Here is a 54,723-nt window from a genome sequence, read left to right as displayed (position 1 = left end):
AGCCTGGTGGTGGATGCCGGCGCGGCCCGCGCCCTGGCGCGCGGCTCCTCGCTGCTGCCGGCCGGCGTCCGGGCGGTGGAGGGCAGCTTCCACCGCGGCGACCCTGTCAGCGTGCGCGACGAGGCAGGGGCGCGAGCTGGCGCGCGGCCTCGCCGCCTATGACATGGAGGATGCAAGGCGGATCGCCGGCCATCGCAGCGAGCAGCTGGAGGCGATCCTCGGCTGGCGCGGCCGCGACGAGATCGTCCACCGCGACGATTTGGTGCTGATGCCGTAGCGGCTCAGCCGCGCGCCCGGTCCAGTGCCGCGCGCCCGGCGGCGACGCCGGTGCTGAAGCAGGCCTGCAGCAGGTAGCCGCCGGTCGGCGCCTCCCAGTCCAGCATCTCGCCGCAGGCGAAGACGCCGGGGCGGCGGCGGAGCATCAGTCGCTCGTCCAGCTCCGCCCAGCCGAGCCCGCCGGCCGAGGAGATGGCGCGGTCGAGCCCCATCGGGGCGGTGACGGTCAGCGGCAGCGCCTTGACCAGGCGGGAGAGCGGTGCGGTTGCGCCGGCATGCAGCGCCTCCTGCACCAGGCCGATCGCGACCGGCGGCAGGCCGGCGCGGCGCATGTGGTTGGCCAGCGACATCGCGCCGCGCGGCCCGTCCAGCCGGGCGGCCAGCACCGAGGTCCCCATGTCCGGCCGCAGGTCGAGCGACAGGGTCGCCGGGCCGCCCGCGGCGATCGCCTCCCGCAAGGCGCCGGACAACGCATAGACCGCGCCGCCCTCGATCCCCGCTCCGGTCAGCACCGCCTCGCCCCGCACCGTGGTGCCGTCGAAGGACAGCGCGATGCGCTTCAGCGGCGTGCCGGCGAAGCGCGCGCGGAGATGGTCGGACCAGGCGATGCGGAAGCCGCAATTGGCTGGGCGCAGCGGCGCCACGCCCTCCAGCAGCCCGGCCCAGGCGCCGTCCGAGCCGAGCCGCGGCCAGGAGGCGCCGCCAAGCGCAAGTACCGTCGCCGCCGGGCGCAGATGCACCCGCCCCTCGGGCGCCTCGAAGGCGAGCGCCCCGTCCGCCCAGCCCAGCCAGCGATGCCGCGGCCGCAAGCTGACGCCGAGGCCGGCGAGGCGGGCGAGCCAGGCACGCAGCAGGGGCGAGGCCTTCATCGCGCGGGGAAAGATCCGGCCGAAGCTGCCGGTGAAGGTCGGCTGGCCCAGCGCCTCGGCCCAGGCGGTCAGGGCGGCGGGGGAAAGGCCTCAATGAATGGGGCGAGGCGGGCCTGCGACGTGCCGTAGCGCGCCAGGAACTCGGGCAGCGGCTCGGAATGTGTTAGGTTTCAGCCCGCCGCGCCCGGCGATCAGCAGCTTGCGGGCGGGGGAGGGCATCCGGTCCAGCACGATGACCTGCAGCCCGCCCTGGGCCGCGGTTTCCGCCGCCATCAGGCCGGCGGGGCCGGCGCCGAGGACGGCGACCAGGGGTTGCTTCTGCGGTTCCGACATGCGGCTTTCTAGAGCGGATCGCGGCCGGGCGTGAATCCGCGGCAGCCTCAGCGTTTGGCGTAACCATACCGGTGAACCTTGGGGGCCCTGACCCGTTAGCGACGCCGAACCGAATGGGACGGAGGATCCGATGACCGACGAGTTATTTTTCCAGCCTGCGCTCCAGCGCGCGTGACGCCCGCGACGACGCTGAGGATTACGGGCGCCGGGCCGCGGGCCGGCTGCGCGACACCGGGGAGCGGCTGCGCGACAAGGGCGAGGATGCGCGCGGCAGATTGTCGCGGCTCTGGGCCGATCCTCGAGGATCTGGTCGAGAAGCGGCTCGGCCCGGCGGCTTCCGAGGCCGGGCGTTCCGCCAGCCGCTACGCCTATCAGGGCCGCGACATGGCGATGGACTATGCCGACCAACTGCGCGACGTGACCCGGTCCCGCCCGCTGGTGGCGATCGGCGTGGCGGTGGCGGCGACCTGGCTCGTCACCAGCATGCTGCGCAGCGGCCGCCGCTGAGCCCGACGGCGCGGGGCTTCGGCCCCCGCGCCTCAGTCGACTGACGATGCGGGCCGCCCGCACCACCTCGGTCCAGCGGGCGATCTCGGATCGCAGATAGGCGCCGAAGGCCGCCGCATCCAGCGGCAGGGTCTGGGCGCCGATGCCGTCCAGCTTCGCCCTGGACCTCGGGCAGAGCCAGCACCTTCTGGGTCGCCGCATCCAGCCGGGCCAGGATCGCCGGCGGCGTGCCGGCCGGCGCGAAGAGTCCGACCCAGATCCCCATCTCAGAATCCTGGCAGCGTCTCGGCGAGCGCCGGGACCTCCGGCAGATTGGGCAGCCGGCGCGGCGCGCTGGTCGCCAGCGGCCGCACCACCGGGCGCCCTGGGCCAGTGCCATCGCTGCGATCACCGGGTCGAACAGCACCTGCACCTGGCCGGCGACCAGGGCGGTCTCCGCCGGGGTGGTGCTGCGGAAGGGGACGTGCAGCAGGTCGATCCCTGCCTGCGACTTGAACATCTCGGCAGCCAAGTGGCTGGAGGTGCCGTTGCCGCCGGACCCGTAGGTCAATGCCCGGGCTTCTCCCTGGCCAGGGCGATCAGCCCGGCCAGGTCCCGCACCGGCAAGGCAGGGTGGACCAGCAGCAGGTTCGGCCCGGTCGCCACGCCGGAAACCGGCATGAAGTCCCGCACCGGGTCGTAGGGCAGTCGGCTGCCATAAAGCGGGACGTTCATCGCATGGGTGCTGATCGTGCCCATCAGCAGGGTGTAGCCATCCGGGGCAGTGCGGGCAGCGGCTTCCGTGGCGATGATCCCGCCGGCGCCGGCCCGGTTGTCAATCACCAGGGGTTGGCCCAGCCGGGCGCCCCAGCGGCTCGGCGATGATCCGGCTGGCGATGTCGGTGGCGCCGCCCGGGGCGAAGCCGACCAACAGCCGGATCGGGCGCTGCGGCCAGTCATCCTCCCTGGCCGCCTGCGCCATGGCCGCCCCGGGCAGGGCCAGGCCCGCCGCCAACATGCTCCGCCGCCGGAACGCCCATGCGCCTGTCTCTCCCGTCTTTTTCTCCGCCATGGCAGCATGGCGGCCGCGCTTCCGCCAGCGCTCGACGCGGAGCCCTGGCGACCCAAGATAGGGGGTACGATGAACCACCTCGCCCCGGTCACCTTCTTCCCCGCCAAGCGCCCCGCCCCGCCGCCGGAGCGGGTGCTCAAGGTCGTATCTCCCTTCGAGCCGAATGGCGACCAGCCAACGGCGATCCGCGAAGCTGGTGGCCGGGCTGCAGGCGAATGAGCGCGACCAAGTGCTGCTGGGCGTCACCGGGTCAGGCAAGACCTTCACCATGGCCAAGGTGATCGAGGCGGTGCAGCGCCCGACCCTGATCCTCGCGCCGAACAAGACGCTGGCGGCGCAATTGTACGGGGAGATGAAAAGCTTCTTCCCCGACAACGCAGTGGAATACTTCGTCAGCTACTACGACTACTACCAGCCCGAGGCGTATGTCCCGCGCACAGACACCTATATCGAGAAGGACGCGCAGATCAACGAGCAGATCGACCGCATGCGCCACAGCGCGACGCAGTCCCTGCTCGAGCGCAACGACGTGGTCATCGTCGCCTCGGTCTCCTGCATCTACGGCATCGGCTCGGTCGAGACCTACAGCCGCATGGTCGTGAAGCTCGAGATCGGCGGGCGCATCGACCGCGACGTGCTGGTCAAGGGCCTGGTCGAGCAGCAGTACCGCCGCAACGACAGCTTCTTCGCGCGGGGGACCTTCCGGATAAGGGGGAGACGGTGGATATCTGGCCCTCGCACCTCGAGGACCGCGCCTGGCGGATCAGCCTGTTCGGCGACGAGGTGGACGGCATCCGCGGATTCGATCCGCTGACCGGGGAGGTCACGGCCGAGCTCGAGCGCGTCTCGATCTGCGCCAACAGCCACTACGTCACGCCGCGGCCGACCATGCAGCAGGCCATCATCTCCATCAAGCAGGAGCTGCAGGAGAGGCTGGCGGAGCTGGAGGCGGCGGGCCGGCTGCTGGAGGCGCAACGGCTGGCGCAGCGCACGCAATTCGACATCGAGATGCTGGAGACGACGGGGAGCTGCAAGGGGATCGAGAACTACTCCCGCTACCTGACCGGACGCGCCCCGGGCGAGCCGCCGCCGACACTGTTCGAATACCTGCCGGAAAACGCGTTGCTCGTGGTCGATGAGAGCCACGTCACCATCGGCCAGCTCGGCGGCATGTATCGCGGCGACTTCGCGCGGAAGAGCGTGCTCGACGAATTCGGCTTCCGGCTGCCCTCCTGCAAGGACAACCGTCCCCTCAAGTTCGAGGAATGGGAGGCCTACCGGCCCAATACCGTCTTCGTCAGCGCGACGCCCGGACCCTGGGAGATGGAGCGCACCGGCGGCACCTTCGCCGAACAGGTCATCCGCCCGACCGGGCTGATCGACCCGGTGACCGAGATCCGCCCGGTGGAGGGCCAGGTGGACGACCTGCTGGCCGAATGCCGCGAGCAGATCCAGAAGGGCGGTCGCGTCCTGGTCACCACCCTGACCAAGCGCATGGCCGAGGACCTGACGGAGTACATGACGGAAGCGGGCATCAAGGTCCGCTACCTGCACTCGGACGTCGACACGCTGGAGCGGATCGAGATCATCCGCGACCTCAGGCGCGGCGCCTTCGACGTGCTGGTCGGCATCAACCTGCTGCGCGAGGGCCTCGACATCCCGGAATGCACGCTGGTCGCCATCCTCGACGCCGACAAGGAAGGCTTCCTGCGAAGCGCCACCTCGCTCATCCAGACCATCGGCCGCGCCGCCCGCAACGCCGAGGGCCGCGTGGTGCTCTATGCCGACCGGATGACCGACAGCCTGCGGAAGGCGCTGGAGGAGACCGAGCGGCGCCGCGCCAAGCAGATGGCCTGGAATGCCGAGCACGGCATCACGCCGACCACCATCAAGCGGCAGATCGCCGACGTCATGCAGTCCGTCTACGAGCAGGACTACGTGACGGTCGAGGCCGTGGAGGGCGACCGGACCGCGCAATTCGTCGGCAAGGACCTGCGCGCCTCGATCGCCGAGCTGGAGAAGCGGATGCGCACCGCCGCCGCCGACCTGGGATTCGAGGAAGCCGCCCGGCTGCGCGACGAGATCAAGCGGCTGGAGGCGCTGGACCTCGGGCTCGAGCCGAACCTGGCCGGGCGGTCGCTGCAGGAGGCGGCGCCGCGCAGCGCCGGCGGCAAGCCCGGCGCCAAGCCCGGCCGGCCGAAGCAGGATTGGAAGCCGAAGCCGCTGGGCCCGGGCGGCGGCGGCTACGACCCGGAGAAGCGCGGCGGCCGTGGGCGGCGGGCAGGGGCCCGCTAGCCCCCGAACCTCGCCGGGAACGTCTTGCCTCCCCGCCGCGTTCGCGGTGCAGAACCGAGGGGAGACGACCAATGGGCGAGTATACCGGCCGCATCGAGATCGCCCGCCCCCCGGCCGAGGTCTTCGCCTTCCTCGCCGACCTCCGGAACATGCCGCGCTACCTGCCGACGGTGACCCGCGTCGGCCCGCAGGGGCACCATGACCAGCACGACGACGTCGCGGTGGAGGGCGAGGCCGATGGCCATGCCTACCGCAACGACGGCTGGCTGAAGGCCGAGCCGGAGGCGCGGCGGATGCGCTGGGGCTCCCACACCATGCAGGATTACGGCGGCTCGCTCTCGGTGACGGAGGCCAGCGGCGGGTCCGCGGTCGAGCTCAAGCTGAGCCTGACGCCGAAGCCCGAGGTCGCCGAGCGGATGCAGCAGGAGCACGGCAGCATCGACCACGGCATGCGGATTTCGGTCGAGCGGACGCTGGGCGCCATCAAGGCCGCCTGCGAGCAGGGCGGCGAGGTGGTGCGGGACAGCGCCAATGACGAGGATCCGGCGGACAGCCGGCCGTTCGGCAGCAGCGCCACGCTGAACCCGGACATCTGACCCGGCGGCGCCATGCTGCGCCGCGATAACTCCTTGCGCTGCCACGCTTCTCCGATAGGCTCGGCGCGACGCCTTCGGAGACCCTGTCGCCCATGTTCCGCCGCAGCCTCATCGCCGGCACTGCCGGCGCGCTTGCCCTGCCCAGCCTTGCGCGCGCCCAGGCCCTGCCGAAGATCACCATCGGCATGTCCGGCTGGACCGGCTTCGCCCCGCTGACGCTGGCCGAGCAGGCCGGGCTGTTCAAGGCGAACGGAGTGGAGGTCGAGACCAAGTTCGTCCCGCAGCGGGAGCGCAACCTGGCGCTCGCCTCCGGTGCGCTGAACTGCGTGGTGACCACGGTCGACACCATGATCCTCTGGGCCAGCACCATCCCGCTGGTGCAGGTGCTGGTGCTGGACCGCAGCCATGGCGGCGACGGCATCGCCGCCCGGCCGAATATCCGCAGCTTCGCCGACCTGAAGGGCAAGACCATCGCGGTGGATGGCCCGGGCACCTCGCCCTACTTCCTGATGGCCTACATGTTCCGCGAGAACGGCCTGTCGGTGAAGGACGTGCAGACCGCGACCCTGGCGCCGCAGCCCGCGGCGCAGGCCTTCGTCGCCGGCCAGTTCGACGCCTGCGCCAGCTACGAGCCCTACCTCTCGCAGGTGCGTGCCATGGGCGCCGACAAGGGGAGGATCCTGGCGACCACGCTCGACCACCCCTGCATCGTCGACACCCTGGCCTTCCAGCCCGCATTCATCGCCGCCAACCCGGAGGCGGTGAAGCGCGTGGTGAAGTCCTGGTTCGACGCGGTCGAGATGATCAAGGCCGAGCCCGACAAGTCCTTCGAGATCATGGGCAAGCGGGTCAACCAGTCGGCCGAGGCCTTCAAGGCCAGCGCCGGCTTCATCGAATGGCTGGATGCGGCGAAGAACCGAGACTACGTCGCCAATGGCCTGCCGGAGTTCCAGCGGAAGGCGCATCTGGTGCAGCGGGAGACTGGGGTGGTGCGGCAGGATGTCGACCTGTCGAAGCTGCTGGACAGCCGCTTCGTCGCCTGATTGCAGATGCAGCCGCTGAAGCCGGTCTCGCCCGGCGCCCGTCTCGTGCTTGGCGCCGGGTTCTTCGCCGTCTTCCTCGGCGCCTGGGCCTTCGTCACCTATGGCGGCCATGTGCCGGCGCTGTTCCTGGCCTCGCCGGGCCGGACGCTGGCCTCCGGCTGGTCGCTGCTGACGGAATACGGCTTCCTCGGCGACATCGCCGTCACGGTGTTCCGCGTCGTCGGCGGCTTCCTGATCGCCGCCGTCATGGCCGTGCCGCTCGGCCTGCTGATGGGCGCCTTCAAGCCGGTCGAGGCCTTCTTCGAGCCCTTCTTCTCCTTCTGCCGCTACCTGCCGGCCTCGGCCTTCATCCCGCTGCTCATCCTCTGGGCCGGGGTGGGGGAGGCGCAGAAGCTCTCCGTCATCGTCATCGGCAGCGTCTTCCAGCTGGTCATCATGGTGGCGGTGGTGGCCGGCGCGACGCGGCCCGACCTGGTGGAGGCGGCGGCGACGCTCGGCTCCCGCCCCGTCTCCATCCTGCGCCGGGTCGTGATCCCGGCTGCGGCGCCGCAGATCGCCGAGACGCTGCGGCTCGTGCTCGGCTGGGCCTGGACCTATGTGATCGTGGCGGAGCTGATCGGCGCCTCTTCCGGCATCGGCCACATGATCATGGACAGCCAGCGGCTGCTGGATACCGGGCAGATGATCTTCGGCATCGTGGTCATCGGGGTGATCGGGCTGGTGACCGATTTCGCGGTGAAGTCGCTGAACCGCTGGCTGTTTCCCTGGGCGGTGCTGTGAGCAACAAGACCCTGCGGATCGCGGGCGTCACCCGCACCTTCCCGGCGCGCGGCCGCACCGCGCCGACGCTCGCCCTGCAGCCGACCTCGCTTGCCGTGGCGCCCGGCGAGTTCGTCGCCATCCTCGGCCCTTCCGGCTGCGGCAAGTCCACCCTGCTGCGCATCGTCGCCGGGCTGGACCGGCCGACCGCCGGCACCGTGTCGCTCGACGGCGCCCCGGTCACCGGGCCCGGCCCCGACCGCGGCATGGTCTTCCAGTCCTACACCCTGTTCCCCTGGCTCACGGTCGAGCGGAACATCCGCTACGGGCTCGAGGAGCGCGGCCTGCCCGAGGCCGAGCAGCGCGCCATCGCCGCCCGCTTCATCGACCGCACGGGGCTGCGCGGCTTCGAGAACCACTGGCCGAAACAGCTTTCCGGCGGCATGCAGCAGCGCTGCGCCCTGGCCCGGGCGCTGGCGAACGACCCGGAGATCCTGCTGCTGGACGAGCCCTTCGGCGCGCTCGACCACCAGACGCGGGAGCTGATGCAGGAACTGCTGCTGGAGATCTGGGAAGCTGACAGGAAGACTGTGCTCTTCGTCACCCACGACATCGACGAGGCGGTCTTCCTGGCCAACCGGGTCCTGGTCATGTCCGCCCGCCCCGGCCGCATCAAGGCGGAGGTCGCGGTGCCGCTGGCCTACCCGCGGGAATGGACCATCAAGACCGGCCCGAGATTCGCCGCGCTCAAGGCCCGGCTGATGGCGGAGATCCGGGAGGAGGTGCGGAAGGCGGCGATCGCCTGAGGCGTCCTACCGGCTGAAGCCGATCCCGCATTCGCTCAGCAGGCTGCCGGCGCTGCCGCCCGCACGCTGCGCCACCTGCGCCAGCTGCAGCTGATCCTGCGGCGACATGGACTTCATCAGGCAGCTGGTGAGCCCGACGGCATCCAGGGTCAGGCCGCCCGCGCCGGCGCATTTGGCCGCGACACCGGCGGCCCGGCTGCAGAAGGCACGCTTCTCCTCAGGGGTCTGCGGCTTGCTCAGGCCGGGGATGGCATTGCCGAGGCCGGGGATGTTCGGCAGGCCCTGCGCCACTGCCGGCTCCGCCACGAGCATCGCCACCATCGCCGATACGATGCGCATCCCGTCCCCCGTCGCCCCACAGCCGCGCACCCTCATTCGGCGCGGCGGCCCGGTCAATCCTCCCGGCCCCGGTTCCCCGCGCCGGCCTTTTCCGCTACCACCCGGGCGTGCCGTCCCCCTCCCAATACCTCAGAGCATCCCGCGCGCCGCGCTGGTCACCGGCGGCGCCAAGCGGCTCGGCCGCGCCATCGCGCTGTCCCTGGCGGAGGCCGGCTTCGACCTCGCCATCCACTATGCCGGCAGCCAGGCCGAGGCCGCGGAGACCGCCGCCGCGATCCGGGCGCTCGGCCGCCGTGCCGTGACCCTGCAGGCCGACCTGGCACGGGAGGCGGAGGTCGCCGCCCTGCTGCCCGCCGCTGCCGCCGCCCTCGGCCCGATCGGCGTACTGGTCAACAATGCCAGCACCTTCGAGCGCGACGAATGGCACGATGCCACGCGGGAGAGCTGGGACGCGCATCTCGAGCCCAACCTGCGCGCCCCTTCGTGCTGACCCAGGCCTTCGCCCGGGCGCTGCCCGAGGCGGCGGAGGGCCTGGTGCTCAACATGCTGGACCAGCGGGTCTGGTCGCTGACGCCGCATTTCGTCTCCTACTCGGTGTCCAAGGCGGCGCTCTGGGCGCTGACCCAGTCGATGGCGCTGGCGCTGGCGCCGCGGATCCGGGTCAACGGCATCGGCCCCGGCCCGGCCCTGCCCAGCCCGCGGCAAAGCCAGACGCAGTTCGACCGCCAGGCGCACAGCGTCCCGCTGCGCCACGGCACCAGCCCGGAGGAGATCGGCCGCGCCGTGCTCGCCATCCTCGCCATGCCGGCCATGACCGGGCAGATGATCGCGCTCGATGGTGGGCAGCACCTGCAATGGTCGCCCGCCCCGCCGGCCGCGGAGCCGGAGGAATGAGCTTCGCCCCGGATGCCGCGCGCGGACTGCGGCTGGTCTTCGTCCGCGGCCTGTCGCTGCAGGCGCGGCTCGGCGTCTACCCGCACGAGAAGGCGGCGCCGCAACGCGTCATTGTCGGGGTGGAACTGGCGGTGGAGGACGATGCCGCCCCCGCCGGCATCGGCGCGGACGACCTGCGCCGGGTCGTGGACTACGAGACGGTGGTGAAGGCGGCCCGGGCGGCCGCGGCTTCGGGCCATACACTCCTGGTGGAAACCTTGGCCGAGCGCATCGCCGAGGCGGCGCTTTCGGATCCGCGCGTCCTGCGCGCCCGGGTGACGGTTGAAAAGCCGGATGCCTTCCCCGACGCGGCCTCGGTGGGCGTGGTGATCGAGCGCACACGCATCTGAGAGATGCTTCGGCGTGTAAACCATCCACTGTGCTCGCGATAACGACAAAAGCGGCAGCGACTGAAAGCGAATGTTACAGTTGACTTATCCCAAGATGGGACGGCCTGACGAAACCGTTCTAAATCAGCATCTTAGTAAAGTGCAAAAAATTTGGGCATTGTCATGTGACTGGCGGATGACAGCGGGATTTGCGGCCATCACGGGTTCGCGTCCACAGACTTATCCACAGCTTCCGTGGAGAACTGCTGCTTGCCGCGGAAAGCCCTGGCGCCCTAATCGCAGCCCATGAGTCAAGCCGAAAACGCCGGCGCCGAAACTTCTCGCGAAACCACAGGCGAGGCTCTTGCCGAAGCACCGGTGATGCAGGGCGTCCGGGTTATCGAGACCGCGCTCGCCACCCTGCCGCATTCGCCCGGCGTCTACCGCATGCTTGATGGCAAGGGCGACGCTCTCTATGTCGGCAAGGCCCGGGCGCTGAAGAAGCGCGTCGTTGCCTACACGCAGGTCGCCCGCCTTCCCGAACGCCTGCGCCGCATGGTGCACGAGACCCGCAGCCTCGAGGTCATCACCACGGCGTCCGAGGCCGAGGCGCTGCTGCTCGAAGCCAACCTGATCAAGAAGCTCCGGCCGCGCTACAACATCGTCCTGCGCGACGACAAGTCGTATCCCTGGCTGGTGCTGACCGAGGACCATCCCTACCCGCAGATCACCAAGCATCGCGGGGAAAGGCGCAAGGGCGCCAGCTACTGGGGCCCCTTCGCCAGCGCCTGGGCAGTCAACCAGACGCTGACCGCCCTGCAGCGGGTCTTCCTGTTGCGCTCCTGCCGCGACACCGTCTTCGACAGCCGCGACCGGCCCTGCCTGCTGCACCAGATCAAGCGCTGCTCCGCCCCTTGCGTCGAGCGCATCAGCCGGGAGGACTATGCCGGACTGGTCGCCGAGGCGAAGCAGTTCCTCTCGGGCGAGACGCCCTCCATCCAGAAGGCCCTGGCGAAGGAGATGGAGGAGGCTGCTGACAAGCTTGAATCCGAGCGCGCGGCGGCGATCCGCGACCGCATCCGCGGCCTGACCCATGTCCAGGGCCGCGATCGCATCAACATGGAGGGCCTGGGCGACGCCGATGTGGTGGCGCTGCACCAGATGGCCGGGCAGTCCTGCGTCCAGGTCTTCTTCTTCCGCGGCGGCCGCAACAACGGCAACCGCCCCTTCTTCCTGAGCAAGGGCGACCAGGGGCCGGAGGAGGTGATGGGCGCCTTCCTCGGCCAGCTCTACGACGACCTGCCGCCGCCGCCGCTGGTGCTGCTGAGCCATGCGCCACCGGAGCAGGAGCTGATCGCCGAGGCGCTGAGCATCAAGGCCGGCCGGAAGGTCGAGCTGCACCGGCCGCAGCGCGGCGACAAGCGGGCCGCGGTCGAGCATGCCGAGACCAATGCCCGCGAGGCCCTCGAGCGCAAGCTGGCCGAGGGCACGGCGCAGGAGGCGCTGCTGCAGGGCGTCGCCCGGCTCTTCGACCTGCCGGCCACGCCGGAGCGGATCGAGGTCTACGACAACAGCCATATCCAGGGCAGCAACGCCTACGGCGTCATGGTCGCCGGCGGCCCCTCCGGCTTCCTGAAGCAGGCCTACCGCAAATTCTCGATCCGCGGCCCGGTCAAGCCGGGCGACGACTTCGGCATGATGCGGGAGGTCTTCGAGCGCCGCTTCGGCCGCGCCCTAAAGGAGGACCCGGAGCGGGCAGGGGGCACCTGGCCCGACCTGGTGCTGATCGATGGCGGGCTCGGCCAGCTCAACGCGGTGCGCGACATCTTCGCGGAGATGGGGGTGCACGACGTGCCGCTGGTGGCCATCGCCAAGGGCGTCGACCGCGACGCCGGCCGCGAATGGTTCCACCAGCCGGGCAAGCCGCCCTTCCAGCTGCCGCCGCGCGATCCGGTTCTGTACTACCTACAGCGGCTGCGGGACGAGGCGCACCGCTTCGCCATCACCACCCACCGCGCCGGCCGGTCGAAATCGCTGGTGAAGTCGGAGCTGGACGAGATCCCCGGCGTCGGCAGCGCGATCAAGCGCAAGCTGCTCAACCATTTCGGCAGCGCCCGCGGCGTGCGGAACGCGGCGCTGGAGGATCTGGCGAATGCGCCGGGGGTGGGGCCGGCGGTGGCACGCAAGATCCACGACCACTTCCATCCCGGGGCAGGCTAGGGCGGGCCCAGACCGGCCCGTGCCGGCGAAAGGGGCGAATTTCCCTGCCTGGCCGCTGCCTTGGCCATTCCTCCGGCTTCCCGGGCTTGCCCCGGGGCGGTCGCTCCGCCATGACTGCCCGCCGCATGCCGACCGACCTCCCCAACCTGCTGACGCTCTCGCGCATCGCCGCCATCCCGCTGCTGGTGGCGCTGGTCGCCCTGCGCACGCCGTGGGGCGATGTCGGGGCCTGCGCGGTCTTCTCCGCCGCCGCCATCACCGACTATTTCGACGGCAAGATCGCCCGCCAGCGGCAGACCGTCTCCGGCTTCGGCCGCATGCTGGACCCGATCGCCGACAAGCTGCTGGTCGGCGCGGCACTGATGGTGCTGGCCGGGCACGACCGGCTGACCGGCTGGACGCTCTATCCCGCCATCATCATCCTGCTGCGGGAGATCCTGGTCTCCGGGCTCAGGGAATACCTCGCCGGCCTGCGCATCGGCCTGCCGGTCTCGCGCCTCGCCAAGTGGAAGACCGGCTTCCAGATGGGCGCGCTCGGCACCCTGCTCGGCGGCGATACCGCGGCCTCGGTGCTGCACCTGTCCTTCCTGCCGGTCTCGCTGATCGGGGAGGCGATGCTCTGGATCGCCGCCGCGCTGACGCTGGTCACCGGGCGGACCTATCTCGAAGCCGGGCTCCGCCATGCGGAAGCGGATCCCGGCGCCACCCCGCCCATGCCCCCGAGACCCGGCCGTGAGGCCTGGCCTTGAGACCGGGCCGGCCGCGGCGCATCTTGGCAGTGCATCCTCAGGACAGGACCCCCGTTCGGGGCAGCAGGAGTTGGTCATGCGACGGATCGGCGTAACCTCGGGCCGGGTGGCCGTGCTGGGCCTTGGGATGCTGCTCGGCGCCTGCAGCGCCTATGACCGCTCGACCACCTGGCTGAACAGCAGCGGCGCCAACGCGACCGACGGCATCGCCAATGCCGGCGCCAGCATCGGCATGCCCTGGGGCCGCCCGCGCCCGACCATGCCGGAGGAAAGCGTCACCATCGCCCGGGTCAGCGGCGCGCCGGTGCAGCTCGCGCCGCTGCAGGCTGAGGAGGGCAATGTCTGGCCGGCGCCTGAGGCGCCGCGCTCTACCCTCGCCAATCCGGATGCGGCCATGCGCGGCATCCCGACCTATCGCCCCGGCGATTTCGACCGCCCATCGGCCCCGGCCGGCCGGTCGCAATGGCAGCCGACCGATCCGCCAAACCCGGCGCCGCTGCCGCCCGGCCTGCGCAGCGGGGCTTCCGGCCCCGCCCCGCGCCTCGACCCGCAGCCGGAGATCCCCGGCCCGCAGGCGGTCGCCCCGCGGCTGCCGAACGGCAACGCGCCGCCGCCGCGCCGGGCCGATGGCCGGGTGATCCTGACCCCGCAGGGCAGCGCCGTGACCTCCGGCGGGACCGACCGCATCCAGGGCTACACCACCCCGGGCGGCGGCAGCGGCACGGCGGTGATCGACGGCAACACCACCACGCTGTTCGACGCGACCGGCCGGATCCAGACCGTCCCGACCCCGCGCTGAGGCCGGGCATGCGGGTCCTGTATTTCGCCTGGGTGCGGCAGAAGGTGGGCGTGGCGGAGGAGGAGGTCTCACCGCCGCCGGAAGTCAGGGACGTCGCCGGGCTGATCGCCTGGCTTGCCGCCCGCAGCGCCGGCCATGCCAGCGCCTTCGCGCAGGCGAAGCAGGTCCGCGCCGCGGTGAACCAAGAATTCGCCGCGCCCGACGCCCCGGTCGGTCCCGGCGACGAGGTTGCCTTCTTCCCGCCGGTGACCGGCGGATGAGCGGGACCGTGGTCCCCACCGTGCGGGTGCAGGCGGCGCCCTTCGACCTGGCCGCCGAGAGCGCCGCGCTGACGGCCGGACGGGTCGATGTTGGCGGCCTCGCCAGCTTCGTCGGCCTTTGCCGCGCCGATGACGGGCTCGCGGCCCTGGTGCTGGAACACTACCCAGGCATGACCGAGCGGGCGATCACGGCGATCGCCGAACAGGCCTGCGCCCGCTGGCCGCTGACCGGCTGCACCGTCATCCACCGCCATGGAAGGCTCGAGCCGGGGGCGCCGATCGTCCTCGTGCTCACCGCCTCCTCCCATCGCGCCGCGGCGCTGGAAAGCTGCGCCTTCCTGATCGACTGGCTGAAGACCAGGGCGCCCTTCTGGAAGCGCGAGGAATTCGCCGGCGGCACGGAGCGCTGGGTCGAGGCCAAGGCGGAGGACGACGCGGCGGCGGCGCGCTGGGGTGGGCTGCCATGACCCCCGGCGCCTCTGGCCCCGGGCCGCTCGCCCGGGTGGAGCTGGCCTGCCGCGACCCCCATCGCCAGCGCGAGTTCTTCGGCCGCATCCTCGGCCTAGCGCCGACCGAGCAGGGCAATGCCCTGCGCTTCGCGCTCGGCGCGGTGGAGCTGGTGCTGCGGGCGCGCGGCGACGCGCTCTTCGCCTCCGCCCGCGGTGGCGAGGCCGGCACGCTGCTCGCCTTCCCGGTCGCCGATGCCGAGCTCGAGCGCTGGCACCGCCGGATGCTGCTGGCCCGCGTGGCGGTGCTGGACGCGCCCGGACCCTCCGGCGCGCCGCCGCGGCTGCTGCGGGTGGCCGACCCCGAGGGCAACGTCATCGAGCTCTTCGTCGCGGCGTGACACGCGCGGCCGGGATCCTGGCGGGGGCGGCCCTGCTGGTCTGGCCGGCGGCGCTGAACCACTACCCGCTGGTCTTCAGCGATACCGGCGCCCTGCTGGCGCAGACCGTCCAGGGCTGGGCCATCTGGGACAAGCCGCTGGTCTACGGGCCGCTGCTGCATGCCCTGCATTGGCGCGTGACGCTCTGGCTGCCGTTGGCGGGGCAGGGGCTGGTGCTGTCCTGGCTGGTCTGGCTGGTGCAGCGCAGCCTGGGTGGGGCGACCGCGGGGCGGCATGTGCTGCTCTGCGCCGGGCTGGCGGCGGCGACCGCGGCGCCCTGGTTCACCGCGCTGCTGCTGCCGGACTGGCTGGCGCCGGCGCTGGTGCTGGCGACCTACCTGCTGGGCTTCGCCTGGGACGGGCTGGGCCGGGCGGAGCGCGCCGGGGTCGCGTTGCTGGCGCTGCTGGCGGCCGCCGCGCACCTGTCGCACCTGCCGATCGCCGCCGCGCTGGTCCTGCTGGTGCTGGCGGTGCGGCGGACCGCGAGGCCGGCATTGCGCTGCGCCCTGCCGCTGGCCGGCGCCATGGCGCTGCTGCTGGCGACCAATGCCTGGGCGCATGGTCGCTTCGCGCTGTCGCCCTATGGCGCGGTCTTCGCCCTGGCGCGGCTGGTCGGCGACGGCCCCGCCGCCCGCACCGTCGAGGCACGCTGCCCGGCGGCTGGCTGGCATCTCTGCCGCTGGGCCGGCCGGCTGCCGCGCGACAGCGACGACTTCCTCTGGTCGGGCGAGGGCCCGGTCTGGGCAGCGCGGGCGGACGGCGCGGCGCCGGGCGGGCCGATCTCGCTGGCGCCGGAGGCCGCGGCGATCCTGGCCGAGACGCTGTGGCGGGAGCCGCTCGGCGTGCTTCGCGCCGCGGCGGGCAATGCCTGGCGGCAGCTCGGCATGGTGCGGGTCGGCGACACGCTTGGGCCGGAGAACCTGCAGGCCTCGGTCGCCCGGCAGCTGGCCCTGGGCTTCCCGCCGGCCGAGCAGGCCCGCTTCGCCGCATCCCTGCAGGCGCGCGGGGTGCTGCCCGCAGCGGCCGCGCCCTTCCTCCTGCTGCATCCGGCGGCGCTGCTGCTGGGCGCGGCGGGGGTGTTGCTGGCCTCGTGGCGGGCGCGGGGCCGGATGCTCGGGCTGATGCTCTGCGTGCTGGTCGGCCTCGGCGCCAATGCGCTGGCGACCGGGGCGCTGTCCGGGCCGCATGACCGCTACCAGGCGCGCATCGCCTGGCTGCTGCCGCTGGCGGCGCTGTTGGCCGCCCCGCGGGCGCTGCGGGAGGACAACGTGAAGGGCGCTCCGGCGTGACCTCGCGCCACGGGCTCGAGATCTGCGCTGCTACCGCGGCCGAGGCGCCCGGCTTGGCGGTGCTGCTGGACGCGTCCGGCCAGCCCATCGATGCGCGCGAGCTGGTGGCGCGGCTGGAGGCGATCCGCCAGGGGCCGGGCACCGCCCTGGTGGCGCTGGAATGGGGCCCGCCCAGCGGCCTGGTGGCGCTGCACTGGTACCGGCGGCTGGAGGAGGCGCGCCCGGTGGCGCAGGTCACAACCCTGCTGGTCGGCACGGAGGACCGTCGCCGCGGCATCGGCCGGCTGCTGGTCAAGGCGGCGGCGCAGGCCGCCCGGAACGCCGGCTGCGGCCTGCTGGAACTGGCGGCGGGCGAGGACCCGTCGCTGGCAGCTTTCTGCCTCGCCACCGGCTTCACCGCAGCGGGGCCGCGCTTCCTGCGTCCGCTGCGCAAGTCGGGCTGAGCCAGGCCACCGGCCGGCGGGACCGGCCGGAGCCGCCGCGAACAGCGAACCTGGGCGACCTGCCGGGCCGAAGCGCCGGCACGCCGCCCCGGGGCGCTACTGCTGCAGCAGCGCCCAGACCCGCGGCGGGGTCAGCGGCATCTGCAGCGTGTCGGCCGCCTTCGCCCGGCCGTTGCGGGCCAGCGCATCCGCCACCGCATTCACCAGCGCCGGCGTCGCGCCGATGGTGCCGAGCTCGCCGACGCCCTTCACCCCGAGCGGGTTCGTCACGCAGGGGATCGACTGGTCGAGCGCCGTGACGTAGCCGGCGATCATGTCGGCCCGCGGCAGGGCGTAGTCCATGAAGCTGGCGCTCAGCGGCTGGCCGCTCTCGGGGTCGTAGACCACTGCTTCGTACAGCGCCTGGCCGAGGCCCTGCGCCGCGCCGCCGGCGAGCTGCCCTTCGACGATCAGCGGGTTCACCACCCGGCCGGCATCGTTGACCGAAGCATAGGAGGCGATCTCGACCGCGCCGGTCTCGGGGTCGATCTCGACCTCGCAGATATGGGTGCCGTTCGGCCAGGTCGGGCCGCCGACGCTGCTGGTGCTGTCGATGAAGATGCGCTGCTCCGGCTGCTTCGCCGCGAGGTCGAACAGCCCGATCGCGCGGTCCGTGCCGGCAACGCGGAAGGCGCCGGCGACGTATTCGAGATCCACGGCCGCGGCCTCCAGCGCCTCCGCCGCCAAGTCCTTGGCGGTGGCGACCGTCTTGTCCGAGGCGACCTTCACCGCCGAGCCCGCGGTGAAGAGCGAGCGCGAGCCGGCGCTGCCGAAGCCGGTGCCGCGGTCGGTATCGCCGAGCACGATGCGGATCTTCTCGAGCGGCACGCCGAAGACGTCGACCGCGAGCTGCGCGTAGCTGGTGGCGATGCCCTGGCCCATCTGCTGGGTGGTGGCGTAGATCTCGATCTCGCCGCTGCCCTTGACGGCCACCGTCACCCGCTCCTCGAAGACATTGGCGCCGGTCCATTCTAGGAAGCTGGCGATCCCCCGCCCGCGCAGCTTGCCGGCGGCCTTCGAGGCCGCCTCGCGCGCCGCGAAGCCGTCCCAGTCGGCCAGCTTCAGGCCCTGGTCCAGCACCTGGGCGAAGCGCCCGCTGTCATAGGTCTGGCCCATGGCATTGGTGTAGGGCATCAGCGCCGGGTCGATCATGTTGCGCTGGCGCAGCTCGGCCGCATCCATCCCCAGCTTGCGGGCGGCGGTGTCCATCAGCCGCTCGATGATGTGGATCGCCTCCGGCCGCCCGGCGCCGCGATAGGGGCTGGTCGGCGCGGTATTGGTCAGGATCGCGGTGAATCCGAAGTCGATGGTGCGGATGTCGTAGATGCTGGTCGAGACCCAGGGCCCGATCAGCAGCTGGATGGCGACGCCGGCCGGGCGGGTATAGGCGCCCATATTGGCCAGGGTCTTCACCCGCAGTCCGGTGACCTTGCCCTTCGCATCCAGCGCCATGGCGACCTGGCTGTCGGTGTCGCGGCCATGCGTGGCGGACAAGAAATCCTCCATCCGCGTCGCCGCCCATTTCACCGGACGGCCGAGCAGCTTCGACGCATAGGCGACGACCGCGTCCTCCGGATAGGCGCCGGTCTTCATGCCGAACCCGCCGCCGACATCGCCGACCAGGACGCGCATCTTCTCGGCCGGCAGGTTCAGCACCTCGGTGCAGATCTGGTCGCGCGTGGAGGAGGGCGTCTGCGTGCTCATCGTCACCGCGATGCGGTCGGTCGCGGCGTCGTAGGAGGCGACCATCACCCGCGGCTCCATCGAGACCGGCGCCAGGCGCTGGTTGACGATGTCGAGCGTGACGACATGCGCGGCCGAGGCGAAGGCGGCCTCGGCCGCCGCGCGGTCGCCGTATTGCGTCTGCGCCACGACATTGCCGGTGGCGGCCGGCCAGATCTGCGGCGCGCCGGCTGCGGCCGCGGCGGCGGCCGAGGTGACCGCGGGCAGTTCCTCGTAGTCGACGACTACCGCCTCGGCGCCGTCGCGCGCCGCGCCCATGGTCTCGCCGACCACGGCGACCACCGCCTCGCCGGCGAAATTCGCCTCCCCCACGGCCAGCACCGGGCGCGGCGGGGCGGCCAGCGGCGAGCCGTCCGGCCGCTTGAAGGGCAGTTCGATGCCGAGCCGCCCGAGGCCGGCGGCCTCGAGCTCGGCGCCGGTGATCACCGCCAGCACGCCGGGAACTGCCCTGGCCTCGGTCGTGTCGATCGAGACGATCCGCGCATGCGCGTAAGGCGAGCGCAGGAAGACCATATGGGTCTGGCCGGGATGCGAGAGATCGTCGGAGAAGGCGCCCTCGCCGCGAAGCAGGGGCCCGTCCTCGATCCGTCGCACCGCCTGGCCGCTGCCGAAGCGGCCGAAGCCGCCATCCATCCCGTCTGCCACGATCCCACCCTCGCTCGGTTGCGCGCAGCCTATGCGGGCGCGGGAGGCGGCGGCAAGCAGGGGGCTTCTGCCCAGGCCCATCCGCGGCCATGCTGCGGCCCCGGAGGGGACCCAGCACATGACCGATTCCACGCAGCAGGCCGCCGATATCCTGATGGCCGTCCGGAAGGGCGGGCCGCGCGTCGCCGGGCTCGGCGCCGCCGCACCGCAGACCGAGGCCGCCGCCTTCGCGGTGCAGGCGGAGGTGCTGAAGCGCCTCGGCGCCCGCATCGGCGGCTGGAAATGCGCCGCGCCGCCGGGCAAGCCGACCTCGGCCGCCATGCTGGATGCCGGCTTCATCCGCCCGGGGCCGCTGCACTGGCCGGTGCCGGCGGGCGGCCAGATCGGCATCGAGACGGAGATCGCCTTCCGCCTCGGCCGCGGCTTCCCGAAGCGCGACAGCCCCTACACGCTGGCGGAGATCCAGGATGGCATCGAAGCGGCCTTCCCGGCCGTCGAGATGGTCAGCAGCCGCTACCTCGACACTTCCAAGGTCACCATGAACGAGGCGATGGCCGACAGCATCGCCCATGCGGGGCTGGTGCTGGGCGCCGCGGTGCCGGGCTGGCGCGACATGGACCTGAAGAACCTTGTCGTGAGGCAGACCTGCGGCGGCAAGGTGCAGGTGGAGAAGGTCGGCGGCAACCCGTCCGGCGATCCCTTCACCCCGCTGCTCTGGCTGGCCAACTACCTGCCGAGCGTCGGCCTCGCGCTGGAAGCCGGACAGGTCGTCACCACCGGCAGCTGCACCGGGCTGCTCTATGTCGATGGCAAGCAGCGCGTCACCGGCGGCTTCGCCGGCTTCGGCGAGGTGGTCGTCGAGCTTGATTGAGCCCCAGGCGTCGCGGCGGGTGCCCCTGGCGCTCGCCGCGGTGGTGGCGCTGAACCTGCCGCTCGGCACGGTCTACGCCTTCAGCGTCTTCATCCGCCCACTGGAGGCCGAGCTCGGCCTGTCCCGCGCGGCGCTGTCCTTCGTCTTCGGCCTGGCGATCGTCGGCTTCACCCTCGGGATGAATTGCGGCCCGCTGCTGTATCGGCTGGCGCCTGCGCCGCTGCTGCTGGCCGGCTCGGCCGCGCTGGCGACGCTCGGCATGGCGCTGGCGGCGCTGGCGGAGGGGTCGTCCAGCTCGCGCTCGGCTATGGCGTGCTGTTCGGCTTCGGCGGCGGCATCGCCTATGTGGTGCTGCTGCAGGGCATGAACCTCATGCTCACCAGCCGGCGCGGGCTGGCGAACGGCTTCATCATCAGCCTCTACCCGCTGGGCGCGATGATCGGGGCGCCGATCTTCGGCTGGGCATTGTCGGCCCATGGGCTGCGCGCCACCCTGGGCGGGCTGGCCGTAACCCTGGCTGTGGCCGGCCTCGCCGCCGCGCTGCTCGCCGCCGCCTCCGGCATGCGGCTGGCAATGCCGGCCGGCGCGGTCGCCGGGCCGCCGGTTGCGCGGCAGCTCTCGCTCTTCCTGCGGATCTGGCTGGTCTTCTTCCTCGCCGCCGCCGCGGGCTGACGGTGTTGGGCCAAGCGGCCGGCATGGTGGAGGCCTATGGCGGCACCAAGGCGCTGGCGCTCTCCGCCACCACCGCCATCACCGGCTGCATCGCCGCGGCGCGGATCGGCGGCGGCTGGCTGGCGGACCGGGTGCCGGCGCCGCTGGTGATGGCCGGGGCGCATGTGCTGGCGCTCTCGGCCGATGCGCTGCTGGTGCTCTTCCCCGGGCCGCTGCTCGCGGTGGCGACGCTGGCGGTGATCGGCATCGGCTACGGGCTGGTCAGCGGCAGCGTCGCGGCGGCCATCGGCATCTACTGGGGCTCGACCCATTACGGCCGGCTGGCCGGGCGGCTCTATGCCGCCTGGTGCATCGCCGCCATCACCCTGCCGGTGGTGGCGGGGCGGGTCTTCGACCTGACCGGCGGCTATGCCGGAGTGATCATGATCGCCGCGGCAGGCAACCTGCTGGGCGTGGCCATTGCCGCGACCCTGCCGCGCCGGGCGGCGGGCTAACACTCCCCAGCCAGCTCCAGCAGCTCCCGCGTCCGGGTCACGCGGCTGCCCCAGACGCGGTCGAATTCGGCGACCAGCGCGGGCAGGGCGGGGAGGCCATGGCCGCCTCCGCCACGGCGGCATCGGGAAACTCGTAGAAGGCGCAATGCACGCGCGGGTCGGTGCGGCTCCAGCAGCGGCGGGCGCGCAGGGCGCCGAAGCCCCGCTTGGCGTCGGGCAGGTGCTCCGCCGCGTACCAGGCATCGAAGCGCGGGATATCCGCCGCGTCCTCGATCACGGCGCGCACCATCAGCCAGGTCGTGCTCATGCGCAGCGACCCCAGCGCGTCGGCCAGTGCGCCGCCGATCTCCCGCCTGCCGTCCTGGATGTCGCCGATCAGCGCCACCAAGCGGTCCACCATCGGCGTCGGGATGCCGTGCCGCCGCGCCGCCGCCCGCACCGGGGCGAGCTGCGCCGCCACGTCGGTCTGGCGCTTCCGCACCGCGAGGTCGCGCCAGATGCCGCTATGCGACTTGGCCGAGGCGCGGTTGTAGGCCTCCAGCCGGTCGAGGCTCGCGGCGATCCGCGCGGCATCGCCCGCGAGGAAGGCCGGCGGGTCGAAGCCATCGAAGCCGATCGGCGCCACCCCCTCGGCCGCCGCGACGCGCAGGATCTCCCGCGTGATGCCGCGGATCAGTGGCCGCCGCGCCGGGTCGGCGATGAAGTCGGCGATGGAATCGTTGGTCAGTGCCGAGGCTTTCAGGATGCCGCCATAGGCCGCCTTGCCCCAGAGATAGCCGAAGATGGTGTCGGTCAGCACCGCGTCGGGCTCGAATTCCCGCAGCATGGCGTGCAGCGCCGCGATGCGCGGCGTGCGGGCGCCGTCCAGCTCGCCCACCACCACGGCGCCGCGGTTGCCGTAGAGGATGCGGCCGGGCGCCTGGTAGTCGGCGCCAAAATTGACGAAGGCGCCGATGGTGCGGGGACGGCCGACCAGCTCGGCGATGACCAGCTCGTTCAGCCCGTTCTGGCAGGAGACGACGGCGCCATCCTCGGCCAGGAAGGGCGCCAGCGCCCGGGTCGCGGCCTCCGTGTGGTGCGCCTTCACCGCGAGCAGGATCAGCTTGTGGCTGCCCTGCATGCGGTCCGGCGTCACCGCCCGGGCGGGCACGCGGAACTCCGCCACCGGCCCCTCGATGCGGATCCCCTCCGCGTCGATCGCCGCGACATGCTCGGCCACCAGATCGACGAATAGCACCTCCCGCCCGGCCCGTATCAGATGCGCACCGATCGTGCCGCCGATCGCGCCCGCGCCCCAGATCACCACCGGCTCCGCCGTCATCGTCCATCCCCCCATGCCGCCGGGCAGATTGCCACCCGGCCGGGCGGGTGCAAGCATCGTCGCCCCGCCCAGCCCGGACCGCAGCGCCCATGGATCTCGACTTCACCGGCCGCACCGTCCTCGTCACCGGCGCCGCGACCGGCTTCGGTCGCGCCATCGCCCGCAGCTTCGCCGCGCGCGGCGCCCGGGTCTTCGCCGGCGACAAGGATGCGGCGGGGTTGGCGGAGACCGCCGAGGGGCATCCCGGCATCGCCCCGCGCGTGCTGGACCTGACCGACCGCGCCGCCGCGACCGACTGGGTCGCCGGGATCGAGCGCGAGACGGGCGGCGCGATCGGCGTGCTGGTCAACAATGCCGGCGGCGTGCTCGGCCGCGACTACCACCCCATCGAGGAAGTCGCCTTCGAGGACTGGGACGCGGTGCTGGCGGTCAATCTCTCCGCCGCCTTCACCCTGACCCGCGCGGCCGCGGCGGCGATGAAGCGGGCGGGGACGGGGCGCATCGTCAACATCAGCTCGGGCGCCGGGCTGCGGGCGTCCCGCACCGGGATCCAGGCCTATACCAGCGCCAAGCACGCCATGATCGGCTTCACCCGGCAGATGGCGCAGGAATTCGGCCCGCATGGCGTCACGGTGAACGCCATCGCGCCGGGGCTCTTCGCCGTCTCCGCCGGCACGCGGAAGCAATGGGACGGCTACGGCCCCGAAGGCCAGCAGCGGGTGATCGAGGGCATCGCGCTCCGCCGGATGGGAGAGGCGCAGGACATTGCCAATGCCGTGCTGTTCTTCGCCTCCGACCTCGCCGGCTTCGTCACCGGCCAGGTCCTGCCGGTGAACGGCGGATCCTTCTGAGCCGGAGCGACACGCATGACCGAACGCCGCACCCCGCTGCGCCTGGCCGGCGCCTCCCTGATGGCCGCGCCCGTGGTGTCCCGCGCGCAATCCGGACCCTGGCCCAACCGCCCGGTCCGCGTGGTGGTGCCCTTCGCCACCGGCGGAGGCACCGACATCACCATGCGCCTGCTGGCGCCGAAGCTGGCCGAGATCCTCGGCCAGCCCATCGTCATCGAGAACCGGCCGGGCGGCGGCAGCACCGTCGGCACCGACTTCGTCGCGAAATCCGCCCCGGACGGCTACACCTTCGTGCTCGCCACGCTCTCCTCCACCGGCATCGCCGCCAGCCTCTACGCCAACCTGCCCTACGACCCGGCGAAGGACCTGGCGGCGGTGGCGCCCACCGTCTTCATCCCGATCGCGCTGGCCATCACCCGGCACGGCTGGGATGTCCGCACCCTGCCGGAATTCATCGCCGCGCTGAAGGCGAAGCCGGGCGGCTATTCCTATGGCAGCAGCGGCATCGGCACGACCGGACATATCGCCAGCGCCAATTTCCTGCGCGTCGTCGGCGCCCGGGCCGAGCACGTCCCCTATCGCGGCGGCGGGCAGAGCTTCACCGCCCTGGTCGCCGGCGAGACGCAGTTCACCCACGACATCCCCTCGCTGCTGCGCGGCTTCCACGAAGCCGGCACCGCGCGCGTGCTGTTCACCAACCAGCCGGAGCGCTGGCGCCTGCTGCCGGAGGTGCCGACCGCGGCCGAGCTCGGCCTGCCCGACTACAAGGCCTATTCCTGGTACGGCATCTTCGGCCCGGCCGGCGTGCCGCGCCCGGTGGTGGAGCGCTTCGCCGCGGCGATCGACCAGGCGCTGGCCGATGCGGCGATCACGGCACGGCTCGAGGAGCTCAACACCCCCGCCATGCGCGGCTGGGACCCCGAGCGTTTCGCCCGCTACGTGGTCGAGGAGGTCGAGACCTGGGCGCCGCTGGTGAAGGCCTCGGGCGCCCGGGTCGAATAGGCCACGGGGCCGGGCGGAGCGGCATCGGGGCGCCGTTTCGCGGTTTTCGGACAAAGCCCCCGGGGGATACCCGGCGTGCTGCCCTGCGCCGCGCCCGCCAATAGCCGCTGAGTCGGGGGAAGGGAGCATGGATGCGTCATGTCCCGGATAATATTCCTATACAATGGCAAAGGGAAGCCTTTCCGGCCTGGGCCTCACGGTCCGCTCGCCCAGCGGCGCTCCTCGGCCTGCGGGGCGACCAGCCGCGCCCGGTCGGCCAGGCCCATGGAGTCCCAGGTGCCCGGCAGGTCCTCGGCCGCCGGCAGTTGCCGGGCGATCCGGGCCTGCTCGGTCAGCCGCAACTCGGACCAGAAGCGGGTCAGCCAGGGATGCTGCCGGACGGTCTGCCGCAGCCCGGCCTCCGGGTCGGCCGGCGCGGCAGGCCGATGGCTGGCGGCGACCGGCGTGGGGCTCGGCGCCGGATCGGGCAATGGCTCCATCGCCACCACGCTGGGCGCAGGGGCGGGGGGCGGTTCGGGGCGGGACGGGGTGGCCGGGCGCCCGGCCCGCGGCGGCGAGGCCGGCTTTGCTGCCCGGGCCGACGTGGCACCGGCGCCGAAGCGCTCCGGGTCGAAGAAGCGGTCGAGCGCGGTCACTTGGTTCATCGCCGCGCAGCCCGCGAGCGGCAGGACGAGGCAAAGCAGGAGCAGGATTGGCCGGCTGGTCGATCGCATGGTGTGGCCCATGCCTGCCTAACGAATGACCGGCACGGCGGATGCCTCCGACAGCCCGGGCCAAGAAGGCCCGCCGGACAGGTCCGGCGGGCAGTTTGACTTGAGGGAACGGGAGGAAGGGCTGTCGCCCGGCACCCGTTCTAATCGCCGCGCCACGTCATGGCTGTGCCGCAGCGCACCCTGCCCGCGGCGATCCGATCCCGGCTCCACGCCAATTGCTGCATTGCGAGCGAACTTTCCGCCTTCCGATGGGTTTCGCCCCTGATCGATGCCGGAGGCAGGCTGGATTGGACCGCGTGGCGCCTGCATCCCGGATCCGACCGACCCACCCGCACCGCGCGCCCGCCCGGCGTTGAGGCACCAGATCCATGCCTGTCCTCACCGTCCGCCACGTCACCACCTATCGCTACCGGTCGCCGGTCGCCTTCGGCGAGCACCGCATGATGCTTCGCCCACGCGAGGGCCATGACCAACGGTTGTTCGAGGCGCGGCTGGACATCACCCCGAAGCCCGCCGCACTGCGCTGGCTGCATGACGTCTACGGCAACAGTGTCGCCATCGCCCGCTTCGCCGGCCGCGCCAAGCAACTGGTCTTCGACAGCGAGGTGCGGCTCGACCACCGGCCGCACAATGCGCTCGACTTCCAGATCGAGGATTATGCCCGGACCTTCCCCTTCGCCTACGGGATGGAGGAGGTGCCGGATCTGGCGCGCTCGATCGAGCGGCACTGGCGCGACGACGACCGCGCCGTGGACCGCTGGGCGCGCCGCTTCCTGCGGCAGGACGGGCCGACCGGCACGCTCGACCTGCTGGAGGCGATGACCCACGGCATCAAGCGCGAGCTGACCTATATCCCCCGGCACGAGCGCGGCATCCAGGACCCGGTGAGGACGCTGAAGCTCGGCAGCGGCACCTGCCGCGACTTCGCCGTGCTGATGATGGAGGCGGCGCGCTCGCTCGGCCTTGCCGCCCGTTTCGTCTCCGGGTACCTCTACAGTCCCGGCGCCGAGGGCGAGGCGCGCGTCGGGGCGGGGCCACCCATGCCTGGGCACGGGTCTACCTGCCTGGCGCCGGCTGGGTCGACTTCGACCCCACCAACGGCATCGTCGGCAATCGCGACCTGATCCGCGTCGCCATCGCGCGCGATCCGGCGCATGCGCTGCCCCTGTCCGGAACCTGGACCGGCTTTCCCTCCGACAGCCTCGGCATGACCGTGGACGTCGCCGTCACCAGCGAGGCGAAGCCGGCCGTAGTGCCCCGCGCCCGCGTCACCACGCCTTGATCAGCGCAACAGGAGATCGCGCCATGCAGATCTGCGCCGGCTTCGAGATCGCCTATGACTGCCCCCAGCCGACGCCCATGCTGCTCTCGCTCAGCGTGCATCCGTCCCGCATGCAGGACGTGATCGGCCCGCATGGCATCGCCTTCGACCCCTGGATCGGCGCGACCGACTACCGCGACAGCTTCGGGAACATCTGCACCCGCATCCTGGCCCCGGCCGGCCGGCTGACGATGCGTGCGGAATTCACAGTGCGCGACCCGGGCACCCCGGATGCGGTGGTGCCGGAGGCGATGCAGCACGCGGTGCAGGACCTGCCGGACGAGGTTCTGGTCTTCCTGCTGGGCAGCCGCTATTGCGACACCGACCGACTTTCCGACACCGCCTGGGTCGCTGTTCGGCGGCACGCCGCCGGGCTGGGCGCGGGTGCAGGCGATCTGCGACTACGTCCATGACCGCATCACCTTCGGCTACGAGCATGCCGACGCCACTCGCACCGCCTTCGGCGGCCATACCGATCGCCGCGGCGTCTGCCGGGACTTCGCCCACTTGGCGGTCACGCTCTGCCGCTGCATGAACATCCCGGCGCGCTACTGCACCGGCTATCTCGGCGATATCGGCGTGCCGATCTCGGCACGCGCCGATGGATTTCAGCGCCTGGTTCGAGGTCTACCTCTCCGGCCACTGGCACACCTTCGACGCGCGCCACAACACGCCGCGGATCGGCCGGATCCTGATGGCGCGCGGACGGGACGCGACCGACGTGGCGATCGCCACCACCTTCGGCCCCTGCATCCTGTCCGGCTTTCGCGTCATCACCGACGAGATCGCCCCGCAGCCGATCGCGCAGCCGATGGGGAACTGGTCCGGCGCGCCGCATGGCGACGCCCCGGCCGTCGCCGACGTGCCGGGCGGCCCGGCCTCCCTGTCCCAGGCGCTGTCGGACGATCGCGGCCGGCCGATCGGATGAGCCAGGCGCCGCCCGCAGTCACCGCGCTGAACGAGGGCGGTGCCTCCCGCTACGTGCTGCTCTGCGAGCATGCGTCGAACTTCATCCCGCCGGAGTACGCCTTGCTCGGCCTGCCGGCGACGGAGCTGGGGCGGCACATCGCCTATGACATCGGCGCCGCGAACCTGGCGCGGCGGCTCTCCGCGTTGCTCGACGCGCCGCTCTTCCTCGCTGGCTATTCGCGGCTGCTGATCGACCTGAACCGGCCCTGGCGGGCACCCTCCAGCATCCCGGAGGTCAGCGAGGCGACCGCGATCCCGGGCAATGTCAGCATCGACGCGGCGGAGCGCGCGCGGCGCCAGGCCGCCTGGTTCACGCCCTTCCACGACCGCGTCGCCGCCTTCCTCGGGACCCGGCCCGACGCGGCGGTGATCGGCGTGCACAGCTTCACCCCGGTCTATCTGGGCGAGGCGAGGCCCTGGCACGCCGGCATCCTGTACGGGAAGGCCGCGCGCTTCGGCAGCGCGCTGGTGCGTGCCCTGGCGGCGGACCCGGCGCTGGTGATCGGCGACAACGAGCCCTACCGGATCGACCCGGACTACGACTACACCGTGCCGGTGCATGGCGATGCCGCGGGCCGGGACGCGGTGCTGCTGGAGGTGCGGCAGGACCTGCTGGGCGACGATACGGGCTGCGAGGATTGGGCGAAGCGTCTGGCTGCGGCGCTGCGGTAAGGTAGGGGAGGGAAAAGTATTCCCTCCCCAAGCCCCTCCCTTCCTTTTTGTGAGTCTGGCAGCCGCCGCGCAGCGAGTGCCGACTCCTCGGCTTTCTTCAGGCTGCCGGCGCCACCGACAGCCCACGCACCTTGTGCTTCTCGATGAAGCTGGCGACGAGCCCCGAGGCCTTGGCTTCCTCGACGAAGCCGCTCAGCCATTCGGCCGCGGCGGCATTCTGCCGGTTGGTGCCGATCGCCTGCTGCACCGCCATGAACTGGCCGTCGAGGATGCGCGCGCCCGGCAGCTTCTCGATATCGGTGATCAGCCCCGGCCGGAGCCCGGCATAAACGTCGATCTTCTCGTCGAGGAATTTCGGAAGGCCGCGCCGCCGCCGCCGGGCACCAGCACCAGCTCGGCATTCCTGATGTTGCGCTCGAGCCAGAGCGTATAGGCCGCGCCGGCGCCGCTGCAGATGCGGATGCCCTTGCGGTCCACCTGGTCCATGCTGGTGATGGGCGATCCCGGCGGCACTAGGTAGGTCGCCTCGATCTCGCAATAGGCGGCGGTGAAGCTGATCTTCTCCGCCCGCTGCGGCTCGGCGCCGATATTGGCGATGTCCCAGGCATCGGTGCCGGCGGCGTCGGCGATCTCGTTCGGCCGCGCATAGGGCACCAGCTTCACCGGCACGCCGAGCCGCCGGCCGATCTCTCGCGCCATCTCGGGCGAGACGCCATCCGGCCCGCCATCCGGCGTGCGGCCGGTGACCAGCAGGAAATTGCCCATGTTGATGGCGGCACGGAGAACCCCGGTCGGGGCAAGCTGGGCGACAATCTCGGGGGACATGCGGGGCGTTCCATCGCTGCGGGATTGCGCGCGCGCAGGCCGGGGAGAAGGCCGGCGGCGCCCGTGGGCGCCAGCAGGCACGCCAGCATGGCGCGGCGATGCGGCATCGTCGTTTCCTCCGGCCCTTGCGGCTGGGCCGGGAGATTAGACCCCCTCGGTTCCCGCCCGGCAAGCGACCGGCACCGGCGTCAGGGGCTGCCCTGGCGCCCGCGCGCCATCGGCGGCGAAGACCTGCGCCGCGGTGATGTGCAGCCGGCAGGGTGCGCCGCGCGCCGGCAAGCCGGGCATGGCCTCTCCCGGCATCGCATCCAGCGCCAGGCCGCCGGCCTCCACCACCAGCCGCAGCTCGCCCTCCGCCGTGGCGCGCACCAGCTGCACCACGGCGCCGCCGGTGCCCGGCAGCGCCACCACCTCCCGCGCGCGGAGGTAGGCGGTCGCGCGACCGTCCGGCAGGGCGACCCGCAGCGGCGGCAGGGGCAGCGCGCCGAAGCGCAGGAGGCCGCCCTGCACCTTACCCTCGAGCCGCGTCGCATGGCCGATGAAGCCGGCGACGAAGGGGCTGGCAGGGGCGGCCAGCAGCGCCGGCGGGGCGTCGAACTGCACCACGCGGCCGCGCTCCATCACCGCGACGCGGTCGGCCAGCTCCATCGCCTCCTCCTGGTCGTGCGTCACCAGCAGGGTGGTGAGGCCCAGCCGGTCGTGCAGGGCGCGCAGCCAGCGCCGCACCTCCCGCCGCACCAGCGCATCGAGCGCGCCGAAGGGCTCGTCCAGCAGCAGCAGCCGGGGCGAGATCGCCAGCGCCCGGGCCAGGGCGACGCGCTGCCGCTGGCCGCCGGAGATCTGGTCGGGGTAGCGCCGCTCGAGCTCCGGGATCTGCACCAGCGCCAGCAGCTCCCGCACCTGCCGCGCCAGCTCGGCGCGCGGGGACGCGTGGCGCGCGGGCGGACGCGGAGGCCGAAGGCGACGTTCTCGAAGACCGTCATGTGGCGGAACAGCGCGTAGGTCTGGAAGACGACGCCGATCTGCCGCTCCCGCGCAGGCACGCCGGCCATGTCGCGGCCCGCGATGCGGATCTCCCCGGCATCGGCCCCTTCCAGCCCGGCCAGCGCGCGCAGCAGGGTGGACTTGCCGGAGCCGGAGGGGCCGAGCACGGCGACGAACTCGCCCGTCCCCAGCGCCAGCGAGACGCCGTCGAGCGCGGTGGCGTCGCCGAAGCGGCGGACCAGCCCGCTGACCGCCAGCGTCATGGCGCCGGCCCGGACGCGCGGCCGGTCAGCCGCTGCAGCACCGCCTTCGCCGCCAGCGTCACCAAGCCCAGCAGCGCCAGCAGCGCGGCGACGGCGAAGGCGGCGGCGAACTGGTACTCGTTGTAGAGGATCTCGACATGCAGCGGCATGGTGTTGGTCTGCCCGCGGATATGGCCCGAGACGACGGACACCGCCCCGAACTCACCCATGGCGCGAGCGTTGCAGAGCAGCACACCCGAAAGTAGCGCCCATTTCACGTTGGGCAGCGTCACCCGCCGGAAGCTCTGCCAGCCGGTGGCGCCGAGCGTCGCCGCCGCTTCCTCCTCGGCGCGCCCCTGTTCCTGCATCAGCGGCAGCACGGTGCGGGCGACGAAGGGGAAGGTGACAAACAGGGTCGCCAGCACCAGCCCGGGCAGGGCGAAGACCACCTGGATGCCGTGCTCCCGCAGGGACGGGCCGAGCCAGCCCTGCATGCCGAAGATCAGCACGAAGACCAGCCCGGCGATGACCGGGGAGACCGAGAAGGGCAATTCGATCAGCGCGGTCAGCAGCCGGCGGCCGGGGAATTCGTGCTTGGCGATGCACCATGCCGCGGCCAGCCCGCCGAGGGTGTTGAGCGGCATGGCGAGCGCGGCGACCAGCAGGGTCAGCCGGATCGCGGCCAAGGTGTCGGGCTCGGCGATGGCCTCCCAGGCCACCCGCCAGCCGCGCCGCAGCGCCTCGGTGAACACGGCCGCCAGCGGCAGGCCGAGCAGCAGCAGGCCGACCAGCAGCGCCAGCCCGCCGAGCGCGAGGTGCAGCCAGCGCGGCGGGTCGATGGCCGGGCGGGGCGTCACGCGCGGCCCCGGCGCAGCGCGCGCTGCCACAGGTTCAGCGCCAGCAGCACGGGGAAGGCCAGCAGAAGCATGGCCAAGCCGATCGCCGCGGCGCCGGCATAGTCGAACTGCTCCAGCCGCACCACGATCAGCAGCGGGGCGATCTCGCTGTGCATCGGCATGTTGCCGGCGATGAAGATGACGCTGCCGTATTCGCCGACCGCGCGGGCGAAGGCCAGGCCGAAGCCGGCTAGCAGCGCCGGCAGAAGCGCCGGCAACACCACGCGGACCAGCACCTGCGGCCGCGTCGCGCCAAGCGTCGCCGCGGCCTCCTCCGCCTCGGCGCCGAGGTCGCGCAGCACCGGCTCCACCGTGCGGGTGACGAAGGGCAGGCCGACGAAGACCAGCGCCGCCACCACGCCCCAGGGGGTGAAGGCGACCTTCCAGCCGAAGGCCGCGGCCAGCGGCGCGCCGAGCCAGCCATTCGGCGCGAGGACCGCGGTCAGCGCGATGCCGGCCACCGCGGTAGGCAGGGCGAAGGGCAGGTCGATGGCGGCATCCAGCAGCGCCCGCCCGGGGAAGCGCAGCCGGACGATGGCCCAGGCCAGCAGCAGGCCGAGCGGCAGGTCGATGGCGGCGGCCAGCAGCGCCGCGCCGAAGGACAGCCGCAGAGATGCGAGCACGCGCGGTTCGGTCAGCGACTCCCAGACGCCGAGCGGGCCGAGTTCCCAGGGCCGGATCGCCAGTGCCGCCAGCGGCACCAGCACGATGGCGGAGAGCCAGGCCAGGGTGATGCCGAAGGCGAGGCCGAAACCCGGGATGGCGCGGACCCGGCGTGGCGCGCCGAGGGCGAGCGCCGCGCTCATCGGCCCGGGCGGTAGAGGCGGTCGAAGCTGCCGCCGTCGTTGAAATGCGTGCGCTGCGCCTGGCCCCAGCCGCCGAAGACGGCGTCCACCGTGACGAGGTCCATCGCCGGGAAGCGCGCCGCATTGGCTTCCAGCAGCGCGGGGTCGCGCGGGCGATAGAAGTGCTTCGCCGCCAGCGCCTGGCCCTCCGGCGCGTAGAGGCCACGGAGATAGGCTTCCGCCGCCGCACGCGTGCCGCGGCGATCGACATTCTGGTCCACCACGGCCACCGATGGCTCCGCGAGGATGGAGCGCGGAGGATAGACGATCCCGAGCTTCGCTTCGCGGGAATTCCTGCAGCGCCAGGTGCGCCTCGTTCTCCCAGGCCAGCAGAACGTCGCCCTGGCCGCGCTGGGCGAAGCTGGTGGTGGAACCGCGCGCACCGGTATCCAGCACCGGCACGTTGCGGAAGAGGCTGCCGAGAAACGCCTCTGCCGTCGCGTCGCTGCCGCCGGGCTGGCGCAGCGCCCAGGCCCAGGCGGCGAGGTAGTTCCAGCGGGCGCCGCCGGAGGTCTTCGGGTTCGGCGTGATGACGGCGACGCCGGGCTTCGCGAGGTCGCCCCAGTCACGGATGGATTTCGGGTTCCCCGCCCGCACCAGGAAGACGATGGTGCTGGTATAGGGCGCGCTGTTGTGCGGCAGGCGGCCGATCCAGTCGCGCGCGATCAGCCCGTGTCCGGCGATGGCGTCGATGTCGTAGGCCAGCGCCAGCGTCACGACATCCGCCGGCAGCCCGTCGATCACCGAGCGCGCCTGGCGGCCGGAGCCGCCATGCGAGGTGCTGACGCGCAGCGGCTGCCCGCCGCCGGCCTGCCAGGATCTGGCGAAGCCGGCATTGTACTCGCGGTAGAATTCCCGCGTCGGGTCATAGCTGACATTCAGCAGCTCACGCGGTGCCTGGGCGCGTGCAGCCTGGGCCGCGGGCAGCAGCGGCGCGGCCAGCAGGGCGCGGCGGGCGAGGGATGGTCGGGGCATCGATGCGGCCTCCTCGGCGCCGAGCCTATAATGACATTAGAAATCGGAGAACTTTAAAAATCACGTTGTGAAAGTGACATAAGGCGCGCCCTTGGTGCGCTCCCGGTCGGTCGATTGAACTGCTGCGCCGGCAGGTCCTATGCTCCGCCCAAGGGATGGAAAAGGACGTGGCCATGAACAAGCCGCTCGCGCCGGCACCCGTCGATTACGGCCCGGAAGAGGCCGCGATGCAGGCTTATCTCCGCGCCGGGGAGGTCCGCGCCATGGCGCTCGGCAATCGCGGGCCGATCCGCTTCGACGCCGATGGCCGCATCCATCCCGAGATCCTCGAGGACTATTGGCGCTGCGGCTTCTATGTCTTCGAGGGCGTGGTGAAGCCCGAGGAACTCGCCGATATCGAGGCCGATATCCAGAACATCCTGGCGCGGCTGCCGCGCGAGGCGCGGCGCGCCGGTCGATGCGCAGGGCCGCCCGGCGCTGGCGGCCGACAACAAGGCGCCGACGCTGTTCTGGGCCAGGCCGCTGGGCGATCCGATGGGCGGCACCAGGGCGGCGAATGGCCGGCACCCGGTGAAGATGTTCGAGCCGAAGGCTTCGGAGGGCGCGCCGAAGGAGATCGTCTACCTCATCCTCGGCTCGTTGCAGTTCTCAGAGGCCGCGCTGCGACTCTACGGCCATCCCGGGCTGCTCGCGGTGGCCGCGGCAGTGAACGGCGAGGACTTCGTGCCCTTCAACGAGGCACTCTTCGTCAAGGAGCCGGGCCGCGGCGCCTCCGTCGCCTGGCACCAGGACGGCGTGACGCATTGGGATAGCCCGGAACTCGACCAGGGAACGCATGGCTTCAACTTCATGGCGCAGCTCTATGGCTGCACCGCGGCGAATGGCGTCTGGGTGGTGCCGGGGTCGCACAAGCTGGGCCGGGCCGACATCAAGGCGCGCGTCGCGGCGGCAGGGACAGAGCGGCTGCCTGAGGCGGTGCCGATCCTCTGCGCGCCGGGCGACGTCGCCATCACCAACCGGCAGACCGTGCATGGCAGCTTCGCCAATACCAGCCCGGACTGGCGGGTGACGCTGAACTTCGGCTTTCACCGCCGACGCTCGGTGCTGGGCGTGGAGGGTGGCGGCGTGCACAACGAGCCGGCGGTCTACGATGAGGCGCGCATCCGCGAACGGGCCCGGGTGATCGGCTATGCGATCGATGCGCGGGCGCGGCGCTTCCCGCAGGAGACCCCCTATCGCTACCGGCCGCATCTCGAAGGCGGCGAGACCTGGCGCTGGGACGAGGCGGCGAAGGCGGGGATGCGGGATTACAACCTGCTCGACCTCAGCATCTAGGCTCTCGTCGATGCGGTGAGGCGGGCGAAGGCGTCGGGCAGCGCCGTCGCCTGCGCCTCGGCCAGCACTTCCGGCACCGTGCCCTCGGCGCGCACGCGGCCCTCGGCCAGCATGACCACGCGCGCCTCCTCCGGCACCTCCTCGATCAGGTGGGTCGCCCAGAGCACCGCCAGGCCCTCCGTGCCGCAGAGCCCGCGCACATGCCTGCGCACCGCCGCGCGGCTCGGCATGTCGAGACCCGTCGTCGCCTCGTCCAGCAGCAGCAGCGCCGGCCGCGTCAGCAGCGCCCGCGCCACCTCCGCCCGCCGCCGCTGCCCGCCCGAGAGCGCACGCACCGTGCTGGCGGCGCGGTCGGCCAGCTCCACCCGTTCCAGCTCGTGCATGGCGCGGCGGCGCGATTCGGCACGCGGCAGCCCGTGCAATGCCCCGTGGTACAGCAGGTTCTCGATCACCGAGATGTCGGGATCGAGCGTCGGCTGCTGGAATACCACGCCGAGCCGCGCCAGCGCGGCGCCTGGCTGCTCCCGCATCTCGGTCCCGAAGATCCGCACGCTGCCCGGCGGCGGTGCATCGAACAGTCGGGTGATGAGAGCAAAAGCGTGCTCTTGCCCGCGCCGTTCGGGCCGAGCAGCACGGCGAATTCGCCGGGCATGACGCGGAAGGCGATGTCGTGCAGAACCTGCCGCGCGGCATAGGCGAAGGACAGCCGCGCGACCTCTAGCGCCGGCGCGGCATGGCTGATGGCGTGGATCGCGGTGTCGCTGTGGTGATCCGGACGCATGCTCCGCCTGTCCTCCGCCGCTTGCGGCTTCGTGTCCGGGGCGGGCCCCTGCCGCTGCCGCCTGCATGGTATGGGGCCGCGAAAGCCCGCGTGGCTGCCTTGATGCACGTGAATGGCCGGGGAGGGGAAATGACGGTCGCAACAGGCCGCAGGATGGCGCCCGCGACGCTGCGGATTCGCGCCGCGGTCGTTGCGGTGCTGCCCTGCAGCGTCGCCTTCGCGCAGGAGCCGCCTACGGCGACGCTGCCCACGGTTGAATCCGTCGCCACCTCGCCCCTGCCGGCCGGCGGCGTGCCGCGTGATCGTGTCCCCGGCAACCCGCGTAGCGTCTCCGCCGCCGACCTGGCACGGGAAGGCCGGCCCGACCTGGTGGATACGCTGGTGCGGCTGTCCGCCGGCGTCACGGTGAACGACGCGCAGGGCAATGCCTTTGCGCCCGACGTCTCCTATCGCGGCTTCACCGCCTCGCCGCTGGTCGGCACGCCGCAGGGGCTGGCGGTCTACCAGAATGGCGTCCGCATCAACGAGGCCTTCGGCGACACGGTGAACTGGGACCTGATTCCGTCCAATGCCATCCGCTCGGTCGACCTGATCGGCAGCAACCCGGTCTTCGGCCTGAACGCCATCGGCGGCGCGCTGGCGCTGCGGATGAAGACCGGCTTCGATTCACCGGGCGCGCGTGTCGATGTCTCGGGCGGGTCCTTCGGCCGCGCCGCGATGGGGCTCGAATACGGCAAGCAGGTCGGCAATGTCGCGGCCTACCTGGCGATGGAGGGGCTGAGCGACGATGGCTGGCGCAATGCCTCCCCCACACGGCTGCGGCGGCTCTATGGCGATATCGGCGCGCGCGGGGAACGCGCGACGCTGAACCTGTCGATCGGCGCCGGCAGCAACGCGCTGGGCGGCAACGGCCCGGCGCCGGTGCAGCTGCTGGCGGCCGATCGGCGCAGCGTCTTCACCTATCCAGACCGCACCTACAACCGCATGGTCACGCTGCAGGCGCGCGGCACCTACGAGCTGGCGGAGGCCTGGAGCCTGGAGGCGAACGCCTATGTCCGCAGCTTCCGCCAGCGCACGCTGAACGCCGACATCGCCGAGGCCGAAGGCTGCGAGGATCCTGGCCTCGGCGGCCTGCTCTGCACCGATGCCGGCCAGCCGCTGCGGACGACCGGCGGCGGCGCGATCGGCACGGATGCGCTGGGCGACGCGCCGGCGGGTGCGGTGAACCGCACCGCGACCAACAGCCTCGGCACCGGCGGCGCGGCGCAGATCGTCTCGACCGAGCCGCTGCTGGGCCGGCCGGCGCGGGTGGTGTTCGGCGCCAGCTACGACCATGCCGGCACGGACTTCTCCGGCACCACCGAATCCGGCAGCGTCACCGCCGACCGCACCGTGGCGGGCAGCGGTCTGATCCTCGACATCCCCGGCAGCGGTGTCCAGCCGGTGCAGCTGAGGACGACCACCGCGACCTGGGGCATCTTCGGCACCGGCACCTGGGAGGTGACGCCGCGCCTGGCGGCGACGCTCGGAGGCCGGTTCAACACCGCGCAGGTGCAACTGCGCGACCGGATCGGCACCGCGCTAGACGGCGACCACCGGTATTCCCGCTTCAACCCGCAGGCCGGCCTGACCTGGCGCGTGCTGGACCGGGTGACCGCCTATGCCGGCTATGCCGAGGCGAACCGCGCGCCGACCCCGGCCGAGCTGGCCTGCGCCGACCCGCTGCGGCCCTGCACGCTGGGGGCCTTCTTCCTGTCGGACCCGGCGCTGAAGCAGGTGGTCAGCCGCACGGTGGAAGCCGGGATCCGCGGCACGCTGCCGCCGGCCTGGCTCGGCGGCCGCACCACCTGGAACCTCGGCCTGTTCCGCACCGGGCTGACCGACGACATCCTGCTGGTGCAGAGCGCGATCCAGGGCCGCGGCTACTTCCAGAACTCCGGCGACACGCGTCGACAGGGGATCGAGGCCGGCCTGGGCTGGCGCGACGAGCGGCTGGCGCTGGCGCTTGACTACGCGCTGATCGACGCGACCTTCCAGACGGCACAGCGGCTGCCGAGCCCGAACAATCCCTTCGCCGATGCCGATGGTGCCATCCCGGTGCAGCGCGGCGACCGCATCCCCGGCATCCCGCGCCAGCGGCTGCGCCTCGATGCGGAATGGCGCGCGACGGAGGCCTGGCGCATCGGCGGCGCGCTCATCGTCAATGGCAGCCAGTACCTGCGCGGCGACGAGGCGAACCTGCTGAAGCCGGTCGCCGCCTATGCCACGGTCAACCTCCGCACCAGCATCCAGATCGCGCCGGGGGTGGAGGCCTATGGGCTGGTGCGCAACCTCTTCGACCAGAAGTCGTCCAGCTTCGGCACGCTCTACAACCTGCAGACCGCGAGCGCGCTCAATCTCGGCCTGACCGATCCGCGCACGCTGACGCCCAACCTGCCGCGCGCCTTCTACGCCGGGATGCGCTTCGTATTCTGAGCCTCATTCATCCAGGCGGAAGCGTACCGGCACCTCGACCCAGGCCTCGACCGGCATTCCGTTGCGCAGCGCCGGTGCGATCTCCCAGCGGCGGGCGGCGGCTTCCGCGGCCTCGTCCAGCGCACGGTGGCCGGCGGAGCGCAGCAGGCGGATCTCCTGCGTCGTGCCATCCGCGGCGACGCGGAGGCGCAGCATCGCGGTGCCTTCGATGCCCGCCTCGCGCATGCGTTCGGGATAGGCGGGCGGCGCGGGCGGGCGGCGGAAGCGTGGCGTGCCGCTGAGGACCGGGACCGCCGCGGGCGCGGCCGGTGCAGCCAGCATTGGCGTGGCGAAGGCGGCGGGCTGCGCAGGTGCCGGGGCAGGCGCCGGGTTCGCGGCACGTGGCCGCGGTGCCGGTGGCGGCTGCGGCGGCGGCAGGGGCAGCGCGGCTTCCGGCTGGGGCACCGCCAGGCTCGCCATCAGTTGGGATGGTTGGGTGGCGAAGAGCGCAGTCGGATCAGCCGGCAGTTCGGCGCTGTCCATCTCGGGGATCGGCAGGGGCGGCAGATTGGCCGGGACGGACGGCGCAACAGGCATGGACAGGGTATGGACCTGCGTCGCCAGCGCGTCCTCCGGCTCGATCCCCTCCGTGACAGTGGGGCCGAGCGGTGCAGCCTCCGTGGCAGCACCCGGCATCGCCTCCGCCGGCACGCTCATTGCCGGCGCGACTTCCGCGACCGGTAGCCACACCACCTGCATTGCCGGCTCGGCCCCGGGCAGCGCCGGGACCGCGCGCCAAGCCAGCGCCACGGCCACCATCGCGCCCGCCGCGCCATGCAGCGCGGCCGAGCCGAGCAGCCCGGCGGCAAGCGGTCGACGCTTCCGCGGCTGGGCCATGCGCGCCTGCCCTCCCTGCAGGACCACCTGTATCGGTGGATCTCCACGGTGCATGCTGCGTTGGCAAACCGGCAACGACCAACCCGGCGCCGCTTCAGATTCGCGCGATGCCGTCAGGCCGCCGCACGTCGCGCAAGCATCCCGCGCTGCGGATCGTAGCCCAGAACCGCGGCGCCGCCGAGGACCAGCAGCGCCAGGGTCACCGCGGCGCAGGAGATCGGGTCGAACTGGCCATAAAGCGCAAAGCGGATCAGCTCGACCGCCTGGGTGAAGGGATTGGCCAAGCAGACATACCAGAGCGGCAGGCTCGCCTCCTGCACCCGCCAGAGCGGGTAGAGCGCGGAGGAGGCGAAGAACATCGGGAAGATGACGAAATTCATCACTCCCGCGAAATTCTCCAGCTGCTTGATCCAGGAGGACAGCAGCAGCCCGAGCGCGCCGAGCATCATCCCCGAAAGGATCAGCGCGGGCAGCACGGTGAGGTAGCCGATCAGCGGCGGCTCCACCTCCCAGAACCGCGCCACCAGGAGGAAGACATAGACCTGCGCGATGCCGACCAGCACGGCGGCGAGCAGCTTGCAGAACAGCAGCCACCAGCGCGGCAACGGGCTGGTCAGCAGCACCCGCATGCTGCCGACCTCGCGGTCATAGACCATGGAGAGACTGGACTGCATGCCCTGGAACAGCAGCACCATGCCGGCCAGGCCGGGCACAATGTAAACCTCGTACAGCACATAGGTCTGGTAGGGCGGGCTGATCGAGACGCCGAGCACGAAGCGGAAGCCGGCGGCGAAGATCGCCAGCCAGACCAGCGGCCGCACCAGCGCGGAGAAGAAGCGGCCGCGCTGGTGGATGAAACGCAGCGCTTCCCGCCGCACGATGCCCGAAAGGCAGCGGAGCCAGCCGGACAACGGAATTCCGCCCTGGGCCATGGATGTCGCCTCCCCGGCCAGTGTCGCGCGGCCGGGAAAGGCTTCGCCAGGGCTGAGACGGCGTGGACCTTCGCCTCGCGCGGCCAGTAGCGTACCGCGCGGCAGGCGGTGAGGAAGGCCGGGATGTCCTTGACGCCGTTCAGCGCCACGAGATCCGTCATCCATCTCGGTCAGCCCGGCTTTCTGGAACAGCGGCTTGGCCGTATCGGCAAAGCCGATGAACTTGGCGTGGGCGTAGGCATCGCTGACGAAGTCCTTCGCCGTCGCCTCGCGCGCCAGCAGCGCCGCACCTTCTGCCGAGGCCAGCACCACCACGGCGTCGTAGAGCACCGAGGGGCCGCCATTGATCTTCTGCTGCGCCTCGATCGTCTTGCCGTCGCTGGTCTTCACGCCGCCGACCTTGGGGGCGATCAGCTCCATCATCGCGCCTTCCGCCTTCACCGCGGCCTGCAGCGCCGTCAGCAGCGCCGCATCCGTGCCGTCCGTCACCAGCACGCCGAGCTTGCGGCCCTTCATGTCCTTCGGCCCGTTCTTCAGGATGCTGAGCGCCGGGGAGGGCTTGGTCTCGACCCGCTTGCGGGCCGGCGGCGCGGCCTCCGGCATTGCCTCGAGCCCGAGGCCGTCGGCGACCTTCCTCGCCAGCGACTCGTCGACATTCAGCAGGTGCGAGACGACGCGGGCGCGGATCGCCGGGGTCTCCACCTTGCTCAGCTCGAAGACGAAGGCGTTCTTGATATGGGGTCTGCTCGACCTCGGTCTGGCTCAGGTAGAACTGCCGGGCCTGGCTGTAGTGGTCGGCGAAAAGCTCGGCACGGATGCGCCGCTTCTCTCCGCTTTCGACTGCGGGATAGCTGCGGAAGCCGCGCTCGCGCGATCTCGCGCGGGCCGCCGATCGTGGCGCCCCAGGGATCCGGCTCGTAGTTCGCCCGCCCGCCCGGGTTGCGCATGGCCATGTGGCCGTCCTGCTGGAAATGCGCGACATGGGTCTTCGGCGCATTGATCGGCAGATGGGTGAAGTTCGGGCTGCCGAGCCGCTTCAACTGGGTGTCCAGGTAAGAGAATTGCGCCCCTGCAGCAGCGGGTCGTTGCTGAAGTCGATGCCAGGAACGATGTTCTGCGTGCAGAAGGCGACCTGCTCGGTCTCGGCGAAGAAGTTGTCGACCATGCGGTCGAGCACCAGCCGGCCGACGCGGCGCACCGGCACCAACTCCTCCGGGATGATCTTGGTCGCGTCCAGCACATCAAAGTCGAGACTTGTCGGCGAAGGCCTCGTCGAAAAGCTGCAGGCCCAACTCCCATTCCGGATAATCGCCGGCCTGGATCGCATTCCACAGGTCGCGGCGATGGAAATCGGGATCGGCGCCGTTGATCTTCACCGCCTCGTTCCATACCACCGACTGCATCCCGAGCTTCGGCTTCCAGTGGAACTTGACGAAGGTCGACTTGCCCTCGGCATTGACCAGCCGGAAGGTGTGGACGCCGAAGCCTTCCATGAAGCGGAAGGAGCGCGGGATCGTCCGGTCCGACATGATCCACAGCAGCATGTGGGTCGATTCCGGCGTCAGGGAGACGAAGTCCCAGAAATTGTCATGCGCCGTTTGTGCCTGGGGAAGGCGCGGTCCGGCTCCTGCTTCGCGGCATGGACCAGGTCGGGGAACTTGATGGCATCCTGGATGAAGAAGACAGGGATGTTGTTGCCGACCAGGTCCCAGTTGCCCTCCTTCGTGTAAAGCTTCACCGCGAAGCCGCGCACGTCGCGCGCGAGGTCGGCCGAGCCCTTGTTGCCGGCGACGGTGGAGAAGCGGACGAAGGCCGGCGTCCGCTCGCCCTTGCGCTGGAACAGGTCGGCATGGGTGATGTCGGACAGCGAGTCATAGGTCTCGAAGAAGCCGTGCGCGCCGTAGCCCTGGGCATGCACCACGCGCTCCGGGATGCGCTCGTGGTCGAAATGGAAGATCTTCTCGCGGAAGTGGAAGTCTTCCAGCAGGGTCGGGCCGCGCGGGCCGACCCGCAGGGAGTTCTGGTCGTCGGCGACCGGAATGCCCTGCTGCGTGGTCAGCACGGGCACCTCGCCGCCGGCCACCTGGTGAGTCTCGCCGCCCTGACCGCGCTGGATCTCGGCATCTGCGATCCGGGCAGGCTTCAGGGCATCGGCATTGGGATTGGCGGCCATGCGGGGGCTCCTATGGGGGTGCCGGACGCTGCGCGGCAGCATGGGCGGGTCCGGCTCGCAGCCACAACGCCGCGGGCGAGCCCAGGTTGACGCCCGGGGGATGACTTTCCGCCATGGGATGGCTAGGACGCTGTCCTTTGCCCGTTCGCCCAGTGAGTTGCCCCCATGACCGACACCCTGCCCGACCGCCTTTCCACCGATCCGGCCAGCCCCTTCTACAACGAGGAGTTGCTGGCCCGCGGCGTCGGCATCCGCTTCAAGGGCGTCGAGAAGACCAATGTCGAGGAATACTGCGTCAGCGAAGGCTGGGTGCGGCTCTCGGTCGGCAAATCGGTGGACCGCCGCGGCAAGCCGATCACCATGAAGCTGCAGGGGACAGGTCGAGCCCTACCTGCGCCGAAGCCCGGAGCCGCCGGCGGCCTGAGCGCCGACCGATGACGGCGATGCGGCACGTCCTCACCCTCGCCTGCCCGAACCGGCCGGGCATCGTCGCCGCGGTCTCGACCTTCCTGTTCGAGGCGGGGGCGAACATCGCCGAGGCGCAGCAATACGACGATCCGGAATCGCAGCGCTTCTTCGCCCGCATACTCTTCGACCACCCGGAGGCGCAGTTGGACGAGGCGGCGTTGCGGGCGGGCCTGCGGCCGATCGCCGAGCGCTTCCGGATGGACTGGACGCTGCGCAACCTGGCGGAACAGCCGCGGGTGATGCTGCTGGTCTCGAAATCCGACCATTGCCTGGCGGATATCCTCTATCGCTGGCGGATCGGCGAACTGCCGATGGTGCCTTCCGCCATTGTGTCGAACCACCCGCGTGAGACCTTCGCGCATCTCGACTTCGACGGCATCCCCTTCCACCATCTGCCGGTCACCCGCACCACGAAGATGGAGCAGGAATCGGGCGATCTGGGCGCTGGTTCAGGAGACGCGGACCGATGTCGTCATCCTGGCGCGCTACATGCAGGTGCTGTCGGATGGGCTGGCGGCGAAGCTGGCGGGGCGCTGCATCAACATCCACCACTCCTTCCTGCCGGGCTTCAAGGGGGCGAAGCCCTACCACCAGGCGCATGCGCGCGGGGTGAAGCTGATCGGCGCGACGGCGCACTACGTCACAGCCGCGCTCGATGAAGGCCCGATCATCGAGCAGGATGTCGAGCGGGTGACGCATCGCGATAGCCCCGAGGACCTGGTGCGCAACGGCCGCGACATCGAAAGGCGGGTGCTGTCGCGGGCGCTGCGCTGGGTGCTGGAGAGCCGGGTGATCCTGAACGGGTCGAAGACCGTGGTGTTCAGCTGAAGTTGGATGGCCGGCGCGAAGCCGGCCACCATGGCTAGTCCGGGGTGATGTTCCCGGCCTTCACCACCTGGGTCCAGCGGGCGATCTCCTGCTGCTGGAAGGCGGCGAATTCCTTCGGCGTGTTGGCGACGATGTCGAAGCCGAGATCGGTCAGCCTTGGCGCCACCTGCGGGCTGCGCAGCGCCTCGACCGCCGCCGCATGGACGCGCTGCAGCAGCGCCGGCGCCATGCCGGGCGGGCCGCCGAAGCCCTGCCAGGAATAGACGACGAAATCCTTCAGGCCGGCCTCGATCGCGGTCGGGACATCGGGCAGCACCGGGCTGCGAGCCTCGGCGGTGGTCAGGATGGCCTTCAGCCTCCCGTCGCGGATATGCGGGATGACCGCGCCGAGATTCTGGAAGGATACCTGCGTGGTGCCGGCGATCAGGCTGGTCGTGGCCGGGCCGCCGCCGGAATAGGGACATGGGCCATGTCCGGTGCAGGTGGCCAGCTTGAACATCTCGCCGGTCAGGTGGTCGGAGGAGCCGACGCCGCTGCTGGGATAGGCCGCGGTCTTCGCGTTCGTCTTCAGCCAGCCGACCAGGCCGGCGAGGTCCTCGACCGGCACCGCCTGCGGGTTCACCACCAGGATGTTCGGCGTCCGCACCGTCTGGGTGATGCGGGTCAGTTGCGCCACCGGGTCGTAGCCGAGGTTCGGCCGCAGCGCGACGTTGATCGCCCAGGTGCTGATCGGCGCATGCATCAGCGTGGCGCCATCGGGCGCCGAGCGGATCACCTGCCGCGCGCCGACCTCGCCGGTGGCGCCCGGCCGGTTCTCGACCACGAAGGGCTTGCCGGTGGTCTGCTGCAAGTATTGAGCGATCGAGCGGCCGATGATGTCCGAGGACGAGCCGGCGGCGAAGGGGACGATGATGGTGACCGGCTTGTCCGGCCATTCCTCCGCCTCGGCCCGCGCGCGCAGCGCGGGCATGGCGAGGAGGCCGCCGGCCCCCAGCAGGGTGCGACGATGCATGGTTGTTTCCTCCTGGCGTCCTGGCCTCAGCGGCCCTTGGCCTTCCGCCACTCGGCAATATTCAGAAGGTTCCGCCTCGTCCGTCGCCGGGTAGAGGCCACGGATGCTGCGGCCCTCGGCCACCTTCTCGGCGACGAAGTCCTCATAGGCCGTCATCTCGGTCGCCTCGGCGGCGATCTCGTCCGCCAGCGCCGCAGGGATGACGATGACGCCGTCGCAATCGCCGACCAGCACGTCACCTGGGAAGACCGGCGCGTCGCCGCAGGCGATCGGCTCGTTGATGCCGATCGCCTGGTTGAGCGTCAGGTTGGTCGGCGCCGAGGGGCGGGTATGGGAAGGCGGGGATGCCGGAGCGCGGCGATCTCCGCGCTGTCGCGGAAGCCGCCATCCGTCACCACGCCGGCGACGCCGCGCATCTTCAGCCGGCCAACCAGGATGGCGCCGGCCGAGGCGGCGCGGGCATCCTTGCGGCTGTCGAAGACCAGCACCGCGCCGGGGGGGGCATTCCTCGATCGCGACGCGTTGCGGGTGGGTTGGATCACGGAAGACCGCCAGGGTGTTCAGGTCCTCCCGCGCCGGGATGTAGCGGACCGTGTAGGCCTCCCCGACCATGCTCTCCTTCGGCGTGTGCAGGGGCAGGGCGCCCTGGATCATCTGCCCGCGCAGGCCGCGCTTGTAGAGCGCGGTGGCAAGCGTCGCTGTGCTGACCTTGGTCAGCTTGGCGCGGGTCTCGGCGGAAAGGGTCATGTCGGTAGATCACCGGCTCGGGGACGGGCGCGCCGAAATCGGTGCGCAGGAAGTCGAAGTCGCAGCCCTGGTCGGCCTGCTCGATATGCTTGGTGAAGGCCTCAGCCATAGCCGCGCTCGAAGCGCGGCGGCGGCGCCACCCACTCGGCGCGGCGGCGCGCCAGCTCCTCGTCGGAGACCTCCATGCGGATCGAGCGGGCATCGACGTCGAGCGTCACGATGTCGCCGGTCCGCAGCAGGGCCAGTGGCCCGCCGATATAGGATCCGGGCGCCACGTGGAGGATGCAGGCGCCATAGCTGGTGCCGGACATCCGCGCGTCCGAAAGCCGCAGCATGTCGCGCAGGCCCATCTTCAGCAGCTTCTTCGGCATCGGCAGCATGCCCCACTCCGGCATGCCCGGGCCGCCCTGCGGGCCGGCATTGCGCAGCACCAGCACGCTGTCGGGGGTGAAGGGGTAGCTCTCGTCGTCCACCGCCTTCTTCATGCTCGGATAGTCGTCGAAGACGACGGCCGGGCCGCTGTGCTTCAGGAACTTCTGGTCCATCGCCGCCGGCTTGATGACGCAGCCATCCGGCGCCAGGTTGCCCTTCAGCACCGCCAGCGAGCCCCTCGCCATAGATCGGGTTCGCCGTGCTGCGGATGACGTCGTCGTTGTAGACCTTCGGAGCCCTCGATGTTCTCGCCGAGCGTCTTGCCGGTGACGGTGACGCAGTCGAGGTGCAGGTGCTCGGTGATGTTGCCCATCAGCGCCTTGATGCCGCCGGCATAGAAGAAGTCCTCCATCAGGTACTTGTCGCCCGAGGGGCGGACATTGCCGATGACGGGGACGCGCCGGCTGAAGCGTTCGAAATCCTCGAGCCCGATATCCTGGCCCGCGCGGCGCGCCAGCTGGCGATCAGGTGGATGATGGCATTGGTCGAGCAGCCCATCGCCATGGCGACGGCGATCGCATTCTCGAAGGCCGGGCGGGTCTGGATGCGCTGCGGCGTCAGGTCCTCCCAGACCATCTCGACGATGCGGCGGCCGCTTTCGGAACAGAGCCGGATATGCCCGGCATCGGCGGCGGGAACGGAGGAGCCGCCCGGCAGCACCATGCCCACGGCCTCGGCGATCGCCGTCATCGTGCTGGCGGTACCCATGGTCATGCAGGTGCCGTGGCTGCGGGCGATGCCGGCCTCGACGCCCAGCCAGTCCTGCTGCGTGATCTTCCCGGCGCGCAGCTCGTCCCAGTACTTCCAGGAATCAGACCCGGAGCCCAGCGTCTTGCCGCCCCAATTGCCGCGCAGCATCGGCCCGGCGGGGACGAAGATCGCCGGGATGTTCATGCTGGTCGCGCCCAGCAGCAGGCCCGGCGTCGTCTTGTCGCAGCCGCCCATCAGCACCGCGCCGTCGACGGGGTGGGAGCGGAGCAGCTCCTCCGTCTCCATCGCCAGCATGTTGCGGTACATCATCGTCGTCGGCTTGACGTAGCCTTTCGCTGACCGAGATCGCCGGCAGTTCCACCGGGAAGCCGCCCGCCATGAGGATGCCGCGCTTCACGTCCTCGGCCCGCTGCCGCAGGTGGGTGTGGCAGGGGTTCAGGTCGGACTCAGGTATTGACGATGGCGATGACCGGCTTGCCGGTCCATTCCTCCGGCGAATAGCCCATCTGCATGGCGCGGCTGCGATGGCCGAAGCTGCGCAGGTCGGCCGGGCCGAACCAGCGGGCGGAGCAGCAGGTCGGCGGCCTGCTTGCGGGAGCGGCATCTGGGTCACGGACGATCCCTTCTTATGCGATGACGGGGGTGAGCGCCGGCTTTCCGGCCAGCACCGCGCGCGATGTTGTCGAGGGCCAGCATGCCCATCGCATCGCGCGTCTCGACGGTGGCGCTGGCGACATGCGAGGGTCAGGAAGACGTTGGGCAGCGCGGCGAGGCGCGGGTCGCCACCGGGTTCCTTCCGGTAGACATCGAGACCGGCGGCAAACAGGTGGCCGGATTGCAGCGCCTCGACCAGCGCGTTCTCCTCCACCAGGCTGCCGCGGGCGGTGTTGACGAAGACCGCGCCGGGCTTCATCCGGGCGAAGGCGGCGCGGTCCATCAGGCCGTCGGCGCCGGCGCCGCCCGGCAGGTGCAGGGAGACGATGTCGCAGCGCGGCAGCAGCGCCTCGAGGCTCTCGACATACGCCGCTCCCGCTTCCAGCGCCGCCGGCAGGCGGCTGCGGTTGTGGTAGAGCACGCGCATCCCGAAGCCGCGCGCCCGCTGCGCCACGGCGCGGCCGATCCGCCCCATCCCGACGATGCCGAGCGTCCGGCCGCTCGGGCGCAGGCCCAGCAGGTCCGGCATGCCGTAGCGCTCGGTCCAGCCGGCCCGCATGATGCGGTCGTATTCGGATGCCCGGCGGCAGGCGCCGAGGATCAGCAGCATGGCGAGGTCGGCCGTGCAGTCGGTCAGCACGTCCGGGGTGTTGGTCACCACCAGCCCGTGCGCCACCGCGGCGGCGACGTCCATGTGGTCGGTGCCGGCCGAGGGATTGGCGATGATCCGCAGCCCCTGCGGCAGCGCCGGCAGCTCGGCGGCGGCGAGCCTGACCTTCGGCCCGGTCAGGATGCCTTCCGCGCCATGCTCCCGCGCCGCGGCGACGGCTTCGGCGGTGTCCATGTCGTGCCCGGCCAGCAGCGCGTCGAACTCGCGGGCGGCACGGGCGGCCACGGCTTCGGGGACGCGGCGCGCCACCAGGATGCGGGCCATGCGCTCAGTCCAGCCGGATATGGGCGCGGCGGGCGACCTCGCCCCAGCGGGCGCTCTCGGCGGCGACGAAGGCGCCGAACTCGGCCTGGGTATTGCCCACCGGGGTGATGCCCAGCTCCTGGAAGCGCTGCGCGACCAGCGGGGTCTTCAGTGCCGCTACCGCTTCGTCATGCAGCCGGGCGAGGATCGCCGGCGGCACCTTCGCCGGGGCGAAGAAGCCATGCCAGGACAGGCTCTCGAAGCCCGGGACGCTTTCCGCCACGGTCGGGATCTCGGGCGCCGCAGGGCTGCGCTGCAGGCTGCCGACGCCGAGGATGCGCAGCTTGCCCTCGCGCGCGAAGGGCAGGACCGAGGAGAGGTTGTCGAAGGTCATCGGCAGCTCGCCGGTCAGCATCGCCGTGGTGATCTGGCCGCTGCCGCGATAGGGCACGTGCTCGATCTGCGTGCCCGTCAGCTGCATGAACAGCGTCCCCGCCAAATGCGTGGAGGTGCCGACGCCCGAGGTGCCGAAGGGCGTGTCGCCCGGCTTCTTCTTGAGGAAGGCCACCAGCTCCGGGATGTCCTTGGCCGGGAAATCATTCGACACCGCCAGCGCATTGGGCTGGGACGCCAGCTGCGTCACCGGGGCGAAGTCGCGCGCCACGTCATAGGGCATCTTCGGGTAGATCACCGGGTTGATGGCGTGGCTGCTGATGGTGCCGAGGCAGAAGGTGTGCCCATCCGGCGTCGCCCGCGCGCAGGCCTCGGAGCCGATATTGCCGCCAGCGCCGGCGCGGTTCTCGACCACGATCGGCTGGCCGATGGACTTGCTCATCTCGGTGCTGACGAGGCGGGCGATGGTGTCCGAGACGCCGGCCGAGAAGGGCACGATCAGCCGGATCGGCTGGTTCGGCCACGGCGCCTGGGCCAGGGCGGGCAGCGCGGCGAGGGACAGCAGGGCGGCGGCGGCAAGGCGACGCGTCACGCGGGACATTCCTGGTTTCCTCCCTGCCGCAGATGGGCGGCACGCTTGAAGCTGCGATCCCATATATCAGATGCGGCTGGCCTGCCAAGATATTGGCTTGCGCCCCCGGGCCTGTTACCGATGGATCGCATGACGCCGCCCGACTCCGTCCTCGCGCCCAACGATGCCGCCGGCGTCTCGGCCCTGAGGCCGCTCGGGCCGCGCCGCTCGGCCGCCGAGATCGCCTATGACCAGCTCCGCCAGGCGGTGATCACCCTGGCCCTGCCGCCGGGCACCATCCTCTCCCGCGCCGAGCTCGCCGCCCGGCTCGGCGTCAGCCAAACCCCGGTGCGGGAGGCGCTGATCCGCCTGCAGGAGGAAGGGCTTATCGACGTCGTCCCGCATTCGGCGACGCGGGTGGCGCGGATCGACCTGGCCAGCGCGCGGGAGGCGAGCTTCCTGCGACTGTCGGTCGAGGTGGAGATCGTCCGCCGCCTGGCCGCATCCCCCACCCCCGTCCTGGCGGCCGGGTTGCGCGGCGAAATCGCCCGGATGGCCGAGCTGCACGCCCAGGGCGACCAGGACGGGCTGGCGACGGCGGACGAGGCCTTCCATGGCCTGCTCTATCAGGCGGCCGGCGTGCCCGGGCTGCGCGAGCTGATCCGCAGCCGCAGCGGCCATCTCGACCGGCTCCGGCGGATGCACCTGCCGGCGCCGGGCAAGGCCGCGCGGATCATCGCCGAGCACGGGGCGGTCGCCGAGGCGATCATCGCCTGCGCACCGGAGGCGGCCGAGCGCGAGCTGCGGCGCCACCTGTCGCATACCTTCACGGAGCTGGACCGCATCCGCGCGGCGCACCCTTCGTTCTTCTGAGCCTCACGCGTCCGGCATCACCGCCGCGTCATTGCCGGTCTGCGCCGCCTTGCCCCGCTTCCGGCCCGGCCGCTAGAACCTTGCATGATGCCGCCCCGTCCCGTCCGAGTCGCCCCATCGCTCCTCGCCGCCGATTTCGCCCGGCTGGGCGAGGAGACGCGCGCCGTCGCCGCCGCCGGTGCCGACTGGCTGCATCTCGACATCATGGACGGGCATTTCGTGCCGAATATCAGTTTCGGCCCGGTCATCGTGAAGGCGCTGCGCAAGCACGCCAGCATCCCCTTCGACGTTCACCTGATGATCGCCCCGGCCGATCCCTACCTGCAGGCCTTCGCCGAGGCCGGGGCCGACCTGATCAGCGTGCATCCGGAAGCCGGGCCGCACCTGCACCGCACGCTGCAGACCATCCGGGGCCTCGGCAAGCAGGCCGGCGTGGTGCTGAACCCGGCGACGCCGGTCTCCTCAGTCGAGAACGTGCTCAAGCTCTGCGACCTCATCCTCGTCATGTCGGTCAATCCGGGCTTCGGCGGGCAGTCCTTCCTCGAAGGACAGCTCGGCAAGATCGCCATCCTGCGGCAGATGATCGACGCGCATGTCGCCCAGGGCGGGCAGCCGATCGCGCTGCAGGTCGATGGCGGCGTCACCGCCAGAACCGCCCCGCGCTGCATCGAGGCCGGGGCCGACGTGCTGGTCGCCGGCACCGCGGTGTTCGGCGCGCCGGACTATGCGCAGGCGATTGCTTCGATCAAGGGCCAGGCGGCGCCGGCCGCAACCAAGGAAACGGCCTGATGCGGCCGGCGGGGCGGGCCGATGCGTGAACTGATCCGCGGCACCCGCCGCTTCATCGCCGGTCTCAAGCCGGTGAAGGTGCCGGATGCGCCGGCGCGGTCCTTCCGCGACCTCTGGCCCGGCGATGCCGGCCGCGGCGCCCGGCTGCTGCGCGCCGAGATTCGAGGTGCTGGGCACCACCCGCCGGCTGGAGCCGGGCGGCGAGGGCTGGGAGGAGACCGCCGGCCCGGTCACCTGGCGCGCCGCGGCGCACGGCTTCGCCTGGCTGCGCGACCTTCGGGCCTTGGGCACCGATACCGCGCGGATGCGCGCCCGCGACCTGGCCGAGGACTGGCTGGAGCGCGGCGCCGCCGAGACCCTCGCCCAGGCGCCCGAGGTCGCTGCCGCCCGCGTCTCCGCCTGGCTCGGCCATTGGGACTTCCTGGCGGCCACGGCCGAGGACGGGTTCCGCAAGAAGCTGCTGGTCCGTCTCGCCCAGGATGCCCGCGGCGTGGTCGGCACCCTGCCGGCGGAAGCCATGCATCGCGGCGCCCTGGTCACCCTGAAGGGCGCCATCGCCGCCGCCGTGGCGCTGGAGGAGGAGGCCTGGATGACCCGGGCGCTCCGCTTCCTGCCGGGCGAGCTGGAGCGGCAATTCCACCCCGATGGCGGGCATGTCGAGCGGTCTCCGCAGCAGCTCCTGCTTGCGCTGCAGGACCTGATCGAGATCCGCAACCTGCTGCACGGTGCCGGGCTGAACCCACCGCCGCTGCTGGCGACGGTGCTGGAAGCGCGCCGGCCAGGCGCTGCGCCTGTTCCGCCATGGCGATGGCGGCCTCGCCCAGTTCAACGGCACGCGGGAGGACGGGGCGGGCCTCGTCGATCTCGTGCTCACCCAGGGCCAGGCGCGCGGCCGCGCCCCGCTGCTGCTGGAGGAGAGCGGCTTCCACCGGCTGCAGGCCGGCCGCACCCTGATCATCGCCGATGCCGGGGCGCCACCTCCGCTGCGGGCGCGGGACAGCACCACCGGCCTGCCGCGCGGTGCCGACCGCTTCGCCCATGCCGGGACGCTGAGCTTCGAGATGTCGGTCGGCCGCGACCGGTTGATCGTCAATTGCGGCGCGGCGCCGGCGGCCGAGGCCGACTGGCGCGACGCGCTGCGCGCCACCGCGGCCCACTCCACCCTGGTGCTGGCCGATACCAACAGCGCCGAGCTGAAGGAGGAGGGTCTGGGCCGCCGTCCCGAGCGGGTCGAGGCCGACCGGCAGGAGGCTGATGGCGCGCAATGGCTGGACGCCGTGCATGACGGCTGGCGCAAGCCCTTCGGCGCGCAGCACCGCCGGCGGCTCTACATCGACCGCAACGGCGACGACCTGCGCGGCGAGGACCTGATCGAGATGGCCGAGCCGGGCGCGCCGGTGCCCGGCTTCCTGCTGCGCTTCCACCTGCATCCGGCGGTGATCGCGACGCCGCAGATCGACGAACAGGCGGTGCTGCTGAAGCTGCCGTCGAACCAGTTCTGGCGCCTGCGCGCCAAGGGCGCCAAGGTCGCGGTGGAGGAAAGCCTGTACCTTGGTGGCGGCGAGCCGCGCCGGACCAGCCAGATCGTGCTGACCGCCGAGCCGGGCGCCAATACGGTGCAATGGGCGATCGGCCGGGTGCAGGCGGGCGGCGAGGCGGCCGAGGGGTAGCGCCCCGCGCTTCGCCTACAGGCCCAGCAGGTCCAGCGTCCGGTCCACCACCTTCCGCTCGGTGTAATGCGCCAGCGCCCTTTGCCGGCCGGCCTCGCCCAGGCGGGCGCGGCGGCCGGGGTCGCCGGCCAGCGCCTGCAGCGCCGCGGCCAGCGGGTCCACCGTCCCGGGCGGCACCAGCAGGCCGGTCTCGCCGTCCAGCACCATCTCGCGCGGGCCGCGGATATCGGTCGCCACCACAGGCAGACCGCAGAGCATGGCCTCGATCACGGACATCGGCAGGCCCTCGAAATGCGAGGGCAGGGCGAAGACATCCGCCGCCGCCAGCAGCCGCGGCACGTCGGTGCGATAGCCGAGGCGCCGGAAGCGCGGGCCGAGCGCGGCCGCCGCGGCGGCGAGCAGCGGCTCCATGTCCTCGCCATGGTCGCTCGGCAGGCGGTCGCCGACGACCCACAGCACGCAATGCGGCGGCAGGGCGCGGAGCGCGGCCAGAAGTTCCGGATAGCCCTTGTGCCGCACCAGGCGGGAGACGGCGATGATGACGCAATCATCCTCCCTGGCGCCGAAGCTCGGCCCGCAGCGCCATGCGGGCGACCGGGTCGGGCCGGAAGATCGCGGGGTCGCGGCCATTGCCGACCGCCACCGGCCGCGGGTGGATGCGCAGGCGCCGGGCATCCGCGGCCTCCTCCGCGCTGACGGTCAGGTAGGTGTCGGTGATCCGCCCGGCGGCAAATTCCAGGGCGAAGGACAGCGCGCGCCGCCGCCAGGGGCCTGGCTGGTTGAACAGGAAGCCGTGGCAGGTATAGGCGATGCGCGGCCGGCCGTGCCGGCGGGCCGCCCGCGCCGCCAGCCGCGCCAGCACGCCGCTGATCGGCATGTGGCCCTGCACCAGGTCGAAACCCTCGGTGCGGAAGATGCGGAGCAGGGCGCGGAAGGCGCGGTATTGCGCGACCGGGTTGAGCGACCGCGCCATCGGCACCGGGATGATCCGGAATCCCTCGGCCCGCGGCAGGTCGAGCAGCGGGCCCTCGGCGCAGAGCCCGACCACCTCATGCCCACGTTCCCGCGCCCCGCGCATCAGCGGCAGGAGGAAATGGCGCAGGGCGAAATCGACGTTGATGACCTGAGCGACTTTCATCCTGCTGCCTCGTGCCGTGCCCTGCCGCCAGGTCCCGGGGCGGTGCTGTCGCCGCAGCCATACCGCATCATGCCAGTCCCAGCGAAGGGAGGGCGCCCGGCGCGGTCGCGGCATTCCCGTGGCGGCTCGCCGGCGGGCGTGCAGGGTCAGCGACCGTCGCCGGCAGCCGGCCGATCCATGACCTGCAGATGCGCCTCGATCACCGGCACCGGGCAGGGCGCCGCGGCTGGCACGAGGGCCCGCCAGCCCTCGATCCCGGGCAGCCGGCCAGGGTTGCGGCGCACCAGCTCGGTCTTCAGGAAGGGGAAGCCCAGCTGCCGCACCAGGGCGTGCCAGAAATGATGCGTCGGGTTCAGCGGCTGCGACAGAAGAAGCGCCTCGCGCGCCGCTGGCGGCAGCGCCTCGAGCGCGCGCAGCGGCGGGTGGGAGGCTGCCAGCCGCGCCCGCTCCTCCGCCACGCCGAGGGCCGCGGCGACCAGCCGGTGGTAGCCGAACAGCGCCGCCACCTGGTGGCCGCGGCCGCGCATCCAGCGCGCCAGGCGCAGCTCGCCGCGCTGCACCACCAGCCACTTCGAATGGCTCATCCGCATGGCCGCCAGGAAGCCGAACAGGTCGGCGGTGGCGGCGGCGCCGCGCGCCAGCAGGAAGTAGCTCTGCAGGTGCGGCCCGCCCTGGATGCTCTCGGTCAGGCCGAACAGCCCCGCGCCGCCCGCGCGCAGCGCGCTGAGCACCGGCGGCAGCGGCAGGATCGGGCCGAGCACGCTGTCGTTGGCCAGCAGCAGCTCGGTCGCGCCGGGCCAGCGCCGCCGGGCCTCGGCGGCCAGGTCCTGCCAGGCGCCGAAGTCGCGGCCGAGAGTGTGCCGCTGCGCGACCAGCGCGCAATGCTGCCGCGCCACCTGCCAGTCGGGCTCCGGCAGCCGCTCGGCCATGCTGATGAAGACGATGGCGAAGCCGGCCGCGGCGAGGCCGGCGAGCTGCCGCCGCACCATCTCCGAGACCTGGCCGGAGGCGGCGTAGTGGACGTAGAGCGCGACGGAAGCGGCATCCGGCCGCGGGTCGCACCCCGGCTCCAGCCGCAGCAGCGGCGGCGCGCCGCCGGCCAGGGCGCGGCGCAGGTCGCGCGGCAGGGCGGCGGCGATCTCGAGCCCCACCTGCCCGGCCCGGAAGGCCAGCCGCCGCCAGGTGCCGGCCGTGCTGTAGCCGTGGATGGCGCGCCGCAAGCCCGGATCCTCCGGGCTGAGCGGCGTGAGCGCATAGGAATGGGTGGTGCCGTCACGCTGCGGCCCCGTCGTCGCGCCAGGGCGGCGAGAGCGGCAGGCCTGAGCTGTCGCGCATGATGGCCGGCCATTCGGGCAGCCACCGGGCGCCGTTGCGCATGGCCATGAGGACTGCGCCAACGAGGCCTGCCATCCGAATCTGCCTCGACCTGCCCGAGCCCGTGTCGGACCGGTGACTGCGCCAGGCGGGCTACATGCCGCGTTCGCAGGAATCTATCAACCGCATGTCGGTCCGCCCTTGAAGCGAGAGGCCCTGGGCGGCGCTGCCGGAGCGCCGTTGCTTTGTCCCGGAGGCGTCGCTAATCCAGCTTATGTGCCTGAAAGTATTGGCTAATCTATGTCGACCTCTTCATATGAACAGGTCTGCAGCCATCGCCGGTATGCTCGCCTCGCTCGTCGCCGCTCCCGCCCCGGCGCAGCATGGCGGCAGTCTCGGCGTGGCGGCGCCGCCGGGCTCGGCCGCGGCGGAGGCAGCGGAGGCAGCGGAGGCAGCGATCTTCCCCGACCTGGCGGCGCGGCAGCAGGCGCTGGAGGCGGCGGGCTGGATGATCCGCGGCCAGTCCACCTTCGTGCAGCAATCCCACCCGGCCTTCCGCGCGCCCTATCGCGGCGAGAACAGCCTCGGCGCCGGCGACCAGGGGCGGAACACCCTCTCGCTCGACATTGTCGTCGGGCGGCGGCTGTGGGAGGGGCGGAGGCCATCCTCGACCCGCAGGTCTCCCGCGGTTACGGCCTGTCCGGCACCCGCGGCCTGGCCGCCTTCCCGAACGGGGAGGCCTTCCGCATCGGCAGCGACAGCCCGACTCTCTATGT

At 71.7% G+C, this 54,723-nt stretch carries 47 protein-coding genes and 15 pseudogenes (2 of these 62 only partly in view); 36 read left to right on the top strand and 26 right to left on the bottom strand.

Annotation, left to right across the window (positions count from 1 at the left end; all coding sequences use genetic code 11):
• Positions 1-277 (top strand): annotated as a pseudogene (gene proB, locus ACQ86J_RS10060) (glutamate 5-kinase) (it extends 870 nt beyond the left edge of the window).
• A gap of 4 nt (positions 278-281) precedes the next feature.
• Here the strand turns inward: proB and ACQ86J_RS10055 are convergent.
• Positions 282-1,478 (bottom strand): annotated as a pseudogene (locus tag ACQ86J_RS10055) (NAD(P)/FAD-dependent oxidoreductase).
• A 261-nt stretch (positions 1,479-1,739) separates the two neighbouring features.
• Here ACQ86J_RS10055 and ACQ86J_RS10050 point away from each other — a divergent pair.
• On the top strand, positions 1,740-1,985 hold the full coding sequence (locus ACQ86J_RS10050) for a hypothetical protein (protein ID WP_431270995.1): 246 nt from the start codon (positions 1,740-1,742) through the stop codon (positions 1,983-1,985).
• Here ACQ86J_RS10050 and ACQ86J_RS10045 read toward each other — a convergent pair.
• Positions 1,954-2,807 (bottom strand): annotated as a pseudogene (locus tag ACQ86J_RS10045) (tripartite tricarboxylate transporter substrate-binding protein). The gene ACQ86J_RS10050 and the pseudogene ACQ86J_RS10045 sit on opposite strands and share 32 nt — an antisense overlap.
• Positions 2,800-2,982, bottom strand: coding sequence for a hypothetical protein (locus tag ACQ86J_RS10040; RefSeq protein WP_431270994.1), 183 nt, complete (start codon positions 2,980-2,982; stop codon positions 2,800-2,802). The pseudogene ACQ86J_RS10045 and the gene ACQ86J_RS10040 overlap by 8 nt, the downstream one beginning before the upstream one ends.
• A gap of 20 nt (positions 2,983-3,002) precedes the next feature.
• Between ACQ86J_RS10040 and uvrB the strand changes: the two are divergent.
• From uvrB to ACQ86J_RS10015, 5 genes and pseudogenes are all read left to right on the top strand, one after another.
• Positions 3,003-5,331 (top strand): annotated as a pseudogene (uvrB, locus tag ACQ86J_RS10035) (excinuclease ABC subunit UvrB).
• A 71-nt stretch (positions 5,332-5,402) separates the two neighbouring features.
• Positions 5,403-5,927, top strand: a complete 525-nt coding sequence (locus tag ACQ86J_RS10030; protein WP_431270993.1) for an SRPBCC family protein — start codon at positions 5,403-5,405, stop codon at positions 5,925-5,927.
• A 92-nt stretch (positions 5,928-6,019) separates the two neighbouring features.
• The gene (locus ACQ86J_RS10025) at positions 6,020-6,970 is read left to right on the top strand and encodes an ABC transporter substrate-binding protein (RefSeq protein WP_431270992.1); all 951 of its coding nucleotides are present in this window, start codon (positions 6,020-6,022) and stop codon (positions 6,968-6,970) included.
• A 6-nt stretch (positions 6,971-6,976) separates the two neighbouring features.
• Positions 6,977-7,750 (top strand): ABC transporter permease, encoded by a 774-nt coding sequence (locus ACQ86J_RS10020; protein WP_431270991.1) that lies wholly within the window; start codon positions 6,977-6,979, stop codon positions 7,748-7,750.
• Positions 7,747-8,535 carry an ABC transporter ATP-binding protein gene (locus ACQ86J_RS10015; RefSeq protein ID WP_431270990.1) on the top strand — a complete coding sequence of 263 codons (789 nt, stop codon included), beginning with the start codon at positions 7,747-7,749 and terminating at the stop codon, positions 8,533-8,535. Before ACQ86J_RS10020 ends, ACQ86J_RS10015 begins: the two co-directional genes overlap by 4 nt.
• Positions 8,536-8,541: 6 nt before the next feature.
• Here ACQ86J_RS10015 and ACQ86J_RS10010 read toward each other — a convergent pair whose 3' ends face one another.
• Positions 8,542-8,874 carry a hypothetical protein gene (locus ACQ86J_RS10010; protein WP_431270989.1) on the bottom strand — a complete coding sequence of 111 codons (333 nt, stop codon included), beginning with the start codon at positions 8,872-8,874 and terminating at the stop codon, positions 8,542-8,544.
• Between the two features lie 124 nt (positions 8,875-8,998).
• On the opposite strand from ACQ86J_RS10010, the pseudogene ACQ86J_RS10005 reads away from it, so the two are divergent.
• The 10 genes and pseudogenes from ACQ86J_RS10005 to ACQ86J_RS09960 all read left to right on the top strand — a co-directional run bounded on the left by ACQ86J_RS10005 (position 8,999) and on the right by ACQ86J_RS09960 (position 16,782).
• Positions 8,999-9,768: pseudogene (locus ACQ86J_RS10005) on the top strand (SDR family oxidoreductase).
• Positions 9,765-10,157, top strand: coding sequence for a dihydroneopterin aldolase (gene folB, locus ACQ86J_RS10000; RefSeq protein WP_431270988.1), 393 nt, complete (start codon positions 9,765-9,767; stop codon positions 10,155-10,157). Before ACQ86J_RS10005 ends, folB begins: the two are co-directional and overlap by 4 nt.
• 360 nt (positions 10,158-10,517) lie before the next feature.
• Positions 10,518-12,356: an excinuclease ABC subunit UvrC gene (gene uvrC / locus ACQ86J_RS09995; protein WP_431272356.1), complete on the top strand. Its 1,839-nt coding sequence runs from the start codon at positions 10,518-10,520 to the stop codon at positions 12,354-12,356.
• Between the two features lie 125 nt (positions 12,357-12,481).
• Positions 12,482-13,105, top strand: a complete 624-nt coding sequence (gene pgsA, locus ACQ86J_RS09990) for a CDP-diacylglycerol--glycerol-3-phosphate 3-phosphatidyltransferase (RefSeq protein WP_431270987.1) — start codon at positions 12,482-12,484, stop codon at positions 13,103-13,105.
• 76 nt (positions 13,106-13,181) lie between these two features.
• Positions 13,182-13,904: a hypothetical protein gene (locus ACQ86J_RS09985; protein ID WP_431270986.1), complete on the top strand. Its 723-nt coding sequence runs from the start codon at positions 13,182-13,184 to the stop codon at positions 13,902-13,904.
• Between the two features lie 8 nt (positions 13,905-13,912).
• Positions 13,913-14,164, top strand: coding sequence for a molybdopterin converting factor subunit 1 (gene moaD / locus ACQ86J_RS09980; protein WP_431270985.1), 252 nt, complete (start codon positions 13,913-13,915; stop codon positions 14,162-14,164).
• The gene (locus ACQ86J_RS09975; protein ID WP_431270984.1) at positions 14,161-14,631 is read left to right on the top strand and encodes a molybdenum cofactor biosynthesis protein MoaE; all 471 of its coding nucleotides are present in this window, start codon (positions 14,161-14,163) and stop codon (positions 14,629-14,631) included. The genes moaD and ACQ86J_RS09975 overlap by 4 nt, the downstream gene beginning before the upstream one ends.
• Complete coding sequence (locus tag ACQ86J_RS09970) at positions 14,628-15,011, top strand: VOC family protein (RefSeq protein ID WP_431270983.1); 384 nt, start codon at positions 14,628-14,630, stop codon at positions 15,009-15,011. The genes ACQ86J_RS09975 and ACQ86J_RS09970 overlap by 4 nt, the downstream gene beginning before the upstream one ends.
• Entirely contained in the window at positions 15,008-16,339 is a 1,332-nt protein-coding gene (locus ACQ86J_RS09965) for a hypothetical protein (RefSeq protein ID WP_431270982.1), read from the top strand. The genes ACQ86J_RS09970 and ACQ86J_RS09965 overlap by 4 nt, the downstream gene beginning before the upstream one ends.
• The gene (locus ACQ86J_RS09960; RefSeq protein WP_431270981.1) at positions 16,336-16,782 is read left to right on the top strand and encodes a GNAT family N-acetyltransferase; all 447 of its coding nucleotides are present in this window, start codon (positions 16,336-16,338) and stop codon (positions 16,780-16,782) included. The genes ACQ86J_RS09965 and ACQ86J_RS09960 overlap by 4 nt, the downstream gene beginning before the upstream one ends.
• 96 nt (positions 16,783-16,878) lie before the next feature.
• On the opposite strand, the gene ACQ86J_RS09955 is transcribed toward ACQ86J_RS09960, so the two are convergent.
• A complete protein-coding gene (locus ACQ86J_RS09955; protein ID WP_431270980.1) occupies positions 16,879-19,209 on the bottom strand; it encodes a xanthine dehydrogenase family protein molybdopterin-binding subunit in 2,331 nt (776 codons plus the stop codon).
• A 118-nt stretch (positions 19,210-19,327) separates the two neighbouring features.
• Between ACQ86J_RS09955 and ACQ86J_RS09950 the strand changes: the two genes are divergently transcribed.
• From ACQ86J_RS09950 to ACQ86J_RS09935, 4 genes are read left to right on the top strand one after another with little or no spacing between them, the layout of a single operon-like run.
• On the top strand, positions 19,328-20,080 hold the full coding sequence (locus ACQ86J_RS09950; RefSeq protein ID WP_431270979.1) for a 2-keto-4-pentenoate hydratase: 753 nt from the start codon (positions 19,328-19,330) through the stop codon (positions 20,078-20,080).
• Between the two features lie 19 nt (positions 20,081-20,099).
• A complete protein-coding gene (locus tag ACQ86J_RS09945) occupies positions 20,100-20,447 on the top strand; it encodes a hypothetical protein (RefSeq protein ID WP_431270978.1) in 348 nt (115 codons plus the stop codon).
• Positions 20,393-20,752: a hypothetical protein gene (locus tag ACQ86J_RS09940; RefSeq protein WP_431270977.1), complete on the top strand. Its 360-nt coding sequence runs from the start codon at positions 20,393-20,395 to the stop codon at positions 20,750-20,752. Before ACQ86J_RS09945 ends, ACQ86J_RS09940 begins: the two co-directional genes overlap by 55 nt.
• A gap of 5 nt (positions 20,753-20,757) precedes the next feature.
• Positions 20,758-21,246 (top strand): hypothetical protein, encoded by a 489-nt coding sequence (locus tag ACQ86J_RS09935; RefSeq protein ID WP_431270976.1) that lies wholly within the window; start codon positions 20,758-20,760, stop codon positions 21,244-21,246.
• A gap of 37 nt (positions 21,247-21,283) precedes the next feature.
• Here ACQ86J_RS09935 and ACQ86J_RS09930 read toward each other — a convergent pair whose 3' ends face one another.
• Positions 21,284-22,567 (bottom strand): ketopantoate reductase family protein, encoded by a 1,284-nt coding sequence (locus ACQ86J_RS09930; protein WP_431270975.1) that lies wholly within the window; start codon positions 22,565-22,567, stop codon positions 21,284-21,286.
• Positions 22,568-22,656: 89 nt separating this feature from the next.
• Here ACQ86J_RS09930 and ACQ86J_RS09925 point away from each other — a divergent pair, with 89 nt between their 5' ends.
• Together ACQ86J_RS09925 and ACQ86J_RS09920 are read left to right on the top strand one after the other, a co-directional pair.
• Positions 22,657-23,418 (top strand): SDR family NAD(P)-dependent oxidoreductase, encoded by a 762-nt coding sequence (locus tag ACQ86J_RS09925; protein WP_431270974.1) that lies wholly within the window; start codon positions 22,657-22,659, stop codon positions 23,416-23,418.
• 15 nt (positions 23,419-23,433) lie between these two features.
• Complete coding sequence (locus tag ACQ86J_RS09920; protein ID WP_431270973.1) at positions 23,434-24,420, top strand: Bug family tripartite tricarboxylate transporter substrate binding protein; 987 nt, start codon at positions 23,434-23,436, stop codon at positions 24,418-24,420.
• 194 nt (positions 24,421-24,614) lie between these two features.
• Here ACQ86J_RS09920 and ACQ86J_RS09915 read toward each other — a convergent pair whose 3' ends face one another.
• Positions 24,615-25,133 carry a hypothetical protein gene (locus tag ACQ86J_RS09915; RefSeq protein ID WP_431270972.1) on the bottom strand — a complete coding sequence of 173 codons (519 nt, stop codon included), beginning with the start codon at positions 25,131-25,133 and terminating at the stop codon, positions 24,615-24,617.
• 368 nt (positions 25,134-25,501) lie between these two features.
• Between ACQ86J_RS09915 and ACQ86J_RS09910 the strand changes: the two genes are divergently transcribed.
• The 5 genes and pseudogenes from ACQ86J_RS09910 to ACQ86J_RS09890 all read left to right on the top strand — a co-directional run bounded on the left by ACQ86J_RS09910 (position 25,502) and on the right by ACQ86J_RS09890 (position 28,095).
• The gene (locus tag ACQ86J_RS09910) at positions 25,502-26,257 is read left to right on the top strand and encodes a transglutaminase family protein (protein WP_431270971.1); all 756 of its coding nucleotides are present in this window, start codon (positions 25,502-25,504) and stop codon (positions 26,255-26,257) included.
• A 181-nt stretch (positions 26,258-26,438) separates the two neighbouring features.
• Positions 26,439-26,867, top strand: coding sequence for a hypothetical protein (locus ACQ86J_RS09905; RefSeq protein ID WP_431270970.1), 429 nt, complete (start codon positions 26,439-26,441; stop codon positions 26,865-26,867).
• A pseudogene (locus ACQ86J_RS09900) lies at positions 26,839-26,967 on the top strand (transglutaminase family protein); the annotation flags it as partial. The gene ACQ86J_RS09905 and the pseudogene ACQ86J_RS09900, both read left to right, overlap by 29 nt.
• Before the next feature lie 88 nt (positions 26,968-27,055).
• Positions 27,056-27,382 (top strand): hypothetical protein, encoded by a 327-nt coding sequence (locus tag ACQ86J_RS09895; protein ID WP_431272817.1) that lies wholly within the window; start codon positions 27,056-27,058, stop codon positions 27,380-27,382.
• The gene (locus ACQ86J_RS09890) at positions 27,379-28,095 is read left to right on the top strand and encodes an N-formylglutamate amidohydrolase (RefSeq protein WP_431272355.1); all 717 of its coding nucleotides are present in this window, start codon (positions 27,379-27,381) and stop codon (positions 28,093-28,095) included. Before ACQ86J_RS09895 ends, ACQ86J_RS09890 begins: the two co-directional genes overlap by 4 nt.
• Positions 28,096-28,192: 97 nt before the next feature.
• Here ACQ86J_RS09890 and ACQ86J_RS09885 read toward each other — a convergent pair whose 3' ends face one another.
• The 8 genes and pseudogenes from ACQ86J_RS09885 to ACQ86J_RS09850 all read right to left on the bottom strand — a co-directional run bounded on the left by ACQ86J_RS09885 (position 28,193) and on the right by ACQ86J_RS09850 (position 33,407).
• Positions 28,193-28,348: a hypothetical protein gene (locus tag ACQ86J_RS09885; RefSeq protein WP_431270969.1), complete on the bottom strand. Its 156-nt coding sequence runs from the start codon at positions 28,346-28,348 to the stop codon at positions 28,193-28,195.
• A gap of 50 nt (positions 28,349-28,398) precedes the next feature.
• Positions 28,399-28,920: a transporter substrate-binding domain-containing protein gene (locus ACQ86J_RS09880; RefSeq protein ID WP_431270968.1), complete on the bottom strand. Its 522-nt coding sequence runs from the start codon at positions 28,918-28,920 to the stop codon at positions 28,399-28,401.
• 144 nt (positions 28,921-29,064) lie between these two features.
• Complete coding sequence (locus ACQ86J_RS09875) at positions 29,065-29,820, bottom strand: sulfate/molybdate ABC transporter ATP-binding protein (protein WP_431270967.1); 756 nt, start codon at positions 29,818-29,820, stop codon at positions 29,065-29,067.
• A gap of 95 nt (positions 29,821-29,915) precedes the next feature.
• Positions 29,916-30,167, bottom strand: a pseudogene (locus ACQ86J_RS09870) (ATP-binding cassette domain-containing protein); the annotation flags it as partial.
• Complete coding sequence (gene cysW / locus ACQ86J_RS09865) at positions 30,164-31,003, bottom strand: sulfate ABC transporter permease subunit CysW (RefSeq protein WP_431270966.1); 840 nt, start codon at positions 31,001-31,003, stop codon at positions 30,164-30,166. The gene cysW and the pseudogene ACQ86J_RS09870, both read right to left, overlap by 4 nt.
• Positions 31,000-31,848, bottom strand: a complete 849-nt coding sequence (cysT, locus tag ACQ86J_RS09860) for a sulfate ABC transporter permease subunit CysT (RefSeq protein ID WP_431270965.1) — start codon at positions 31,846-31,848, stop codon at positions 31,000-31,002. The genes cysW and cysT overlap by 4 nt, the downstream gene beginning before the upstream one ends.
• A pseudogene (locus tag ACQ86J_RS09855) lies at positions 31,845-32,862 on the bottom strand (sulfate ABC transporter substrate-binding protein). The gene cysT and the pseudogene ACQ86J_RS09855 overlap by 4 nt, the downstream one beginning before the upstream one ends.
• 137 nt (positions 32,863-32,999) lie before the next feature.
• Positions 33,000-33,407, bottom strand: coding sequence for a hypothetical protein (locus tag ACQ86J_RS09850; protein ID WP_431270964.1), 408 nt, complete (start codon positions 33,405-33,407; stop codon positions 33,000-33,002).
• On the opposite strand from ACQ86J_RS09850, the gene ACQ86J_RS09845 reads away from it, so the two are divergent.
• On the top strand, positions 33,397-34,197 hold the full coding sequence (locus ACQ86J_RS09845; protein ID WP_431270963.1) for a phytanoyl-CoA dioxygenase family protein: 801 nt from the start codon (positions 33,397-33,399) through the stop codon (positions 34,195-34,197). The two genes, ACQ86J_RS09850 and ACQ86J_RS09845, sit on opposite strands and share 11 nt — an antisense overlap.
• Here ACQ86J_RS09845 and ACQ86J_RS09840 read toward each other — a convergent pair.
• Positions 34,194-34,727 carry an ATP-binding cassette domain-containing protein gene (locus ACQ86J_RS09840; RefSeq protein WP_431270962.1) on the bottom strand — a complete coding sequence of 178 codons (534 nt, stop codon included), beginning with the start codon at positions 34,725-34,727 and terminating at the stop codon, positions 34,194-34,196. The two genes, ACQ86J_RS09845 and ACQ86J_RS09840, sit on opposite strands and share 4 nt — an antisense overlap.
• A complete protein-coding gene (locus ACQ86J_RS09835; protein WP_431270961.1) occupies positions 34,646-34,978 on the bottom strand; it encodes an ATP-binding cassette domain-containing protein in 333 nt (110 codons plus the stop codon). The genes ACQ86J_RS09840 and ACQ86J_RS09835 overlap by 82 nt, the downstream gene beginning before the upstream one ends.
• Positions 34,979-35,107: 129 nt before the next feature.
• On the opposite strand from ACQ86J_RS09835, the gene ACQ86J_RS09830 reads away from it, so the two are divergent.
• Positions 35,108-37,453, top strand: a complete 2,346-nt coding sequence (locus tag ACQ86J_RS09830) for a TonB-dependent receptor (RefSeq protein WP_431270960.1) — start codon at positions 35,108-35,110, stop codon at positions 37,451-37,453.
• Positions 37,454-37,456: 3 nt separating this feature from the next.
• Here the strand turns inward: ACQ86J_RS09830 and ACQ86J_RS09825 are convergent, their stop codons facing one another.
• The 3 genes and pseudogenes from ACQ86J_RS09825 to ACQ86J_RS09815 form a co-directional block, all read right to left on the bottom strand.
• Complete coding sequence (locus ACQ86J_RS09825) at positions 37,457-38,329, bottom strand: TonB family protein (RefSeq protein ID WP_431270959.1); 873 nt, start codon at positions 38,327-38,329, stop codon at positions 37,457-37,459.
• 113 nt (positions 38,330-38,442) lie between these two features.
• A pseudogene (locus ACQ86J_RS09820) lies at positions 38,443-39,168 on the bottom strand (ABC transporter permease); the annotation flags it as partial.
• A 149-nt stretch (positions 39,169-39,317) separates the two neighbouring features.
• A pseudogene (locus ACQ86J_RS09815) lies at positions 39,318-41,434 on the bottom strand (catalase); the annotation flags it as partial.
• A 165-nt stretch (positions 41,435-41,599) separates the two neighbouring features.
• Between ACQ86J_RS09815 and ACQ86J_RS09810 the strand changes: the two are divergent.
• Positions 41,600-41,872, top strand: a complete 273-nt coding sequence (locus ACQ86J_RS09810; RefSeq protein WP_431270958.1) for a DUF3297 family protein — start codon at positions 41,600-41,602, stop codon at positions 41,870-41,872.
• A pseudogene (purU, locus tag ACQ86J_RS09805) lies at positions 41,869-42,730 on the top strand (formyltetrahydrofolate deformylase). Before ACQ86J_RS09810 ends, purU begins: the two are co-directional and overlap by 4 nt.
• A 34-nt stretch (positions 42,731-42,764) precedes the next feature.
• Here purU and ACQ86J_RS09800 read toward each other — a convergent pair.
• The 4 genes and pseudogenes from ACQ86J_RS09800 to ACQ86J_RS09785 all read right to left on the bottom strand — a co-directional run bounded on the left by ACQ86J_RS09800 (position 42,765) and on the right by ACQ86J_RS09785 (position 48,193).
• A complete protein-coding gene (locus tag ACQ86J_RS09800) occupies positions 42,765-44,489 on the bottom strand; it encodes a tripartite tricarboxylate transporter substrate-binding protein (protein ID WP_431270957.1) in 1,725 nt (574 codons plus the stop codon).
• Positions 44,490-44,493: 4 nt separating this feature from the next.
• Positions 44,494-46,252 (bottom strand): annotated as a pseudogene (araD, locus tag ACQ86J_RS09795) (L-arabinonate dehydratase); the annotation flags it as partial.
• Between the two features lie 182 nt (positions 46,253-46,434).
• Positions 46,435-47,130 (bottom strand): annotated as a pseudogene (locus ACQ86J_RS09790) (NAD(P)-dependent oxidoreductase); the annotation flags it as partial.
• Between the two features lie 94 nt (positions 47,131-47,224).
• A complete protein-coding gene (locus ACQ86J_RS09785) occupies positions 47,225-48,193 on the bottom strand; it encodes a Bug family tripartite tricarboxylate transporter substrate binding protein (RefSeq protein ID WP_431270956.1) in 969 nt (322 codons plus the stop codon).
• A gap of 120 nt (positions 48,194-48,313) precedes the next feature.
• Between ACQ86J_RS09785 and ACQ86J_RS09780 the strand changes: the two genes are divergently transcribed.
• From ACQ86J_RS09780 to ACQ86J_RS09770, 3 genes are all read left to right on the top strand, one after another.
• Positions 48,314-49,036 (top strand): GntR family transcriptional regulator, encoded by a 723-nt coding sequence (locus ACQ86J_RS09780; protein WP_431270955.1) that lies wholly within the window; start codon positions 48,314-48,316, stop codon positions 49,034-49,036.
• Positions 49,037-49,120: 84 nt separating this feature from the next.
• Positions 49,121-49,825, top strand: coding sequence for a ribulose-phosphate 3-epimerase (gene rpe, locus ACQ86J_RS09775; RefSeq protein WP_431270954.1), 705 nt, complete (start codon positions 49,121-49,123; stop codon positions 49,823-49,825).
• An 866-nt stretch (positions 49,826-50,691) separates the two neighbouring features.
• Entirely contained in the window at positions 50,692-51,495 is an 804-nt protein-coding gene (locus ACQ86J_RS09770; protein WP_431270953.1) for a heparinase II/III domain-containing protein, read from the top strand.
• Between the two features lie 15 nt (positions 51,496-51,510).
• Here ACQ86J_RS09770 and ACQ86J_RS09765 read toward each other — a convergent pair.
• A pseudogene (locus ACQ86J_RS09765) lies at positions 51,511-52,633 on the bottom strand (glycosyltransferase family 4 protein).
• Between the two features lie 146 nt (positions 52,634-52,779).
• Positions 52,780-53,853, bottom strand: a complete 1,074-nt coding sequence (locus ACQ86J_RS09760) for a hypothetical protein (RefSeq protein ID WP_431270952.1) — start codon at positions 53,851-53,853, stop codon at positions 52,780-52,782.
• Between the two features lie 394 nt (positions 53,854-54,247).
• On the opposite strand from ACQ86J_RS09760, the pseudogene ACQ86J_RS09755 reads away from it, so the two are divergent.
• Positions 54,248-54,723: pseudogene (locus ACQ86J_RS09755) on the top strand (hypothetical protein); its annotated part runs 166 nt beyond the window's last position; the annotation flags it as partial.

Origin of the sequence: Dankookia sp. P2 (assembly GCF_050632255.1) — a bacterium.
Taxonomy (GTDB): domain Bacteria; phylum Pseudomonadota; class Alphaproteobacteria; order Acetobacterales; family Acetobacteraceae; genus Paracraurococcus.
This window is presented reverse-complemented; position numbering and strand designations above follow the sequence as displayed.

Excerpts from the sequence above, each read along its gene's own strand:
- ACQ86J_RS10050 (WP_431270995.1), top strand. The coding sequence starts at position 1,740 with ATGCGCGCGGCAGATTGTCGCGGCTCTGGGCCGATCCTCGAGGATCTG.
- ACQ86J_RS10040 (WP_431270994.1), bottom strand. The coding sequence starts at position 2,982 with ATGTTGGCGGCGGGCCTGGCCCTGCCCGGGGCGGCCATGGCGCAGGCG.
- ACQ86J_RS10030 (WP_431270993.1), top strand. The coding sequence starts at position 5,403 with ATGGGCGAGTATACCGGCCGCATCGAGATCGCCCGCCCCCCGGCCGAG.
- ACQ86J_RS10025 (WP_431270992.1), top strand. The coding sequence starts at position 6,020 with ATGTTCCGCCGCAGCCTCATCGCCGGCACTGCCGGCGCGCTTGCCCTG.
- ACQ86J_RS10020 (WP_431270991.1), top strand. The coding sequence starts at position 6,977 with ATGCAGCCGCTGAAGCCGGTCTCGCCCGGCGCCCGTCTCGTGCTTGGC.
- ACQ86J_RS10010 (WP_431270989.1), bottom strand. The coding sequence starts at position 8,874 with ATGCGCATCGTATCGGCGATGGTGGCGATGCTCGTGGCGGAGCCGGCA.
- folB (WP_431270988.1), top strand. The coding sequence starts at position 9,765 with ATGAGCTTCGCCCCGGATGCCGCGCGCGGACTGCGGCTGGTCTTCGTC.
- uvrC (WP_431272356.1), top strand. The coding sequence starts at position 10,518 with ATGCAGGGCGTCCGGGTTATCGAGACCGCGCTCGCCACCCTGCCGCAT.
- pgsA (WP_431270987.1), top strand. The coding sequence starts at position 12,482 with ATGCCGACCGACCTCCCCAACCTGCTGACGCTCTCGCGCATCGCCGCC.
- ACQ86J_RS09985 (WP_431270986.1), top strand. The coding sequence starts at position 13,182 with ATGCGACGGATCGGCGTAACCTCGGGCCGGGTGGCCGTGCTGGGCCTT.
- moaD (WP_431270985.1), top strand. The coding sequence starts at position 13,913 with ATGCGGGTCCTGTATTTCGCCTGGGTGCGGCAGAAGGTGGGCGTGGCG.
- ACQ86J_RS09975 (WP_431270984.1), top strand. The coding sequence starts at position 14,161 with ATGAGCGGGACCGTGGTCCCCACCGTGCGGGTGCAGGCGGCGCCCTTC.
- ACQ86J_RS09970 (WP_431270983.1), top strand. The coding sequence starts at position 14,628 with ATGACCCCCGGCGCCTCTGGCCCCGGGCCGCTCGCCCGGGTGGAGCTG.
- ACQ86J_RS09950 (WP_431270979.1), top strand. The coding sequence starts at position 19,328 with ATGACCGATTCCACGCAGCAGGCCGCCGATATCCTGATGGCCGTCCGG.
- ACQ86J_RS09930 (WP_431270975.1), bottom strand. The coding sequence starts at position 22,567 with ATGACGGCGGAGCCGGTGGTGATCTGGGGCGCGGGCGCGATCGGCGGC.
- ACQ86J_RS09925 (WP_431270974.1), top strand. The coding sequence starts at position 22,657 with ATGGATCTCGACTTCACCGGCCGCACCGTCCTCGTCACCGGCGCCGCG.
- ACQ86J_RS09920 (WP_431270973.1), top strand. The coding sequence starts at position 23,434 with ATGACCGAACGCCGCACCCCGCTGCGCCTGGCCGGCGCCTCCCTGATG.
- ACQ86J_RS09915 (WP_431270972.1), bottom strand. The coding sequence starts at position 25,133 with ATGCGATCGACCAGCCGGCCAATCCTGCTCCTGCTTTGCCTCGTCCTG.
- ACQ86J_RS09910 (WP_431270971.1), top strand. The coding sequence starts at position 25,502 with ATGCCTGTCCTCACCGTCCGCCACGTCACCACCTATCGCTACCGGTCG.
- ACQ86J_RS09905 (WP_431270970.1), top strand. The coding sequence starts at position 26,439 with ATGCAGATCTGCGCCGGCTTCGAGATCGCCTATGACTGCCCCCAGCCG.
- ACQ86J_RS09895 (WP_431272817.1), top strand. The coding sequence starts at position 27,056 with ATGGATTTCAGCGCCTGGTTCGAGGTCTACCTCTCCGGCCACTGGCAC.
- ACQ86J_RS09890 (WP_431272355.1), top strand. The coding sequence starts at position 27,379 with ATGAGCCAGGCGCCGCCCGCAGTCACCGCGCTGAACGAGGGCGGTGCC.
- ACQ86J_RS09885 (WP_431270969.1), bottom strand. The coding sequence starts at position 28,348 with ATGGCGGTGCAGCAGGCGATCGGCACCAACCGGCAGAATGCCGCCGCG.
- ACQ86J_RS09880 (WP_431270968.1), bottom strand. The coding sequence starts at position 28,920 with ATGTCCCCCGAGATTGTCGCCCAGCTTGCCCCGACCGGGGTTCTCCGT.
- cysT (WP_431270965.1), bottom strand. The coding sequence starts at position 31,848 with ATGAGCGCGGCGCTCGCCCTCGGCGCGCCACGCCGGGTCCGCGCCATC.
- ACQ86J_RS09845 (WP_431270963.1), top strand. The coding sequence starts at position 33,397 with ATGGGCGGCACCAGGGCGGCGAATGGCCGGCACCCGGTGAAGATGTTC.
- ACQ86J_RS09840 (WP_431270962.1), bottom strand. The coding sequence starts at position 34,727 with ATGCGGGAGCAGCCAGGCGCCGCGCTGGCGCGGCTCGGCGTGGTATTC.
- ACQ86J_RS09835 (WP_431270961.1), bottom strand. The coding sequence starts at position 34,978 with ATGCGTCCGGATCACCACAGCGACACCGCGATCCACGCCATCAGCCAT.
- ACQ86J_RS09830 (WP_431270960.1), top strand. The coding sequence starts at position 35,108 with ATGACGGTCGCAACAGGCCGCAGGATGGCGCCCGCGACGCTGCGGATT.
- ACQ86J_RS09825 (WP_431270959.1), bottom strand. The coding sequence starts at position 38,329 with ATGGCCCAGCCGCGGAAGCGTCGACCGCTTGCCGCCGGGCTGCTCGGC.
- ACQ86J_RS09810 (WP_431270958.1), top strand. The coding sequence starts at position 41,600 with ATGACCGACACCCTGCCCGACCGCCTTTCCACCGATCCGGCCAGCCCC.
- ACQ86J_RS09800 (WP_431270957.1), bottom strand. The coding sequence starts at position 44,489 with ATGACCCTTTCCGCCGAGACCCGCGCCAAGCTGACCAAGGTCAGCACA.
- ACQ86J_RS09785 (WP_431270956.1), bottom strand. The coding sequence starts at position 48,193 with ATGTCCCGCGTGACGCGTCGCCTTGCCGCCGCCGCCCTGCTGTCCCTC.
- ACQ86J_RS09780 (WP_431270955.1), top strand. The coding sequence starts at position 48,314 with ATGACGCCGCCCGACTCCGTCCTCGCGCCCAACGATGCCGCCGGCGTC.
- rpe (WP_431270954.1), top strand. The coding sequence starts at position 49,121 with ATGATGCCGCCCCGTCCCGTCCGAGTCGCCCCATCGCTCCTCGCCGCC.